Origin of the sequence: Shewanella inventionis (genome assembly GCF_014641855.1) — a bacterium.
Taxonomy (GTDB): Bacteria; Pseudomonadota; Gammaproteobacteria; order Enterobacterales; family Shewanellaceae; genus Shewanella; species Shewanella inventionis.
Map to the genome: position 1 here is coordinate 1 of NZ_BMII01000037.1, position 46,512 is coordinate 46,512.

Consider the following 46,512-nt stretch of genomic DNA (forward strand, 5'->3'; position numbering starts at 1 on the left):
TTGCCTACATTCCGAAGAACAAGAAGACAATTTCGAATAACTCAATACCTGTGAATGTCCACACAGATTTCTTGTTTAGATTGTTAAAGAGCGTTACTAATACCAAAAGAATCAATCTTTCGCTTAGCGGCCGTTGACGCCAGGTCGTTGGCTTGGGCTGCGTATTCTACGCTTTCCCATCTTCGCGTCAAGTGTTTTTTCAAACTTTCTTTTCGCTGTTGAATTTAATGTTTTGAAGCACTTGATTCAACCTAACTCGGTGATTGCTTTCGCTGTCTGCCGTGTCAGTGGATGCGCATTATAGGGAGCTAAAACTTTAGTGCAAGCGCTTTTTTAATAAAAAAGGATCGCTTGGCGATCTTTTCACCAAAAACGATCCTTTTGAGCTTTTTAAATGTTTATTTGTCGGTTTATTGAGCTTTTTTATCGTTCGTGAGGAATTGGTTCAAATAATCTATTGTATTTTCGTCATCCCAATCTACATATGAACGAACATAGGCCACCAGCTCACCTTGTTCATTTAAAATAAATGTTGCTGGTATAGTGTCTAGAGGGAATACATCACGCAATTGTTGCTTAGGATCAAAATGAGATTCAAATGCAGATAAACCGAGATCAGCCAAGAATGGATTGACGACGTTTGAGTCAGCATCTATTGAGATAGGCAGTAACACAAATTGCTCATTATTGAGTGTTTGATTTAAACGATGTAATGCTGGAAGCTCTCTTACACACGGTGGGCACCATGTCGCCCAAAGGTTTACTACTATTACCTTGCCTTTGTAATGGCCAAAGTTAACCTGTTGTCCAATTGCATTGGTAAAGTCTACAAGCGCAATGGGAAACGGTTGCGGTAGTATATTTATTCGCTCAAGAGTTGACTGGGTGGCTTGCTTACTTTGTGCTTGCATACCTGGGTACGCATTTAATGTATTTGGCAAGCTTATCATCAATAAAGTAAATAAGATTGCCGCAAGCCACTTATTCATTGTTACTCCAAATGGTTATTTACTTAGACTTGCTCTTATTGAGTAGTGCATCGAGTTCTGCCTGCTGCTCTGGTGTAAGAGACACTGTTTCTGACGGCTGTATACGTTGCCTACGGATAAAAATAAAACCAATAAGCAAACCAAATACTAGGAGACCAAACGGTCCTAACCATAAAACATAAGTTTTAGAATCAAGTTTTGGCTTATACAACACAAAATCACCATAGCGGCTGGTCATGAAGTCGATAATTTCAGGATCTGACTTACCACTGTCTACCATTTTGTATACTTCAAGACGTAAATCTTGGGCGACTGGTGAATTTGAATCGACTAGGTTTTGATTTTGACACTGTGGACAACGTAATTGATGCGCCAGTGACAATGCCCGCTGTTGATTTTCAGTTGTTTTAAATTCGTATGTATCTACTGGTGTGGCTATAACTGACGCAGCAAATAATACACTGGCTAAACAAATAAATAATTTAGTGATGATGTTCATTAAGATGCCCCATCGGCTTTCGCTTCAGTTTGGAGTTGTTGGATCATTGGGTATAGCGTTTGTGTCCACACAGTTTGATCAATGGGCCCTGCATAGCGATAACGAATAATGCCATTGTGATCGACAATAAATGTTTCTGGGGCACCATACACACCCAAATCAAGACCCAACCTGCCGTCTTTATCAAAAACATTGAGCGTGTAAGGATCACCTTCTGTTTTTAGTTCCTTGATTGCTAGTGCTCGATCGTCACGATAATTGATTCCGTAAATAGGCAACAAATTACGTTTTGATAGCATCATCAAATACGGATGCTCATACTTACACGCTGGGCACCATGTTGCCCAAAAGTTAAGCATAGTGACTTTACCAACGAGATTTTTCTCTGTGATCATTTCACTTGCGGCTTCAAGTCGTTCAAGTTGGAAAGCCGGGATAGGCTTTCCTTCTAATGCTGAATCGAGCACTTTAGGATTAAGAAATAATCCTTTGTATAAAAACACGCCCATACCTAAAAAAATGACAAGAGGTATAAACAGTACAAACTTCTTCATAGTGTCTCCGTGTGACTATGCTGTCGCTAATTTTGCTTTTGTAGCTTCTTCTTTTGCAGTCTGTTTAACACGATAACGCTTATCAGATGCTGCAAGGAAACCACCCACCATCATAAAGATTGAGCCAAACCATAACCAACGAACAAATGGCTTATAATTAAGGCGGACAGCAAATTCAGTTAAGCTTATTGGATCACCCATTGTCACATATAGATCACGGAATAAACCCCAATCAATACCGGCTTCAGTCATGTCCATGGTACGCACATTGTATTGACGGCGATCGGGCTTTAGTAATGTGATGAATTCATCATCTTTATAAATCTCAATCTGTCCTTGTTGAGCAGTATAGTTAGGACCGACTACATTTTTGGTTTCTAAATATTTAAAGGTATATCCAGCCAATTCTTGTGAAACACCGGGTCCCATACGTACACTCTTTTCAATAGAGTAATTAGACACCATGGTTGCACCCAGCACAGAAACTGCAATACCCAAATGCGCAATAATCATACCTAGCTGGCTACGGCCCATTCTGCTGAGGCTAATACCACCTTCTTTAGGACTTACTATGTTATAAGCGGCACGTAGAGTAGACAACAGGATCCAGACGGTTGCAGCTACACCACACATAACCCAAGCATTAAACTCGCCACCAACAACAAATGGAACTACCACACCAACGATTAATGAGATGATTGCTGGTAGTAAAAGTTGTCTTTTAATTTCACCCGCTTTCGATTTTTTCCAGCGAATAATTGGGCCAATCCCCATAAAACCAAACAGTACAAGCACAATAGGCACAAATACGGCGTTAAAGTATGGCGGTCCAACTGAAATTTTACCCATGCCTAACGCATCGATTAGTAGTGGATATAGTGTCCCTAGTAACACAGTGCCTGCGGCTACAGTAAGTAGCACGTTACAGATAAGCAGCATGGTTTCTTTTGATTTAAGTTCAAAACGCGCAGGGCTACTCATTTCACTAGCTCTGAATGCAAACAGCGTTAACGAACCACCAACAGCAAGGCCTAGCAATAGTAAGATAAATAAGCCACGACTTGGGTCTGCAGCAAATGAATGCACAGATGTTAGTACACCAGAACGAACAATAAAGGTACCTAACAAACTTAATGAGAATGCAAAGATAGACAGTAAAACAGTCCAGTTGCGGAATGCGCCACGCTTTTCAGTCACAATTAATGAATGAACTAAAGCGGTTCCCACCAGCCAAGGCATAAATGATGCGTTTTCTACTGGATCCCAGAACCACCAGCCTCCCCAACCTAATTCGTAGTAAGCCCACCAAGAACCTAACGAAATACCACCCGTTAAGAATATCCAAGCAGCGAGTGTCCATGGGCGACTCCAGCGTGCCCATGCAGAATCAAGTCTGCCACTCATTAACGCAGCAATTGCAAACGCAAAACATACAGAGAAGCCAACATAACCCAAATACAGCATTGGAGGATGGAAAATAAGCCCAACATCTTGCAACATTGGATTTAAGTCTCGACCCTCTAATGGAATTGGAAAAATTCGTTCAAATGGGCTAGATGTTAATATCATAAAAAGAGTAAAACCAACCACAATCATCGCCAATACCGATAATACACGGGCCGTAAATACCTCTTCTAAACCTTTGCTAAATAGAGCAACTGAAGCAGCCCAGACAGACAAGGCAAATACCCAAAACAGTAATGACCCTTCGTGTCCGCCCCACACTGCAGCAATTTTAAAGAAAATAGGCAATTGAGAATTTGAATGATGTGCAACATATGCCACCGAAAAATCATCAGTAGCAAAGCTGTAGGCTAAAGTAATAACCGAGAATGTGATAAAGAAAAACATGCCGTAAGTTAGAGGCCAAGCATAACGAACAAGATACTGATCTTTTCGAGCTGAACCATATAACGGCACGCTAGCTAACAGTAAAGCAAAAGCTAAACCGAGAATAAGCGAGAAATGTCCAAGTTCTGGAATCATGGGTATTCCTTAGTCTAAATAATTAAGTGGATCTGAACAAACCACGGCAACATCAATCAATGCGTCAAAACTAATATACGCACATTAGCTTAAACGAATTTTAAATCATTTTAGAACTTGCTATTGCATCTGTCTGCCCTTTTCGTACAAAACTGGGTCACTAGTCTCATAATGGACAATCAACTGCGTAAAATGGATAGCGTTCTGCATGTGACCTAAACATAAAATGAAAGTTTCATTGAATTTACTAAACACTTTCAATCTGTGAACCAGTACGCAACTCTCAGGATTTAGATTCATATCTCCCGTATATTACTATTCAATTAATAATCTTTACGTATAATCAACATTCCAAGCACTGCGGTAATGCCGCATTTTCAGTTAACCTAAAAGTGAATATTGACACAATGACCACATTTTGGATTTTTATTGCGCTTGTCGTACTCATCGGCCTAATCATGATTTGGGTTCCTCACTTTCGCCAACAAAAGCTTCTTCACGCCGAAGAAGCTGGCGTTCGTAGACAAACGAACCTTGAGCTTTATGGTGAACGGTTGACCATACTCGAAAAAGAGTTACAAGATGAGCTATTAGATAAAGCCGAATTTGACGCACTCAAAAAAGAACTTGAAATCAACTTACTGCAAGATATGAAACAAGAAGGCGATGACTCGCTTGATGTGGCGATTAAACCTAAAAGTGCATTATGGCCTGCATTCATGACTGTCTGTTTACTTGCTATTTCAGGTTACTTCTACCAACAACTTGGAGCTTATAACGAACTGGCAAATCCACCCCAAGCCAACAACCCACATCAAGGAATGGATCCTGCGCAGATAATGTCGCAGCGAGTACAAATGATGGAAGCTCAAGTCCAATCTGAGCCTGAAAATAGCCAAGCCTGGTTTAGTTTAGGCCATGCATATGTATCAGCCAATCAATACGATAAAGCTGTAGCAGCATTTGATAAAGTGATGGCGTTAGTTGGTACACATGCTGAATTATTGGGCCCTAAAGCCACCGCACTGTATTATAAAGCAGGCCAAAAGATCACCCCTGAGATCCAATCAATTATTGACCAGTCTTTATCTTTAGATGCACAAGATCCCTCCACACTATTATTAGTTGGTATGGATGCTTTCTTTACTGCCGAGTACACTAAGGCAATTGAAGCTTGGCAAATGATCTTAGACAGCGACCGTAACGATGTTGATCGCACCGCATTAATGAATGCGATTGAGTCGGCTAAAATGCGTATGGGTGACAGCGCTAATACAATGCCAAATGACGAAAACCATAAAGGTATGGCGGCAGCCAATGCCAACACACTTGCTATTGAAGTGTCCATTTCAAATGAACTTGCAGACAAAGTAAGCGACACAGATGTCGTATTTATCTTTGCTCGTGCAACTCAAGGTCCAAAAGTGCCATTAGCTGCAACAAAAATTAACGCTGCAAACCTACCTGCAACGATTACTCTAGATGACAGCACTTCAATGGGCGGCGATATGAAACTAAGCTCCGTAAAAGAAGTGGAAGTCATTGCGGTTTTATCTAAAAACGGCAGTGTAAAACCACAAACAGGAGATCTAAAAGGCAGTATTGACGCTATTGCGGTTGGTAGCAACGCCAAGCTAATGTTAGATACTTTAGTACAGTAAGCACTAAGCTAACATCAGAAACACACACCCATAAAAAAACCGGCTATTAAGCCGGTTTTTGGTTTAGTCGAAAATTACTTAGACATAAACTCGATAGCTTTTTTGTAATCATCGTCAGTACAATCTGTACACATACCACCTGGTGGCATTGCATTTAAACCAGATTTTACAGAACCCACTAAGGCATCTAAACCTTTAGCTAGACGTGGTTCCCAAGCAGCAGCATCATGAACCTTTGGCGCACCGGCCACACCCATGCTGTGACATACTTGACACGCTTTATTGTAAATAGCTTCACCTTCTTGAGCAAACACATTCGCAGACAAAGTTAATGCAGCTACTGCAGTCATTGCTAACAATTTTTTCATGTTCAACGTTCCTAATTGCAAATATACAAAGCTTAACGCTGCCCTTGATTTAGAAGGCAGACTCTTTTTAGCAACACTAGATTACTACAAATAGCAAAAAAACTCATCTTTTTGTGATAACAATCTCAGCTTAGTCTCTAAATCAAGACAATCTGGCTAGTTCAGGTAATATATTAGTAATTGTTGAAAAAGTTCAATTGGTATCGTTTTTTTTGGAACCATATCAAATTGCTAGCACTTAGTCTGAGACAAAGCTAAACCGATAAATACCTTTGTGTTAATATCTTTTCGAATTCATCCTCACGCGTAAACAAGAGGGATAAGTGACCAAGTCAAATCAATCAAACGCATTGTTAAGTGCCAACGAATTAACCTGTATCCGGGAAGAGCGCATACTATTTGATGGACTCAGTTTTAATATCAACGCAGGTGATATCGTTCAAATTGAAGGTCCTAATGGCGCGGGTAAAACAAGCTTATTACGTATTATTGCAGGCCTATCTCGCCCATACGCTGGAGAAGTAAAATATGCCGGTGAAGATATCACTCGTTGTCGCGATGAGTTTAATCATGATTTACTATATTTAGGCCATTTAGCGGGTGTTAAAAGTGAACTTACAGCAGAAGAAAATCTTAACTTCAATTTAAGAATCAGTGGCTATGATAACTTTGATACTACGGCTTTGCTGGCAAAAGTTAACCTCGCAGGATTTGAAGAAGCACTAGCTGGTCATTTGTCTGCGGGACAACATCGGCGAACTGCACTAGCAAGATTACAACACAGTGATTGCAAGATCTGGATTTTAGACGAACCCTTTACCGCTATTGATAAAAAAGGCGTAGAAGAGTTAGAACAGTTATTTATGCAACACGCAAAATCTGGGGGATGTGTCATTTTAACCACACATCAAGATATGAGCATCATAGGCGATGACATACTACGCAAAATCACTCTTGACTATCGCTTTGTATAAGGTATCTGAATGAAACGAGGAATAAGTTATACCACGGCATTCATGACGCTACTACAGCGTGATCTACGCATTGCCATCCGCCACCGTGGTGACATTTTTAATCCATTATTATTTTTTATATTGGTTGTGACCTTATTCCCTCTTGGGATAGGACCAGAACCACAGGTATTAACTCGCGTAGCACCAGGCATTATCTGGGTAGCGGCACTGTTAGCTTCTATGTTGTCACTTGAGCGCTTATTTAAAGCCGACTACAGTGATGGCAGTTTGGAGCAAATGCTATTAAGCCCTCAACCTTTAGTAATTCTTGTATTAGCAAAAGTGTTCGCACATTGGATTCTAACAGGTGTTCCGTTAATTTTAGTTGCACCACTATTAGCTGTGTTACTGCATTTAGACAGCAATAGCTATGTTGCGCTGATGGCCACACTCGCGCTTGGAACACCGGTATTATCTTTACTTGGTGCAATAGGCGTGGCTTTAACTGTCGGCCTAAGAAAGGGTGGCGTGCTATTAAGTTTGTTGATTTTACCTTTATACATTCCAGTGTTAATTTTTGCGACCAGCGCAATTGACTCTGCAAGTATAAATTTACCCTACACCGGCCAGCTTGCGATTATTGGCGCGATGTTAATTGGATCATTAATTATGGCGCCATTCGCTATTGGCGCATCTTTAAGAGTGAGTACAAACTAAATGTGGAAATGGCTAAACTCATACGCTGATCCTGAGCGTTCTTATAAACTTGCAGGAACCTTTTTGCCATGGTTTGTTTGTTTGGCAATTGCGTTAATAGGTGTTGGAACGACCTGGGGTCTATTGTTTGCACCCATGGATTACCAACAGGGCGATAGCTTTAGGATTATCTATATCCATGTTCCAGCAGCCTCAATGTCAATGGCTGCCTATATGGGCATGGCAACCGCATCATTCATCGGTATTGTTTGGCAAATTAAAGCTGCAGATTGGGCCGCAGCCTCTATTGCGCCTATTGGGGCTGTAATTACGTTTATTGCTCTATTTACTGGTGCTGCATGGGGAAAACCTATGTGGGGCACTTGGTGGGTTTGGGATGCACGATTAACCTCAGAGCTTGTATTGCTGTTTTTGTATCTCGGGGTCATTGCGCTTTATGCCTCATTTGAAGATAAAGTATTGGCTGCGCGTGCAGCAGGCATTTTAGCCATTGTAGGGGTTATTAATATTCCAATTATTAAATATTCTGTCGATTGGTGGAGCAGTTTACATCAACCGGCAACGATCAAGATCACTGAAAAATCGACTATGACGGGTGACATGTTATACCCGCTTCTGATCAACATAGTTGGGTTTGGTATGATGATAGGCGCAATTACACTCGTTAGATTTAGAGCGGAAGTATTAGCCCGAAATGGTATGCGCCCTTGGGTAAGAGAATTGGCAACACAAGAGGTGTCTAAATAATGCAATTTGATTCAATGAGTGACTTTTTAAACATGGGAGGTTACGCCTTCTATGTGTGGTTAGCTTATGGTGTAACCTTTAGCAGTTTAGCCATTTTAATCATCTCTAGTGCACGTAGAAAGCGTAAAGTGTTAACAGAAATTGCGAGCAAACAAGCTCGCGAAGAAAAACTGAAAGAATCAAGAGGTAAAAAACAATGAACCCAAGAAGAAAGAAACGTCTTACATTAGCCGTTGCGCTAATTGCAGGTGTTGCTGCAGTTGCGTCATTGCTCTTGTACGCATTAAATTCAAATCTGAATTTGTTTTATACACCTTATGAAATAGTTAACGGTAAAAACGATACAGGTGTCATGCCAGAAGTTGGCCAGCGCATTCGTGTCGGTGGTATGGTTACGGTTGGATCAATGAAACGAGACCCAAATAGTTTACATGTAGAATTTGCCGTTCACGATTCAGCCGGTGGCGAAATTATTGTGACTTATGATGACCTATTACCGGACCTATTCCGTGAAGGGCAAGGAATTGTTGCCCAAGGGGTTTTAGTTGAATCAGGGAAATTAGAAGCAAGTGAAGTACTTGCTAAGCATGATGAAAACTATATGCCTCCTGAGGTTGCTGAAGCTATGGGGCAAAAACACGAAAAGTTAGACTACTCAGAGCAGAAACCATCTGAAGGTTATCAATACTAATATCGCCAACATCTAAATGACCTCTAAATGCCAATCACTTGATTGGCATTTTCATATCTGCTTGTCTGCTTGTCTGCTTGTCTGCTTGTCTGCTTGTCTGCTTGTCTGCTTGTCTGCTTGTCTGCTTGTCTGCTTGTCTGCTTGTCTGCTTGTCTGCTTGTCTGCAAAACGATAATAAAGCCGCTAATAAAAAAGTGAAATAAACTATGTTGTAATTACAATAAGGATAAATAAGCGATCTGAGATTGCATGGGAAAAATCACTTAAAATAAAGCAGAACTTACAACGAGCAAGTTGTTCTTTCAAAATTGCTAACGAGTTGTAATCGGTTTTAACCAGTAAAATAATCACATTGTTGTGCTGATTGGCATAACTATAACAGTGTGTGTAGTACGTATAAGGCAGTAGCAAACACAAGGCAAACAAATTATACGGCACTAAATAAGCAACAAGGGTAGGAACGATATTTTGTGTGTATTATCAGTCTAATACTAAACAATGGATCAATGTTAGATTTCAAACTTACCATTACAAATGATGAACTCTTTACACAACTTGTCGAACTCTCACCTGTTTGCAATGACTTAGATGTAGTCATAACAGCTGTAATTAGGTTAGTTGCATGCATGAAAGGAAAAACTTAGCTAAGGCTTTCTAAATTTACAGTGATGTAGATACAACACTAAAGCGGTATAAAGCACTGTGTAATCAAATGGCGCCCACCAGATGGATTCGAATAAAAATGAATATAAAATCTAAGACTAATAAACGCCAATCATAATATTGATGATCAACAAGGCTAGAAATAAGCATAAAAAAACCGAGCCTAAGCTCGGTTTTTAATTGAGTAATTAGAAATTACTCTGCAGCTTCAACTTCTACAGCTTCAGCAGCTTCAGGGCGTCCTACTAACTCGATGTAAGCCATTGGGGCTTTATCACCGGCACGTAGACCGCACTTAAGAATACGGGTATATCCACCAGGACGTTCCTGGAAGCGTGGACCCAATTCAGTAAATAACTTACCTACAACTTCAGCGTCGCGGGTACGAGCGAAAGCTAAACGGCGATTTGCAACGCTGTCTACTTTAGCTAGTGTTATTAGAGGCTCAACAACGCGACGCAGTTCTTTCGCTTTAACAGTAGTTGTCTTGATAATCTCATGACGAACTATTGAACAAGCCATGTTACGGAACATAGCTTGACGGTGACTGCTGTTGCGGTTTAGTTGACGACCACTCTTACGATGGCGCATGACCTAATCCTTATAACCTAAATCTGTACTAACCTGAGACTTATAGGTCGTCTGCTAAACTAGCCGGTGGCCAGTTTTCTAGACGCATACCTAACGACAGTCCGCGAGATGCTAAAACGTCCTTGATTTCAGTAAGAGACTTCTTACCTAAATTAGGGGTCTTAAGTAACTCAACTTCAGTGCGTTGTACAAGATCTCCGATGTAATGAATCGCTTCGGCTTTTAAACAGTTAGCCGAACGTACAGTTAGCTCTAAATCGTCGACAGGACGCAGCAAAATCGGATCAAACTCCGGTTTCTCTTCTACAACAGCCTGCTCAGTAACATCACGAAGCTCAACAAACGCATCTAGCTGTTCAGCTAAAATTGTTGCAGAACGACGAATTGCTTCCTCAGGATCGATAGTACCATTTGTGGTCATATCAATCACAAGTTTATCTAAGTCAGTGCGCTGTTCTACACGAGCAGCTTCTACATTATATGCAATGCGAGCTACAGGCGAGAATGAAGCATCAACCAACAGGCGACCAATCGGGCGATCGTCGTCTTCAGTTTGTGCACGAGCCGAAGCTGGCACATAACCACGACCACGCTCAACGCGGATACGCATGCTGATATCATTATTACCAGTCAAGTGACAGATAACATGATCAGGATTCATAATGGTAACATCACCATCATGTGTGATATCTGCTGCTGTAACAGGGCCTGTGCCGGACTTGCTTAATGTAAGCAAAGCCTCGTCTTTACCCTCGATAGTCACTGCTAATCCCTTAAGATTAAGCAATATCTCAAGGATATCTTCTTGTACGCCTTCCTTACTGCTGTACTCATGCAGTACGCCGTCAATTTCGACTTCAGTAACTGCACAGCCAGGCATAGACGACAATAGGATGCGACGCAACGCGTTACCTAAGGTATGGCCAAAACCACGTTCGAGTGGCTCTAGTGTAACTTTGGCGCGAGTTGAATTAACCTGCTCAATATCAACGAGACGCGGTTTAAGAAATTCTGTAACAGAACCCTGCATTGTGTCCTCTCTTGTTTGTTAGCTTTACTTAGAGTAAAGCTCGACGATCAGCTGTTCGTTAATATCCGCAGACAAATCGCTACGTTCTGGAATACGCTTGAAAGCACCTTCCATTTTCGCACTGTCGACTTCTACCCATGTAGGCTTTTCGCGTTGACCAGCCACTTCTAAAGCCGCTTTAATACGAGCTTGAGTGCGTGACTTTTCACGGATGCTTACAACATCATTCGCAGACACTTTGAATGACGGAATGTTAACAACACGACCGTTAACCATAACTGATTTATGGCTTACTAGCTGACGTGATTCTGCACGTGTAGAACCGAAACCCATACGATAAACAACGTTATCTAGGCGGACTTCTAAAAGTTGTAATAGGTTTTCACCAGTATTACCTTTTAAGCGTGCTGCTTCTTTGTAGTAGTTACGGAATTGCTTTTCTAGCACACCGTAAATACGACGAACTTTTTGTTTCTCGCGTAGCTGTAAACCGTACTCTGACAAACGTGGCTTACGAGCGCCATGTTGTCCAGGTGCAGCTTCTAGCTTACACTTCGAATCGATTGCTCTCACACCGCTTTTTAGGAAAAGGTCTGTACCTTCTCTGCGGCTGAGCTTGAGCTTAGGACCCAAGTATCTTGCCATGATCTTTCTCCAACTATCCTATATACGCAGTGTTATACACGACGTTTTTTAGGTGGACGACAGCCATTATGAGGGATAGGCGTCACATCGGTAATGTTAGTAATTTTATAACCAACAGCGTTCAGCGCACGAATGGCTGATTCACGACCTGGACCTGGACCCTTCACGAAAACTTCAAGGTTTTTAACACCGTAGTCTTGAGCAGCAATACCTGCACGCTCAGCAGCAACCTGTGCAGCGAATGGTGTTGATTTACGTGAACCACGGAAACCAGAACCACCTGAGGTAGCCCATGACAACGCATTACCTTGACGATCTGTAATGGTGACAATTGTGTTGTTGAAAGACGCATGGATATGAGCCATGCCATCTGCAACCTGTTTACGTACGCGCTTACGCGGAGAACGTGACGGAACTTTAGCCATTGTGGTTTACCTTCCCGTTACTTTCTGATTGGTTTACGTGGACCTTTACGCGTGCGCGCATTGGTCTTAGTACGTTGCCCACGAAGAGGCAGGCTACGACGATGGCGGAGACCACGATAACAACCAAGGTCCATAAGACGCTTGATGTTCATTGAAATCTCACGACGCAAGTCACCTTCTACAGTGTATTTGGCGACTTCTTCGCGTAGGATATCTATTTGAGCTTCGCTCAATTCCTTGATCTTAGCGTCTTCAGCAATTGACGTAGATGCGCAGATTGCTCTAGCGCGTGTACGACCAATACCAAAGATTGCAGTCAATGCAATGACTGTGTGCTTTTGATCAGGAATGTTAATGCCAGCGATACGGGCCACTATGCACTCCTTAAAGTTAAAGGCCATCTGCGAAAAGCCCGAAAGGATACTCGACAGACGACAGATTTGCAAACAATATTTTTGGTCAGCCCATTATTGAGCTGACCAAACTTCTTTCTTAGCCTTGACGCTGTTTGTGTTTTGGTTCAACACAGATAACGCGCACAACGCCACTACGCTTGACGATCTTGCAATTACGGCAGATCTTCTTCACGGAAGCTCGAACTTTCATTTCATCACTCCGTCAAAGTAATCTTATTTACCAAAGCGATCTAAGTTTGCTTTGTTCACAAGATTAGCTTTCTTCATCACAGACTCATATTGATGAGACATCATATGGGTCTGAACCTGAGCCATGAAGTCCATGATTACGACTACAATAATTAGTAGTGAAGTACCGCCAAAATAGAACTGTACTTTCCACGCAATTAACATGAACTCCGGAATTAAGCAGATAAAGGTAATATATAACGCACCCGCTAAGGTTAAACGTGTCATTACTTTATCTATGTAACGCGAAGTCTGTTCTCCGGGACGGATCCCAGGAATGAATGCACCACTCTTTTTCAAATTATCCGCTGTTTCGCGTGGATTGAAAACCAACGCAGTATAGAAGAAACAGAAAAAGATAATTGCTGTCGCGTACAATAATGAATACAGCGGTTGTCCTGGTGACACAGCTAAAGCGAAATCGCTTAACCATGACATGGACTCATTTTGACCAAACCACTGAGCCAGTGTGCCTGGAAACAAAATAATGCTGGACGCAAAAATTGGTGGAATCACACCTGCCATGTTCACTTTTAACGGTAAGTGAGTGCTTTGCGCTGCAAAAACCTTACGGCCTTGTTGACGCTTAGCGTAGTTAACGACGATACGACGTTGACCACGTTCCACAAATACCACTAAATAAGTTACTGCAAATACGATAACCGCGAGCAACAGTAGTACCAATACATTCATGTCACCTTGACGCGCTTGCTCGGCTGTTGAGCCGATAGCCGACGGTAAACCTGCAACGATACCTGCGAAAATTAAAATCGAAATACCATTACCAATACCGCGTTCGGTAATCTGTTCGCCTAGCCACATAAGGAACATAGTTCCGGTAACCAAACTCACAACAGCAACAAAGTAAAAACCAAATCCTGGGTTGGCAACTAGGCCAGGCATAAGATTTGGTAAACCTGTTGCAATACCGACAGATTGCAATGTACCCAACACAAGTGTGCCGTATCTTGTATATTGACTTATTTTTTTACGCCCTGACTCGCCTTCTTTTTTCAATTCAGCAAGTGCAGGATGCACAACAGTCAACAACTGCATAATAATCGATGCCGAAATATACGGCATGATACCTAATGCGAAGATAGAGGCACGCTCTAAAGCACCACCCGAGAACATGTTAAACATGCCAAGGATGGTATCTTTTTGCTGAGCAAAAAGCTCTGCTAATACAGCAGCGTCAATACCAGGAATTGGCACGAACGAACCGGCTCTAAAGACGATAATCGCACCAATCACGAACAGAAGGCGAGTTTTCAATTCTGATAAACCACCTTTCGCGCTTTTTAAATCAAGTCCTGGTTTTGCCATCGACGTATTATTCCTCGATCTTGCCACCGGCAGCTTCAATAGCTGCACGAGCACCTTTGGTTACCTTCAGACCTTTTACAGTCACTGGGCGGTCAATGGTACCTGAAAGAACGATTTTCGCAAACTGGATGTTGCGAGTAATAACGTTCGCATCTTTCAGTGCATTCAAATCGACAACATCACCGTTAACTTTTGCTAGTTCGAGTAAACGAACTTCAGCTGATACCAAAGCACGACGCGAGGTAAAACCAAACTTAGGTAAACGGATCTTAAGTGGCATTTGACCACCCTCGAAGCCAGGGCGTACACCGCCACCGCTACGAGATTTCTGACCCTTGTGACCGCGACCTGCAGTCTTACCTAAACCTGAACCAATACCACGGCCTACACGCTTAGGAGCAGATTTAGAACCTGCTGCTGGAGATAGAGTATTTAGACGCATTATCTTATTCCTCCACCGAAACCATGTAGTACACCTTATTAATCATACCACGAACTGAAGGAGTATCTTCAAGCTCTACAGTGTGACCAATACGACGCAGACCTAAACCGGTTAGGGTTGCACGGTGTTTTGGTAAACGACCGATGCTGCTTTTAGTCTGTGTTACTTTTAAAGTTTTAGTAGCCATGGTGCATTACCCCCGAATTTCATCAACATTCAGGCCACGTTTTGCTGCGATTTGAGCTGGTGACTTCATGTGCACCAACGCATCGACAGTTGCGCGAACGATGTTGATCGGGTTAGTAGAACCGTATGCTTTTGACAGAACGTTATGAACGCCTGCAACTTCTAATACGGCACGCATTGCGCCACCGGCAATAATACCGGTACCCTCTGATGCTGGTTGCATATAAACTTTAGAACCAGTATGGCGACCTTTAACTGGGTGATGCAGAGTACCTGCGTTCAACTCCACGGTTACCATATTACGACGGGCTTTTTCCATTGCTTTTTGAATAGCAGCTGGAACTTCACGCGCTTTACCATAGCCATAGCCGATCTTACCGTTACCGTCACCCACTACTGTTAGTGCTGTGAAGCTAAAGATACGACCGCCCTTAACTACTTTAGAAACACGATTAACTGCAATTAATTTCTCTTGCAGATCGTCTTTTTGCTGAGCTTCTAATTTAGCCATTTATAACCCCTTAGAATTTCAGGCCAGCTTCACGAGCGGCATCTGCTAAAGCAGCTACACGACCGTGATACTTGAATCCAGAACGGTCGAACGCAACAACAGCTACGCCCTTCTCGATCGCACGCTCAGCAACAGTTTTACCCACTGCTTTAGCCGCATCTACGTTTCCGGTACTCTTTAGTTGCTCTTTAACTGTTTTTTCAACAGTCGACGCAGCAGCTAACACCTTAAATTCAGGACTGATCACCTGAGCATAGATGTGACGCGGTGTACGATGTACAACCAGACGGTTCACGCCTAGCTCTTGGATCTTCTTACGAGCACGCAAAGCGCGACGTAAGCGAGATGTTTTCTTATCCATATCGCGTTACCTACTTCTTCTTAGCCTCTTTACGGCGTACAACTTCGTCGTCATAGCGAACACCTTTGCCTTTGTATGGCTCTGGTGGACGGTAACCACGAATGTTGGCTGCTGTTTGACCTACTAACTGCTTATCAACGCCTGTTAGGACGATTTCAGTTTGGTTAGGACATTCGGCAGTAACGCCTGCGGGTAGTTTATGTACCAACGGATGTGAGAAACCTAAAGTTAAGTCTAAGTCGGTACCAACAATCTTTGCACGGTAACCAACGCCAACTAATTTTAATTTCTTCACAAAACCTTGTGATACACCAACAACCATGTTGTTTACTAGTGCACGTGCAGTACCTGCCTGTGCCCAAGCGTCAACAGCGCCTTCGACAGGTAGAAACTTAATTTGTGCATCTTCGATAACAACATTAACCGCATTGTTGATTACTCGAGTCAGACTTCCTTTACCGCCTTTGACGGTTAAAGCCTGTTCGTTTTTAGTCACCTCTACGCCAGCAGGGATAGTGACTGGTGCTTTTGCAACACGAGACATTACTAACTCCTTACGCTACGTAGCAGATAACCTCACCACCCGTGCCAACTTGGCGGGCGGCACGATCAGTCATCAAGCCTTTAGAAGTGGACACGATTGCGATACCCAGACCGCCCATCACCTTTGGTAACTCGTCTTTACCTTTGTAAATACGAAGACCAGGACGACTTACGCGCTGGATAGTCTCAACGACTGGTTTGCCTTGAAAATACTTTAATGTAATTTCTAATTCAGGCTTAGCTTCATCTGCTACGGCGTAGTCAGTAATGAAACCTTCTTCTTTAAGTAATTTCGCAATTGCTACTTTTAACTTAGCTGAAGGCATCTTTACAGATACGTGGTTAGCAGCTTGGCCGTTACGAATACGTGTTAACATATCCGCAATAGGATCTTGCATGCTCATATTAGCTTACTCCGTACAAGTGCTTACCAGCTGGCCTTACGTAGACCAGGAACTTCACCACGCATTGTCGCTTCACGTAATTTAATACGGCTTAAACCGAATTTACGTAAAACACCATGTGGGCGACCAGTTTGATTACAGCGATTGCGTTTACGCGATGCGCTTGAATCACGTGGTAGTGCTTGCAACTTAAGTACTGCATCCCAACGATCTTCATCAGAAGTGTCTGGGCTGCTGATAGTAGCTTTAAGTGCTAGACGCTTTTCAGCATACTTAGCTACGAGCTGTGCACGTTTTAATTCACGTGCTTTCATAGATGTTTTAGCCATTATGCTACCCTTATTTCTTAAATGGGAAGTTAAAAGCGGTCAACAAAGCACGACCTTCTTCGTCATTCTTCGCAGTAGTAGTGATAACAATATCCATACCACGAATCTTATCGATTTTATCGTAATCGATTTCTGGGAAGATGATCTGTTCTTTCACACCCATTGCGTAATTACCACGACCGTCAAACGCTTTTGCGCTTAGGCCACGGAAGTCACGAATACGTGGAATTGCAATGTCAACTAGACGCTCTAAGAATTCCCACATACGCTCACCGCGTAGGGTAACTTTACAGCCAATAGGGTAGCCTTCACGGATTTTAAAACCAGCAACTGATTTACGAGCAACAGTTACAACTGGCTTTTGACCAGCGATTGCAGTCATGTCACGAAGCGCATGCTCCATAACTTTCTTATCTGCAACTGCTTCGCCAACACCCATGTTTAGGGTGATTTTCTCAATCCGAGGGACTTGCATGACACTGCTATAACCGAACTTTTTAGCTAGTTCAGCGACTACAGTCTCTTGATATTTATCATGCAGTTTCGCCATCGTTTACTCCAAATTACTTAACGAGTTCGCTGTTCGACTTAAAGAAACGGACTTTTTTACCGTCTTCAAATCGGAAACCAACACGATCTGCCTTGCCTGTGGCTTGGTTAAAGATCGCAACGTTTGATGCTTGAATCGGTGCTTCTTTCTCGATAACGCCGCCAGTCACGCCCAATTGTGGGTTTGGCTTCTGGTGCTTTTTAACTAGATTGATGCCTTCAACAATTAATTTACCAGTAGGTAGAACTTGAGAAACCTTACCGCGTTTACCCTTGTCTTTACCTGCTAATATTACTACTTCGTCTTCGCGACGTATTTTAGCTGCCATTTGAAGCTCCTTACAGTACTTCTGGTGCCAGCGAGACAATTTTCATGAATTTATCATTACGCAATTCACGTGTCACTGGGCCAAAGATACGAGTACCAATCGGTGCAAGGTTTGCGTTAAGCAATACCGCTGCATTCCGATCGAAGCGAATGACAGAACCGTCTGGACGACGTACGCCTTTCTTAGTACGGACTACCACCGCGTTATATACATCACCTTTCTTCGCTTTAGCGCGAGGAATTGCTTCTTTAACAGAAACTTTGATGATGTCGCCGATACCGGCATAACGACGATGAGAGCCACCCAAGACCTTAATACACTGAACTCTGCGTGCGCCGCTGTTACATGCGACGTCTAGAGTCGATTGCATTTGGATCATTTCAAGTGCTCCGCTATCGTTACTACACAATCCCACTATGGGAGTATATTTGAACCAAATTTAAGTAATAATTTACTCAAAAATGGCGCGCAAGTATAACACCACATTTTAAGAATGCATAGCAAAAAAAACAAACGGCCCCAAATACTGGAGCCGTTTACGTTATCCTAATGAAAATTAGGCTTTTGTTACTACTTCAGCAAGTGTCCAAGACTTAGTCTTAGATAGAGGACGACATTGACTAATAGTCACGATGTCACCTTCATTACACTGATTAGTTTCGTCATGTGCATGGATCTTAGTTGTACGCTTGATGTACTTCCCATAGATTGGGTGTTTCACTTGGCGTTCAATAGCAACAGTGATAGATTTTTCCATCTTGTTACTAACAACTTTACCTTGCAAAGTACGGATTTTATCAGACATTACGCACCTGCCTTAGAAGTAATAATGGTCTTAACACGTGCAATGTTACGACGCACTAGCTTCAACTGATTCGTTTGAGTCAATTGACCAGTAGCGTGTTGCATACGCAGGTTAAACTGCTCACGCAGCAGACCAAGTAATTCAGCGTTAAGTTCTTCAACGCTCTTTTCTCTTAGTTCGCTCGCTTTCATTACATCACCGTCTTAGTTACGAAGGTAGTCTTTAAAGGAAGCTTAGCTGCTGCTAAAGCGAAGGCTTCACGAGCCAACGTTTCAGAGACACCATTCATCTCATAAAGAACCTTACCAGGTTGAATCTGACATACCCAGTATTCAACGTTACCTTTACCTTTACCCATACGCACTTCAAGAGGCTTAGAGGTAATTGGCTTGTCAGGGAAAACTCGAATCCAAATTTGTCCTTGACGTTTAACATGACGTGTCATGGCACGACGTGCAGATTCGATTTGACGTGCAGTTAAACGGCCACGGCCGACTGCTTTCAAACCGAAAGTACCAAAGCTAACTTCAGTACCGTTCGCTAGACCACGGTTGCGGCCTTTGAACATCTTGCGAAACTTCATACGTTTAGGTTGCAGCATAAAAGTTTCTCCTATTTACCACGAGGCTTACGCTTAGGTTGCTGCTTAGGCTCTTCAATTGCTGGTACTAAACCGTCTAAAACTTCACCTTTGAAGATCCAAACTTTAATACCAATCACACCATATTGAGTGTGACTTTCAGCAGTTGAGTAGTCGATATCAGCACGTAATGTATGTAAAGGTACACGACCTTCACGATACCATTCAGAACGTGCGATTTCAGCACCGCCTAAACGGCCGCTCACTTCAACTTTGATACCTTGAGCACCAATGCGCATAGCATTTTGTACCGCACGCTTCATAGCGCGACGGAACATAACACGACGCTCTAACTGCTGAGCAATAGAGTCAGCAACGAGCTTAGCGTCTAATTCAGGCTTACGGATCTCAGCGATGTTGATTTGAGCAGTAGTGCCTGTGATTTTAGACACATGTGCACGTAATACTTCAACGTCTTCACCTTTCTTACCAATCACAACACCTGGACGGGCAGTGTGAATAGTAACGCGGATGCTTTTCGCTGGGCGTTCAATAACAATCTTAGATACTGATGCGGCTTTTAACTTTTCAGTTAAATATTGACGCACTTCCCAGTCGCTGTTCAGATTTTTTGCATAATCTGACTTATCTGCGTACCAGGTAGAGATCCAAGGCTTAGTGATACCCAGACGGATACCATTAGGATGTACTTTCTGTCCCATTGCTCTCTTCTCCTAGCGATCTGATACAACCACAGTGATGTGGCTGGTACGCTTCATGATACGATCAGCGCGGCCTTTGGCACGTGGCATGATACGCTTCATTGTTGGGCCTTCATCTACGAAGACGGCTCCAACTTTTAGCTCATCAATGTCAGCGCCTTCGTTGTGTTCGGCGTTTGCGATAGCTGAGTCAAGTACTTTTTTAACTAGTACGGCGGCTTTCTTTGGGCTGAAGGTCAAAATCTCAAGCGCCTTAGAAACAGGCAACCCGCGAATTTGATCAGCAACTAGACGGGCCTTCTGCGCAGACGTACGAGCAAAACGATGTTTAGCTAAAACTTCCATCTTATTCCTCCCGTATTAGCGCTTCTTCGCTTTCTTATCTGCAGCGTGGCCGCGATAAGTGCGAGTTGGTGAAAATTCACCAAGCTTGTGACCGATCATTTCGTCAGTTACGAACACAGGAACGTGCTGACGACCATTATGGACAGCGATGGTCAACCCAATCATATTAGGGATGATCATTGAGCGGCGTGACCAAGTTTTAATTGGCTTCTTGTCACCCGCTTCCATCGCTTTCTCTACCTTCTTCAGCAAGTGCAGGTCAATGAAGGGACCTTTCTTGAGAGAACGTGGCATGGCGAATCCTCTTACTATTTATTACGACGACGTACGATGTACTTGTCAGTGCGCTTGTTGCTACGAGTTTTATAACCCTTAGTCGGCACACCCCATGGACTCACTGGATGACGTCCACCAGAAGTACGGCCTTCACCACCACCATGTGGATGGTCTACTGGGTTCATTGCAACACCACGAACTGTAGGGCGTATGCCTCTCCAGCGCTTAGCACCTGCTTTACCTAACTGGCGTAGCATATGCTCGGCATTACCAACTTCACCAAATGTCGCGCGGCAATCTACTGGAACTTTACGCATTTCGCCAGAGCGAAGACGTAGAGTTGCATAAGCACCATCACGAGCAACAACTTGTACATAAGCACCAGCTGAACGTGCGATCTGAGCGCCTTTACCAGGCTTCATCTCAACAGCGTGCACAACACTACCTACAGGAATGTTGCGTAACGGCATTGCGTTACCAGTCTTGATGTCTGCTTCCAAGCCAGATTTGATTGCATCACCAGCTTTCATGCCTTTTGCAGCAAGAATATAGCGACGCTCACCATCTGCATACAGTACTAGTGCAATGTGCGCAGTACGGTTTGGATCGTATTCAATACGTTCAACTTTTGCAGGGATACCATCTTTGTCGCGTTTGAAGTCGATTAGACGGTAATGTTGCTTATGTCCACCACCTACGTGGCGTACAGTGATACGGCCAGTATTGTTACGGCCACCACTTTTAGTTTTCTTCGCCAACAGGCCAGCAAAAGGTTTACCCTTATGCAAGTCCGTATTCACCACTTTAACTACGTGGCGACGACCTGGAGAGGTTGGCTTACACTTAATAACTGCCATGATAATTCTCCTTTGCTTACTCAGCGCCGCCGACGAAATCGATGTCAGCACCAGCAGCTAAAGTTACATAAGCTTTTTTCCAATCGCTACGACGACCAACACGGCCACCGGTACGTTTAGTTTTGCCTTTGTTAACTAAAGTGCGAACTGAATCTACTTCAACTTCAAATAGCTTCGCTACTGCAGCTTTGATCTCTGCTTTAGTCGCATCGATTGCTACGCGGAAAACTACAGTGTTGTTCTTCTCAGCAACGACAGTACTCTTTTCAGAGATGTGTGGAGCTAGAATCACTTTTAGCAAACGTTCTTCGCGGATCATGCTAGCATCTCCTCGATTTGCTTCACTGCATCAGCAGTAACAAGAACAGTGTTGAACGCAATTAGACTAACTGGGTCTAGACCCGCTACGTCACGTACGTCAACTTTGTATAAGTTGCGAGCTGCTAAGAATAAATTCTCATCAACTTCAGCAGTAACAATTAGAACGTCTTCTAGGTTCATTGCTGCTAACTTAGCTTTTAACTCTTTAGTTTTAGGAGCTTCAACGCTAAATGATTCAACAACAACTAAACGCTCTTGACGTACCAATTCAGAAAGAATGCTCTTAAGAGCACCACGGTACATCTTTTTGTTAACTTTTTGGCTGTGATCTTGAGTTTTAGCAGCGAATGTTACGCCACCGCCACGCCAGATTGGGCCTTTAACACTACCAGCACGAGCGCGGCCAGTACCTTTTTGGCGCCATGGCTTTTTGCCAGAGCCAGTTACTTCTGCACGAGTCTTTTGGCCACGAGTGCCTTGACGTGCATTTGCAGCGTACGCTACAACTACCTGATGAACCAGTGCCTCGTTAAAGTCACGGCCGAAGGTAGTTTCGGAAACTTCAAGAGCGCTTTGCGCGTCTTTCAATACCAATTCCATTACTATCTCCTCAGACCTAAGCTTTAACTGCAGGCTTAATGATCAAATCACCATTGGTAGCGCCTGGAACTGCGCCGCGTACTAATAACAAGTTACGTTCAGCATCTACACGTACAACGTGTAAATTTTGAGTAGTTACTTGCTCAGCACCCATATGACCTGACATTTTTTTGCCTTTGAATACACGACCAGGCGTTTGGTTCTGACCGATAGAACCGTTCGCGCGGTGCGCCAATGAGTTACCGTGAGTCATATCTTGAGTACGGAAATTCCAACGCTTAACGCCGCCTTGGAAACCTTTACCTTTTGATTGACCAGTAACATCTACTTTCACTACTTCAGCGAAAATATCAACATTAAGCTCAGCACCAACTTCAATGCCTTCGCCTTCACCATCTGCAAGACGCATTTCCCATAAACCACGACCAGCTTCTACGCCGCCCTTGGCAAAATGACCTGCTTCTGCTTTAGTGATGCGATTGGCTTTTTTGGTACCAGTAGTAACTTGAAGTGCGCGGTAGCCGTCAGTTTCTAAAGTTTTAACTTGAGTAACTCGGTTGCCAGCAATTTCAATTACTGTTACAGGGATTGACGCACCATCTTCAGTGAAGATGCGAGTCATACCCACTTTACGACCAATAAGACCGATAGCCATCTCTCAAACCTCTTCTAAGGATCTCAATTAACCTAAGCTAATCTGAACGTCGACACCAGCCGCAAGATCTAAACGCATTAACGCGTCTACAGTCTTTTCTGTTGGCTCTACGATGTCAACTAAGCGCTTGTGGGTACGAAGTTCGTACTGATCACGTGCATCTTTATTAACGTGCGGAGAGATCAAAACGGTATAACGCTCTTTGCGTGTTGGTAGTGGAATAGGACCACGTACCTGCGCGCCTGTACGCTTAGCAGTTTCAACGATTTCCGCTGTAGACTGATCAATCAAACGATGATCAAAGCCTTTCAAGCGGATACGGATTCTTTGGTTCTGCATTGACCAGAGCTCCTAAAATGGACACATAAAAAATCACCCTCTAGCTTTTTCCTTTCTGGAAAAGCAGAGCGAGATGATTTAACCGTTCGACTCCCAATCGGAGTCGCTATGAAAATGAATAACCTAATTGGTTAAACATATATTTCGCTGCACATGTCAGCGAGTGGGCAATTATACAGATCTTAAAACGGAGATCAAGCCCATTGTGTAAATAGTCTTCAAAAAGAGTTTCTACAAACAATAGCGGCGCATTTTACACACTTTACTAACGATTGCCACTAGATTGTGTAATTATTTTGAAAAACAAAAAAGGAAGCCGAAGCTTCCTTTTTTAGTGTCAACTAAAGTCGCTATTACGCGATGATTTTAGCTACAACACCAGCACCAACTGTACGGCCACCTTCACGGATAGCGAAACGTAAACCGTCGTCCATCGCGATTGGGTAAATCAAAGTAACAACCATCTTAACGTTGTCACCAGGCATAACCATTTCTACGCCTTCTGGTAATTCGATAGTACCAGTCACGTCAGTTGTACGGAAGTAGAACTGTGGACGGTAACCTTTGAAGAATGGAGTGTGACGTCCGCCTTCTTCTTTTGATAACACGTACACTTCTGATTCGAATGTAGTGTGTGGCGTGATTGAACCAGGCTTAGCTAGTACTTGACCACGTTCTACGTCATCACGCTTAGTACCACGTAATAACACACCACAGTTCTCACCTGCACGACCTTCGTCAAGCAGTTTACGGAACATTTCTACACCAGTACAGGTTGTCTTAGTAGTCGCGTGAACACCAACGATTTCTACTTCGTCTGATACACGTACAATACCACGCTCAACACGACCAGTTACCACTGTTCCACGACCTGAAATCGAGAATACGTCTTCGATTGGTAGTAGGAATGGCTTATCGATGTCACGCTCTGGCTCTGGAATGTAAGAGTCTAGTGCTTCTGCAAGCTCAAGAATTTTGCCTTCCCATGCTGCATCGCCTTCTAACGCTTTTAATGCAGAACCTTGAATAACTGGTAAGTCATCACCTGGGAAGTCGTATTCTGATAGAAGTTCACGAACTTCCATTTCTACTAATTCTAGTAATTCTTCGTCATCTACCATGTCACATTTGTTCATGAATACGATGATGAAAGGTACACCTACCTGACGTGAAAGTAGGATGTGCTCACGAGTCTGTGGCATTGGGCCGTCAGTCGCTGCTACTACTAGGATTGCGCCGTCCATCTGTGCAGCACCAGTGATCATGTTTTTAACATAATCCGCGTGACCTGGACAGTCTACGTGAGCGTAGTGACGTGATGGAGTGTCATATTCGATGTGAGAAGTATTAATTGTAATACCGCGCTCACGCTCTTCTGGAGCGTTATCGATTTGAGCGAAGTTTTTAACTTCACCACCATAAGTCTTAGACAATACAGCAGAGATAGCTGCAGTTAAAGTTGTTTTACCATGGTCAACGTGACCAATGGTGCCTACGTTTACGTGAGGCTTACTACGTTCAAATTTAGCTTTTGCCACGATAAATTCCTTTCTTTTCAGAAGTGCTCGATTAATTCGAGCAATATAACATTAATGCCGTAACCAATATTAGTTACGAGATTCTATAATCGCTTTTGCAATGTTTTGCGGTGCATCTGCGTACTTATAAAACTCCATAGAGTAAGAAGCACGGCCCTGAGATGCAGAGCGCAAATCAGTTGCATAACCAAACATTTCAGATAGAGGCACTACTGCATGAACAAGTTTAACACCTGCGATGCCATCGTCCATACCTTCAATTATGCCACGACGTCGGTTTAAATCACCAACTACATCGCCCATATAATCTTCAGGTGTAGTTACTTCTACTTTCATACAAGGTTCGAGCAACGCCGGGTTTGCATCTAGCGCACCCTGTTTGAAGCCCATAGAACCTGCAATTTTGAACGCCATTTCATTCGAGTCCACATCATGATATGAACCATCGAACAATGTGACTTTCACATCCAGAACAGGATAACCAGCTAATACGCCGTTTTTCATCTGTTCCTGAATACCTTTGTCAACCGCAGGAATGTATTCACGCGGAATAACACCACCAACGACTTCATTGACAAATTCGTAGCCTGCACCCTCTTCGAGTGGTTCTAATCTGAGCCATACATGGCCAAATTGGCCACGACCACCAGATTGGCGTACAAATTTGCCTTCCACTTCCACTTTTGAACGAATGGTTTCACGATAAGCAACCTGAGGTTTACCTACGTTACATTCTACACTGAACTCGCGACGCATACGGTCAACGATAATGTCTAAGTGTAGCTCACCCATTCCAGATATTAGTGTTTGAGCTGATTCTTCGTTAGTTTCAACACGGAATGAAGGGTCTTCTGCTGCTAATTTTTGCAGCGCAATACCCATTTTATCCTGATCGGCTTTCGAACGAGGCTCAACGGCAATGGTAATTACGGGTTCAGGGAACTCCATGCGTTCAAGAATCACTTTGTGATCTGTATCGCAAAGAGTATCACCAGTTGTTACATCTTTTAGACCTATAGCCGCGGCGATATCACCAGCACGTACTTCTTTTAGCTCAGTACGATCGTTTGCGTGCATTTGCACCATACGACCAATACGTTCACGCTTCTGTTTAACAGAATTGTAAACCCCTGCGCCTGTCTCAAGTACGCCGGAATATACCCGGATAAAGGTAAGTGTTCCAACAAATGGATCAGTCGCAATTTTAAATGCCAATGCAGCAAAAGGCGCATTGTCATCTGATTTACGTTCAACTTCTTTTTCATCATCATCGATACCCTTGATTGCAGGTACATCGATAGGTGATGGTAAAAAGTCAACAACAGCATCAAGAACCGCTTGCACACCTTTGTTCTTAAATGCAGAACCACAGGTAGCGAGGACGATCTCGTTGTTAATTGTGCGCTGACGCAGAGCTGCTTTAATCTCGGCTTCTGATAGCTCACCTTCTTCAAGGTATTTGTCCATCAGTTCATCTGAGGCTTCAGCTGCTGCTTCCACAAGATACTCATGCATTTCTGCAGCTTTTGCTGCGAGATCTGCAGGAATGTCTTCATATGTGAATGTCATACCCTGATCTGTTTCAGACCAGTTAATGGCTTTCATCTTTATTAAATCAATAACGCCTTTGAAGTTTTCTTCAGAACCAATGTTTAATTGGATTGGCACACAAGTCGCACCAAGACGATTACGAATTTGTTTAATCACTCGGTCAAAATCTGCACCTGCACGGTCCATTTTGTTAACAAATACCATACGCGGAACGTGGTACTTGTCAGCTTGGCGCCATACGGTTTCAGATTGCGGTTCTACGCCTGATGAGCCACAGAATACAACTACGGCCCCATCAAGTACGCGCAATGAACGCTCAACTTCAATCGTGAAGTCTACGTGACCTGGGGTATCGATGATATTAATACGGTGTTCAGCGAACTGAGCTTCCATACCGCGCCAAAAAGTGGTTACAGCAGCTGAAGTGATAGTAATACCACGTTCTTGCTCTTGTACCATCCAGTCGGTCGTGGCGGCGCCGTCGTGCACCTCACCGATTTTATGAGACATACCGGTATAGAACAGAACACGTTCTGTTGTGGTAGTTTTACCTGCATCCACATGAGCAACGATACCGATATTACGATAAAGCTCAATTGGGGTTGTACGAGCCACTATTTATACCCTCTCAACTAAAACTTTTGGTTTTAGCAATATCAACAATATGGAGCGGGCAAAAGCCCGCTCCATTATATTACCAACGGTAATGAGCAAAGGCTTTGTTAGCTTCAGCCATGCGATGCACGTCTTCACGCTTCTTAACAGCAGTACCTTTGTTTTCAGACGCATCTAGCATTTCACCTGCTAGACGTAAAGCCATAGATTTTTCACCACGTTTGCGAGCAGCTTCAACTAACCAGCGCATCGCTAGTGCGTTACGACGCACTGGACGAACTTCACATGGTACTTGATAAGTTGAACCACCAACACGACGAGATTTAACCTCGACTGAAGGGCGAACGTTATCAAGGGCTGCTTCAAGGATAGTTAAATGATTTTCGCTTTTCTTTTCAGCGACAACATCTAATGCCTTGTAGATAATTTTTTCTGCAGTAGACTTTTTGCCGTCCTGCATAATGACGTTGATGAACTTAGCCAACAACTCACTGTGAAACTTTGGATCTGGTAGGATTTTACGTTGTCCTACAACGCGACGTCTTGGCATATCAATTCTCCGTATGCTTCAGGTATTTCCAAAACTGGAATGTCAAATAAATACTAGCTTGGCCTTACTTAAACGGGATACGTTAAGACTTAGGACGCTTAGCACCGTACTTAGAACGGCCTTGGCGACGTGTAGTCACGCCAGCACAGTCTAATGCGCCACGAACAGTGTGGTAACGCACACCTGGTAAGTCTTTAACACGACCACCACGGATGAGGATTACACTGTTCAACGCAGGCACATTAGTCTTTTCGACTTTTGGCGCGCGTGGCTTACGTACCAACTGGTTTACAGTTGCCATGTATAGCTCCGACAGTTGATTTAAACTCAACAATTAGGTGTGAAAAATCTATATCCCACAATGGTGGGACGCGGAATTTTAGAAAGGTAATGGCTGCCTGTCAAGAAATAGCCAACTTTTCGTGCAAATTCCAATAAAAAAGGCGCCATTGGCGCCTTTTTTTAACATAACGCTAACTTAATCTTGGCTACCAGCCAAATTTAGTAGATCCGCTAGGTTTTGTTCAGCTTCACTTGCTGTGACGGTTGCCACTTCAACGTTGCCTTTAGAGTTTGCAGATTTTGCACGCTCTTCATTACGCGTTTTATGGTAAGCATAACCAGTACCAGCAGGGATCAAACGACCTACGATTACGTTTTCTTTCAGACCACGTAATGGATCGCTCTTACCACCAACGGCTGCTTCAGTTAACACACGTGTGGTTTCCTGGAACGATGCAGCTGAAATGAATGATTCAGTAGCCAAAGATGCTTTGGTAATACCCAATAGTTCACGTTCATACGTAGCTGGCGCTTTACCTTGAGCAATTAACTCACGGTTAGCGATTTTCACGCGTGAAACTTCAACTTGCTCGCCTTCTAAGAACTCACTGTCACCTGCAGATGTGATTAAACACTTACGCAGCATTTGACGAATGATAACTTCGATGTGCTTGTCGTTGATCTTTACACCCTGTAAGCGGTAAACATCCTGTACTTCGTTCACAATGTAGTTTGCTACGTTGTGGATACCACGAAGACGTAAAATGTCATGTGCAGCTTCTGGGCCGTCAGCAATAACTTCACCACGTTCGACTTTTTCACCTTCGAACACGTTTAAGTTACGCCATTTAGGGATCATCTCTTCATAGTGTTCACCACCATCAGCTGGTGTAATCACTAGACGACGCTTACCTTTTGTCTCTTTACCGAACGAGATAGTACCTGAGATTTCTGCAAGAATTGCAGGCTCTTTTGGCTTACGCGCTTCGAATAAGTCAGCAACACGTGGTAGACCACCGGTGATGTCGCGTGTTTTAGACGATTCTTGTGGAATACGTGCTAATGCGTCACCAACGTTGATTTTCGCGTTATCGTCTTTCGACACAATCGCGTTACCAGGTAAGAAGTATTGAGCTGGTACTTCAGTACCAGGGATCATTAGGTCGTTACCGTCAGCATCAACTAGACGAATGGCTGGACGTAATTCTTTACCTGCAGAAGTACGCGCACCAATTTCTAGTACAACAACTGAAGACAAACCAGTTAACTCGTCAGTTTGACGTGTCATGGTTACGCCGTCGATCATGTCAACAAACTTAACACTACCGGCTACTTCAGAGATAATTGGGTGAGTATGTGGATCCCAGTTTGCGATAATTTCGCCTGCTGCCACTTCACTGTCTTCTAACTTCTCTAATACGGTACCGTAAGGCACTTTATAACGCTCTTTCTCACGACCTAGCTCATCGATGATGGCTAACTCAGAAGAACGAGACACGATAACGAGTTTACCGTCGATGTTAGAAACATGCTTAGCATTGTGTAGCTTCAGAGAACCCGCGTTCTTAACTTGAACGTTGTTTTCTGCAGAAGCTCTCGATGCCGCACCACCAATGTGGAACGTACGCATGGTTAACTGTGTACCTGGTTCACCAATTGACTGTGCTGCCACAACACCAATCGCTTCACCGTGGTTAATAATATGACCACGAGCCAAGTCACGGCCGTAACATGCTGCACACACACCGAAGTCTGTTTCACAGGTAATTACAGAACGTACAATCACTTCATCGATGCTGTGCTCTTCTAGCGTATTACACCATGCTTCATCAAGAAGTGTGTTGCGTGGTGCAAGTACTTCTTCTGTGCCTGGTTTCAATACGTCTACGGCAACAACTCGACCTAGAACGCGTTCACGTAACGGCTCAACAACATCACCACCTTCAATCAGCGGTTTCATTGTTAGACCATGCTCAACACCACAGTCGTCTTCAATAACAACTAAGTCTTGTGCAACGTCTACTAGACGACGTGTTAGGTAACCCGAGTTTGCTGTCTTCAATGCGGTATCGGCAAGACCTTTACGCGCACCGTGAGTAGAAATAAAGTACTGGAGTACGTTTAGGCCTTCACGGAAGTTAGCCACAATTGGGGTTTCGATGATTGAGCCGTCAGGCTTAGCCATCAGACCACGCATACCCGCAAGCTGACGGATCTGTGCAGCACTACCACGAGCGCCCGAGTCAGCCATCATATAGATGCTGTTAAACGATGCTTGTTTCTCTTCAACGCCGTCACGGTTAATCACTGTCTCAGATGACAGGTTTTCCATCATTGCTTTAGAAACTTTTTCGTTAGCAGATGCCCAGATATCGATAACTTTGTTGTAACGCTCACCAGCGGTAACAAGACCTGACTGGAACTGCTCTTGAATTTCAAGTACTTCAGCTTCTGCGTCGGCAACTAAGGTGTATTTCTCAGCTGGGATAACCATATCGTCAATACCAACAGAGGCACCTGAGATGGTCGCAAAACGGAAACCGGTATACATCAATTGGTCAGCAAAGATAACGGTATCTTTAAGACCTAGTTGACGATAACAGGTGTTCAATAGCTTAGAGATCTGCTTCTTACCCATGTTTTGGTTAACCAAATCATATGATAAGCCTTCTGGCAGAATTAACGATAAAAGCGCACGACCAACAGTCGTATCTACGATACGTGTGGCTTTAGTTCTTTCACCGTCATCAGCAATTGTGGTCTCAGTAATACGTACTTTAACGCGAGCATGTAGCTCAGCTGCACCAGTAGCATATGCTTTTTCTACTTCAGCAACTGAAGAGAAAGCCATACCTTCACCACGGCCATTAATACGCTCACGGCTGGTGTAGTATAAACCTAATACAACGTCTTGAGACGGTGTAATTACAGGCTCACCGTTAGCTGGTGACAGAATGTTGTTGGTTGACATCATCAACGCACGAGCTTCTAACTGAGCTTCAAGCGTTAATGGTACGTGAACCGCCATTTGGTCACCGTCGAAGTCGGCGTTATATGCCGCACAAACTAACGGATGCAATTGAATTGCTTTACCTTCAATCAGAACAGGTTCAAATGCTTGAATACCTAGTCTGTGAAGTGTTGGTGCACGGTTAAGCATCACAGGATGTTCACGAATCACTTCGTCTAATACATCCCATACTTCAGCCTGTTCGCGTTCAACCATCTTTTTAGCAGCTTTAATAGTTGTAGCTAAGCCACGACCTTCTAACTTGCCATAGATGAATGGTTTGAATAGCTCAAGTGCCATCTTCTTAGGAAGACCACACTGATGCAGACGTAAAGTAGGACCTACGGTAATTACCGAACGACCTGAATAGTCAACACGCTTACCTAGTAAGTTCTGACGGAAACGACCTTGCTTACCCTTGATCATATCAGCAAGAGATTTAAGCGGACGCTTGTTAGAACCGGTAATAGCACGACCGCGGCGACCGTTATCTAATAGCGCATCAACTGACTCTTGTAACATACGCTTTTCGTTACGTACGATAATGTCAGGCGCAGCTAGATCTAACAGACGCTTCAAACGGTTGTTACGGTTAATTACGCGGCGGTATAGATCGTTAAGATCTGACGTCGCGAAACGACCACCATCTAACGGCACTAATGGACGTAGATCAGGTGGTAGAACCGGTAATACTTTTAAGATCATCCACTCTGGTTTGTTACCAGATGTGAAGAATGCTTCCATCAGCTTAAGGCGTTTTGTCACCTTTTTACGACGGGTTTCTGAGTTGATTGATGGCAACTCTTCGCGCATTTGTTCGATCTGTTCTTCTAAGTTGATAGCACGTAGCAATTCTAAAACTGCTTCTGCACCCATCTTAGCTTCAAACTCGTCACCGTATTCTTCTAACGCATCAAGATACGTTTCTTCGGTAAGCATTTGGCCGCGCTCAAGCGTGGTCATGCCAGGCTCAATAACAACAAATGATTCGAAATACAGTACGCGTTCAATATCACGCAACGTCATATCAAGCATTAAGCCGATACGTGACGGAAGTGATTTTAAGAACCAAATGTGGGCAACTGGGCTAGCCAATTCAATGTGACCCATGCGCTCACGACGCACTTTAGTCTGGGTAACTTCTACGCCACACTTTTCACAAATCACACCACGGTGCTTAAGACGTTTGTATTTACCACACAAACATTCGTAATCTTTAACCGGACCAAAGATACGCGCACAGAACAAACCTTCACGCTCAGGCTTGAATGTACGGTAGTTAATGGTTTCTGGCTTCTTTACTTCACCAAAAGACCAAGAACGGATGAGATCTGGCGAAGCCAAACCAATTTTAATTCCGTTAAATTCTTCAGTCTTACTTTGCTGTTTAAGAAACTTTAATAAGTCTTTCACGTTTCTCTCCTGAAGGAGTTAAACCAGGTGCTTTGCTGATGCAAAGCACCCTTGGTTACCAAACATTGCTTAAGTGCGATGCTTACTCTTGGTCCAACTCGATATTAATACCAAGTGAACGGATTTCCTTCAACAACACGTTGAAAGACTCAGGCATGCCTGGTTGCATCTGATGGTTACCGTCGACGATGTTTTTATACATCTGAGTACGACCGTTAACGTCATCTGACTTAACTGTTAGCATTTCTTGTAGAGTATAAGCTGCACCGTATGCTTCAAGTGCCCACACTTCCATCTCACCGAAACGCTGACCACCGAATTGAGCTTTACCGCCCAATGGTTGTTGTGTTACTAAGCTGTACGAACCGGTTGAACGGGCGTGCATCTTGTCATCAACTAAGTGGTTCAGTTTGAGCATGTACATGTAACCTACAGTTACTTTACGCTCAAATTCGTTACCGGTACGGCCGTCACATAATGTTAACTGGCCTGACTCAGGTAAGCCTGCAAGAGCAAGCATTTGCTTGATCTCTTTCTCTTTAGCACCGTCGAATGCTGGTGTAGCAATCGGCACACCACCTTTAAGGTGAGTCGCTAAGCGCACAACTTCATCATCGCTGAACGAATTGATGTCAACACGCTGAAGCACGTCATCACCTAAATCGTATACTTGCTTGATGTAGTCGCGAAGTTCGGCAATTTCACGCTGCTCTTCAAGCATAGCAGTGATCTTGTTACCAATACCTTTCGCTGCAGCACCCATGTGAACTTCAAGTACCTGACCGATGTTCATACGCGATGGTACGCCCAATGGGTTAAGTACGATGTCTACAGGATTACCTTCTTCATCGTATGGCATGTCTTCGATTGGACAAATCTTCGAGATAACACCTTTGTTACCATGACGACCCGCCATCTTGTCACCTGGTTGAATAGTACGTTTAACGGCTAAGTAAACCTTAACGATTTTCAGTACACCTGGTGCCAAGTCATCACCTTGAGTGATCTTGCGACGCTTAATTTCAAACTTCTTGTCAAAGTCAGCTTTTAGCTCTTCGTGCTGTTCAGCTAACTGCTCTAGTTCAGTTTGTTTTGCTTCGTCGTCGATAACTTGAATTAACACGTCTTTACGTGGGATTTCAGCTAATTTAGCTTCAGAATAACCCACAGACAGTAACAAGTTACGTGCACGGCTCAATACACCTTCTTCAAGGATCTTGAACTCTTCACCTAAGTCTTTACGAGCTTGGCGTACGTGCATTTCTTCGATTTCAAGCGCGCGCTTGTCTTTTTCAACGCCGTCACGGGTAAATACCTGAACGTCGATGATGGTACCTTTTACTGAGTTAGGCACACGTAATGAGCTGTCCTTAACGTCAGAGGCTTTTTCACCAAAAATAGCACGGAGTAGCTTCTCTTCTGGGGTTAATTGTGTTTCACCTTTAGGTGTCACTTTACCCACTAGAATGTCGCCACCTTTCACTTCAGCACCAATGTAAACGATACCTGATTCATCTAATTTAGATAAAGCAGACTCACCTACGTTTGGAATGTCAGCAGTGATTTCTTCGCTACCCAATTTAGTATCACGAGCAATACAAGAAAGCTCTTGGATATGGATAGTTGTGAAACGATCTTCTTGCGCAACGCGCTCAGAAATTAAGATCGAGTCTTCGAAGTTATAACCGTTCCAAGGCATGAACGCGATACGCATGTTTTGACCAAGAGCCAAATCACCTAAGTCGGTTGATGGACCATCGGCTAATACGTCACCACGAACCACTGGCTCGCCAACGAAACAACAAGGACGTTGGTTAATACAGGTGTTTTGGTTTGAACGGGTATATTTAGTTAAGTTATAAATGTCGATACCGGCTTCGCCAGGGCGTAGCTCATCTTCATTTACTTTAACAACGATACGGCTTGCATCAACGTAGTCAACAACACCACCACGTTTAGCAGCAACAACCACACCTGAGTCAACAGCAAGTGTACGCTCAATACCAGTACCTACTAGCGGCTTATCAGCACGTAATGTAGGAACGGCTTGACGTTGCATGTTAGCACCCATCAATGCACGGTTAGCGTCATCGTGTTCTAAGAATGGAATAAGTGACGCTGCAACAGAAATAATCTGTTGTGGCGAAACGTCCATATATTGAACGTCAGCTGCACGCATAAAGGTTGATTCACCTTTATGACGACACGCAATTTGCTCTTCAACCATACGGCCAGTAGAGTCAACTTCAATGTTTGCCTGTGCAATAACATAACGACCTTCTTCGATTGCTGATAAGTATTCCACTTCATCAGTAATCACACCATCAACCACTTTGCGGTAAGGCGTTTCTAAGAAACCGTAAGAGTTAGTGCGTGCAAAACTTGCTAGCGAGTTGATTAGACCAATGTTTGGACCTTCAGGGGTCTCAATTGGACATAAACGACCGTAGTGAGTTGGATGTACGTCACGTACTTCGAAGCCGGCACGTTCACGAGTTAAACCACCAGGGCCAAGTGCAGAAATACGACGCTTATGCGTTACTTCTGATAGCGGGTTGTTTTGATCCATGAACTGAGACAACTGTGAAGAACCGAAGAATTCTTTCACTGCTGCAGAAATTGGCTTCGCATTAATTAAGTCTTGTGGCATAAGCTCGTTTAGATCGCCTAAAGATAGACGTTCACGAACAGCACGCTCAACACGAACTAAACCAACACGGAATTGGTTTTCTGCCATCTCACCTACGCTACGAATACGACGGTTACCTAAGTGGTCAATATCGTCGACTTCATCATAGCCGTTGCGGATTTCGATGATTTTCTTCATTACAGCAACGATGTCTTCTTTAGACAACACGCCATTACCTTCGTCTTCATCAATTTCAAGACGACGGTTGAACTTCATACGACCTACTTTCGATAAGTCATAACGTTCTTCACTGAAGAATAAGTTTTGGAATAAACTTTCTGCTGCATCTTTGGTTGGTGGCTCGCCAGGACGCATCATACGATAAATCTCAACTAACGCTTCTAAGCGGTTAGTTGTAGAGTCAATGCGTAATGTGTCAGCAATATAAGCACCGTGGTCAAGATCATTAATAAACAATGTATCAATGTTCTTGATGCCAGCTAAAGATAACTTAGCTAAATCTTCTAAAGAGATCTCGCTGTTAGCAGTAACTAATACTTCACCTGTATCTTCGTCGATATAGTCTTGTGCAGCATACTTACCAACAATGTAATCTACTGGCACTTCAAGCTCAGTGGTGTTGGTTTTCTCAAGTTGCTTAATATGACGCGCAGTAATACGACGGCCAGCTTCAACCAATAAAGAGCCTTCTGCATCTTTAATGTCATAGCTTGCAGTTTCGCCGCGTAAACGGTCTGGCACAAGTGCCATAACAAGTGAGTCTTTTTTGATCTTAAACTCAATACGCTCAAAGAATAAATCTAAGATGTCCTGAGTAGAGTATTCAAGTGCACGTAAAATAATCGTTGCCGGTAATTTACGACGACGGTCAATACGAACAAATAAAGCATCTTTAGGGTCAAATTCAAAGTCAAGCCATGAACCACGGTAAGGAATAATACGTGCGTTATACAGCACCTTACCTGAAGAGTGGGTTTTACCACGGTCATGATCAAAGAACACGCCTGGAGAACGGTGTAACTGAGACACAATAACACGCTCAGTACCGTTAATAACGAAAGTACCGTTATCAGTCATCAATGGGATATCACCCATGTAGACTTCTTGCTCTTTAATGTCTTTAACAGTACCGGCTGCAGCTTCACGGTCAAACAACACCATGCGTAATTTAACGCGAAGTGGTGCTGAATAAGTAACACCGCGGATCTGACATTCTTTCACATCAAAAACTGGCTCACCTAGCTTGTAGCTGACATATTGCAGCTCACTATAGCCAGAAAAGCTCTTGATAGGAAAAACGCTACGGAATGCAGCTTCTAAGCCGCGCTCACCCGTAGGGTCTTGATCGGTGAACTTCTTAAAAGAGTCTAACTGGATAGACAATAAATAAGGGATATCCAAAACTTTTGGACGCTTACCAAAGTCTTTGCGAATACGCTTCTTTTCAGAATAGGAGTAAACCATGGGTTTCCTCTGCTTACGAGATGTGACCAAGACTGAAATAATATAATTAAATCAGCACGTTTGCCCATCACCGTTGATGGCAAGAACCTAACCAGTAATCTCTGCTAGGGACTGCTAAAACTGGCGACAAACGGTGAATAAAAATCGCCTGCGCATAAAGCGCAAAAAAGGCCGACGGTTAAAAAACCGCCAGCCTTCACCCAATTGCTTGGGTGAGCAAGTAAGCTATAGCTTACTTGATTTCAACAGAAGCACCAGCTTCTTCTAATTCTTTCTTAAGCGCTTCAGCTTCTTCTTTGCTTACCGCTTCTTTAACAGCGATTGGCGAAGATTCAGCCATAGTCTTAGCTTCTTTTAGGCCTAAACCTGTAGCGCCACGTAGAGCTTTAATAACTGCTACTTTGTTGTCGCCGTGTGAAGTAAGAATTACGTCGAATTCTGTTTGCTCTTCAGCAGCTGCAGCAGCATCGCCACCGCCAGAAACTACTGCAGCAGCAGCAGAAACGCCGAACTTCTCTTCCATTGCTTCGATTAGTTCAACAACTTCCATTACAGACATTGCTGCAAAAGCTTCTAAAATTTGGTCTTTAGTGATAGACATTAGAAATATTTCCTATTGTTCTGAATTCAATTTGATTAAGCGGCCAACTTAAAATTAAGCGGCGTCTTGTTTTTGATCGCGAAGGGCGGCCAATGTACGAACGAACTTGCCAGCAGATGCTTCTTTCATAGTCATCATCAACTGAGCTAGTGCTTCTTCGTATGTTGGTAGTTTCGCTAAACGATCAATATCAGCTGCAGGGATAAATTCCCCTTCGAAAGCTGCACCTTTAACTTCAAACTTAGCATTTGTTTTAGCGAAATCTTTTAGAAGACGCGCTGCAGCACCTGGGTGCTCAGTAGAAAATGCTAGTAAAGTTGGGCCAGTGAAAGTTTCGGCTAGGCACTCAAAAGCAGTACCTTGAACAGCGCGACGAGCTAGAGTGTTACGTACTACACGTACATAAACACCGTTAGCGCGAGCTGTTTTACGCAAAACAGTCATAGCACCTACAGTTACGCCACGTGAATCAGCGGCAACTGCAGAAAGTGCACCTTTGGCAGCTTCGTTGACTTCAGCAACAATTGCCTTTTTGTCTTCGAGTCTTAATGCCATTGGCTTTACTCCTGGATTCTACCTAGGGATATCCCTAGAATTTACCAAACTAAGCACAACATGTACTTAGTTACTTACGGTGCAGATATTCCAGTAAAAAATTTTAGCTGGGGCCTGACACCGTCTACGCAGGAAATTAAGTTAACCTTACGATTGACACCTGCGGTCTTGGACGGAAGCTCATCTATTAACCAACAAACCTAAATAATTAGGCAAAAGTTAGGTAAAAGGAGCTTCAACCCACAAAGTGCGCGCATTATAGACTAATCCGCGCATTTTGTAAAATTACTTAGCGTCTTCCAAGCTAGCTTGGTCAACCGAAACACCTGCACCCATAGTGGTAGAGATGCTTACTTTTTTCACGTAAACGCCTTTTGCAACTGCAGGCTTAGCCTTTTTCAGTGCAGACACTAACGCTTCTAAGTTGTCTTTTAACTGTTCAGCAGTGAAATCCACTTTACCAATAGTAGTGTGGATAATACCGTTTTTGTCGTTGCGGTAACGAACTTGACCAGCTTTAGCATTTTTAACTGCATCAGCAACGTTTGGCGTTACTGTACCAGTTTTAGGGTTAGGCATTAGACCACGTGGGCCTAAGATTTGACCTAACATACCAACAACGCGCATTGCGTCTGGTGATGCGATAACAACGTCAAAGTTCATTTCGCCAGCTTTAACTTGTTCAGCTAAATCTTCCATACCTACAAGTTCAGCGCCTGCAGCTTTAGCAGCTTCAGCGTTTGCACCTTGAGTAAATACAGCAACACGAACGTCACGACCAGTACCGTGTGGTAGTACAGTAGCACCACGCACGTTTTGGTCTGATTTACGAGGATCGATACCAAGGTTAACAGCTACGTCAACACTTTCTACGAATTTAGCAGTTGCCAATTCTTTTAAAAGTGCTACTGCTTCATTGATGTCATACTGTTTAGTTGCATCAACTTTTTCGCGGATTACGCGAGCGCGCTTAGTTAGCTTTGCCATTATATTAGTCCTCTACTACCAAACCCATTGAACGTGCAGTACCTTCAATTGAGCGAGTCATCGCTTCAATATCAGCACCAGTCATATCAGCGGCTTTAGTTTCAGCAATTTCCTGAACTGCGCTACGCTTGATAGTTCCTACTTTTTGAGTGTTAGGACGGCCAGAACCTGATTTCAAACCAGCTGCTTTAAGCAGTAGGAAAGACGCAGGTGGAGTCTTAGTTTCAAAAGTGAAAGAACGGTCGTTATATACAGTGATAACAACAGGAATTGGCATGCCTTTCTCGAACTTTTCAGTACGAGCGTTGAATGCTTTACAGAATTCCATGATGTTCACACCTTTTTGACCTAAAGCAGGACCAACTGGTGGAGACGGGTTTGCAGCACCGGCTGCTACTTGTAGCTTAATATAAGCTTCAATTTTCTTTGCCATGTCGACATTTCCTCTATTTGGGTTCAAACGCATTTCGGCGACATGCCAATTTGCTCCCCTGAAAACAACGGGTGCGAATTATAATAAAATACGCACCCGCAAACAATATTTATTTTGTAGTTATTTTAATCAGCTTTTTTCAACCTGATTAAAGTCTAACTCTACTGGTGTTGAACGACCGAAGATCATCACAGAAACCTTAACGCGGTTCTTATCATAATCCACTTCTTCAATCGTGCCATTAAAGTCCGCAAATGGACCATCACACACACGAACAACTTCACCAGGCTCAAACATAACACGATGAGTCGGTGACTCGATGGTGTCTTGTAAACGCTGAAGAATAGCATTGGCTTCTTTATCAGAAATCGGCGCTGGACGATCTGAGGTTCCACCAATAAAACCCATAACACGTGGAATACTCTTCACTAAATGCCAGCTATCATCGTTCATTTCCATTTGGACTAATACATAGCCTGGAAAAAACTTACGCTCGCTTTTACGACGCTGACCCGCACGCATTTCAACTACTTCTTCCGTTGGGACCAAGATCTCACCGAAGTAGTGTTCCATGTTATGCATTTTGATATGTTCTAATAGTGTTTTTAGTACACGACCTTCATAACCTGAAAAGGCTTGAATTACATACCATCTTTTTTTCGCTTCTGTAGCTTCAGTCATTTTTAGATGCCTATACGCCAGTAATTAAATTGACTACTCGTAACAATACTGCATCTAATCCCCAAAGGACTAATGCAACCACACCTGTTGCGGCAAGTACGATAAAGGTAGTATTTAGGGCCTCTTGGCGAGTTGGCCACACCACTTTACGCACTTCAATGTGTGCTTCGCGGGCAAATGATAACGCTTGCTTACCCTTGATAGTTTGCAATGCAATAACACCTGCAATAGCAAAGGCAATAATTACCCCAGCAACACGAGCTACAACATTTGCATCTGCGTAAAATTGATTGCCTATAACAGCAGCAGCAATGAGCAATGCTGCCACGCCCCACTTAACGATATCCAAAGAATTACTCTGGTTTTCAGTATTTGTTGTCATCGGTTAATTCCGTTACTCACTACGACCTGAGCTTAACTTGGTAAAAACATATTTACCAAATCTGCATTTCCCGAGCTTTCCCAGAAAATGCATAAGCACAGGGTCAAAAATCGGCCATAGATTGTATTCTTATTCAGCTTTGTTCGCAACAATACAGGTAAAGTTAGCGTAACAATTTAACCAAAAAAAACAATTAATCTGTGATTTTTGCCAAAAACAAAAAAAGGAAGCCGAAGCTTCCTTTTTTAGTGTCAACTAAAGTCGCTATTACGCGATGATTTTAGCTACAACACCAGCACCAACTGTACGGCCACCTTCACGGATAGCGAAACGTAAACCGTCGTCCATCGCGATTGGGTAAATCAAAGTAACAACCATCTTAACGTTGTCACCAGGCATAACCATTTCTACGCCTTCTGGTAATTCGATAGTACCAGTCACGTCAGTTGTACGGAAGTAGAACTGTGGACGGTAGCCTTTGAAGAATGGAGTGTGACGTCCGCCTTCTTCTTTTGATAACACGTATACTTCTGATTCGAATGTAGTGTGTGGCGTGATTGAACCAGGCTTAGCTAGTACTTGACCACGTTCTACGTCATCACGCTTAGTACCACGTAATAACACACCACAGTTCTCGCCTGCACGACCTTCGTCAAGCAGTTTACGGAACATTTCTACACCAGTACAGGTTGTCTTAGTAGTCGCGTGAACACCAACGATTTCTACTTCGTCTGATACACGTACAATACCACGCTCAACACGACCAGTTACCACTGTACCACGACCTGAAATCGAGAATACGTCTTCGATTGGTAGTAGGAATGGCTTATCGATGTCACGCTCTGGCTCTGGAATGTAAGAGTCTAGTGCTTCTGCAAGCTCAAGAATTTTGCCTTCCCATGCTGCATCGCCTTCTAACGCTTTTAATGCAGAACCTTGAATAACTGGTAAGTCATCACCTGGGAAGTCGTATTCTGATAGAAGTTCACGAACTTCCATTTCTACTAATTCTAGTAATTCTTCGTCATCTACCATGTCACATTTGTTCATGAATACGATGATGAAAGGTACACCTACCTGACGTGAAAGTAGGATGTGCTCACGAGTCTGTGGCATTGGGCCGTCAGTCGCTGCTACTACTAGGATTGCGCCGTCCATCTGTGCAGCACCAGTGATCATGTTTTTAACATAATCCGCGTGACCTGGACAGTCTACGTGAGCGTAGTGACGTGATGGAGTGTCATATTCGATGTGAGAAGTATTAATTGTAATACCGCGCTCACGCTCTTCTGGAGCGTTATCGATTTGAGCGAAGTTCTTAACTTCACCACCATAAGTCTTAGACAATACAGCAGAGATAGCTGCTGTTAAAGTTGTTTTACCATGGTCAACGTGACCGATGGTGCCTACGTTTACGTGTGGCTTAGAACGTTCAAATTTAGCTTTTGCCATGGTATTGCCTCAATCCAATAGTTTGGTGATGAAAACACACATATAGTAAAAAATCCGATGCATAATATGTCATCGAATTAGGTTTATTTAGGAGTTAGTGTGACAGGCTGGTGCTGATAGGCAGATTCGAACTGCCGACCTCACCCTTACCAAGGGTGCGCTCTACCAACTGAGCCATATCAGCAATCAAATTTTGGAGCGGATGGCGGGAATCGAACCCGCGTTATCAGCTTGGAAGGCTGGAGTAATACCATTATACGACATCCGCGCAACCTAACATAGGCTACCTAACTACCTAGAAAAATGGTGGAGGGAGAAGGATTCGAACCTTCGAAGGCTGAGCCGTCAGATTTACAGTCTGATCCCTTTGGCCACTCGGGAACCCCTCCAGTAAAATGGTGCCGGCACCAAGAGTCGAACTCGGGACCTACTGATTACAAGTCAGTTGCTCTACCAACTGAGCTATGCCGGCATGTCATTTCGGGTTCGGATATTAGGTAAATGTGCTCAGGAGTGCAATAGATAAATGCGAAAAAACCTAAAAAAAGTTTCAAATGACGTTTTTTTAGTCGTGTTTTTTCAAAAAAGCACAATTTCTAGGCGAATCTATTCATCATAATGACAAATCAATAGCAAAGTATTGTCGCCTATTATTCGATAGTGTAATGTGCCTGACCAACCTAGAGGAATGGTTATGACTTCAATAAACTCAATACAAGACGCACTTTACTTTGCTTTTCAGCGTGAGCATTGGGCTGAATTACGTAAATCAGTGCCACTCACATTGAGCGAAGCAGAACTAGAAAATCTTCGAGGAATGAATGAAAAACTTTCTTTAGACGAAGTGACTGATATCTATTTACCTCTGAGTCGTTTATTGAACCTTTTTGTTGACTCAAAACAACAGCGCGGTCTTGTTTTGGGTAAGTTTCTTGAGCAAAAAAATTCCCCAAGCCCTTACATTATTAGTATCGCCGGCAGTGTCGCTGTAGGTAAAAGCACTACAGCACGTATCTTGCAAACACTTTTACAGCGTTGGCCAGAACATCCAAAGGTCGATCTGGTTACTACTGATGGCTTTTTATACCCGCTAGCAGACTTAAAGCGTAAAGGCTTGTTACAACGTAAAGGATTTCCTGAAAGTTACGACATGAAAATGCTAGTCGAATTTATTTCATCTGTGAAAGCGGGTGATAAAGAGGTGCTAGCGCCACTGTATTCTCATGTGACGTATGATAGATGCCACGATCAACACCAGGCTATTAGACAACCTGACATCTTGATTCTTGAAGGCCTTAATGTTCTGCAAACTGGCCTTGATACACCAATAGATACAAGACGCCCATTTGTGTCTGATTTTGTGGACTTTTCTATTTATGTCGATGCAGAAGAGTCACTGCTAAAACAGTGGTACAAACAGCGATTTTTACAATTCAGAAAAGGCGCATTTAGCGATCCAGAATCTTTTTTCCATCATTACTCAACACTCAGTGACGATGAAGCTAACGTAATTGCAGCAAATATTTGGGATACGATTAACGGGCCTAATTTACAACTTAATATTCAACCAACACGGGAAAGAGCGCATCTCATTTTACAAAAAGGCCCCAACCACTTAATGAATAAAGTGTTACTTCGAAAGTGAAGATAATGAAAGCCTAAAAGCTAGGCTTTCACAATGTAGCTTAACTTGCTCTTACGCTAATCTCACCACCCACATAAGCAGATATGCCTTGTTCGTTCTCAATCAAAATCGCACCTTGCTTATCTATACCGCGGCAAATTCCAGAGATTGAATTTGGCGACATCAGTAGAGTTATTTCACGGTTAATAAATAAATCGTTCTCATTCCATCGCGCTAAAAATGCGGATAAACCTTGTTGTTCAAATAACGCTAAATCATGCTTAAGTTGTTGATGTAAGTTAACTAAAAGCTGGGTTTTATCTGGCATGGTTGTCATTGAAGACAAATCATTCCAGGGTTGATCAATAAGCTCGCCCTGTTGTGCAGACATGCTCATATTAATCCCAAAACCAATAACCAACTCAACTTGCTCAACGCTGTGATGGTTAAGCTCTATAAGAATGCCAGCTAGCTTTTTATGGTCTAAATAAATGTCATTTGGCCATTTTAAACCTAAGCCTTCCACACCTAAATTCTGCAACGTTTTTACAATAGAACATCCAACAACCAAACTTAAACCACTTGCATATGACAAGTCATGATTAAGCCGCCAAAACAAAGATGCATAGATGTGATGACCATATGGCGATAACCATTGACGCCCACGCCGACCTCGACCAGCAGATTGATACTCGGCTATACAGATATCACCCGATGCAAGCTCTGCAGCATGCCCTAACATGAATTCATTTGTGCTTGTTATTTCATCAAAATAAAAGCAACGATCATCGATCGTGTTTACCAACGAATTTTCGTTAATCAACGAAATTGGGGTGGCTAGCTTATAACCTTTACCCTTAACGCTATAAATCTCAACACCGTAGTCTTTCAAGGCATCGATGTGCTGATTTATGGCAGCGCGAGTTATCGATAATTGTTGAGCTATAGCTTCGCCAGAAACAAAAGCAACATGACTGAGTAAAGCTAAAATTTGCCTTTTCCGTAACCAATGATCATTCATTAGATTTCAATCTCCCCGACCGCACCAATTATTCTTGGTTCAACTTGCAACGTGACAGAAAATTTTTCATTCACAACGCTAATAATGTGGCGCGCTAATTGGCACACTTGTTCGCCAGTCGCATTTTTCAAATTAACTAATACTAAAGCTTGGTCTTGATGGACAGCAGCGTCACCGACCCTAAAACCTTTAAGGCCAGATTGTTCAATTAACCAGCCAGCTGCTAACTTGTACTGACCATCATCTTGTTGATAAGCAACTAAATTGGGGTAATGATTTAATAGTTCTGAGTAGACAGTTGAATGTACAACTGGATTTTTAAAAAAGCTGCCCACGTTACCTAACACTTTGGGATCTGGCAACTTAGAACGACGAACATTGCATACACAGTCAAATATTTGCTTCGCTGTCACAGTAGATGGATCCAGCGATTGCAATGGACCATAGCTCAGTACTGGCTGCCAATTCTTTGGTATTTTTAGTGTCACTTGTGTTATAACGGCCAGATTTTTTAGCTCTTGCTTGAAAATTGAATCTCGATAACCAAATTGACATTGATCATTACTGAAAGTTAACAGCTGTTTTGTATCAAGGCGTAAAAACTCAACCTCATGACAATATCGATTAAACTCAACACCATATGCGCCAATGTTTTGTATTGGAGCCGCACCAACACTGCCGGGAATAAGCGCCATGTTTTCAAGACCGTAAATCTTATTGTTTAAACAAAACTCAACAAGATCATGCCAGCCTTCACCTGCTTGTACACATAAGTAATAAAACTTGTCATCATCAGTGACCTTAATGCCTTTTGTTGCAATATTAACAACAGCACCCAAGTAATTTGCAGTAAAAACTAAATTACTGCCACCACCTAAAATCAACAGAGGCTGTTTTGCATATAAACTATTACAGGTTTCAATTAGATCAACCTTTGACGTCACACTAATGAGTGAAGAGCAATGCTGCTGAAGACCAAATGTATTCAGTTCTGTTAGTGAAATCGGCATATGATGGTTTCATCTGTAAATAATAGGGCTATTGTACATGAAGTTAACCTGTGTACCCATCCCGAAAATTTAACAGACTAATAAACCAAATGTTTTGCGTTAATTATTTCACTCATTTGCCATGAGACTAGTCTGCTAGCGCAATAACCCTCCGTCCAACTTATAGAAAATTGAGGGTAAAGAGCTGCACGGTCCTCATGACCTTTCTCAAAATTTCACAAAAAATGATATTAAACATTTCATAATGATTTATGAAACATCATTGGCCTGTGTTTGAAGACATTTAGGTTCTAGCCTGCAGCAATGACGCAGACTCTGGTTAAACAACGCTTATTAACGATCTGTCATCATTACATTTGTGATACAAATCAAGATAAATATGTATTCAGAGATTGCATAGCAAAGATCGCATAGAATCAGACAAAAATCGCAACTAGCTCGTTGTTCAACCTTCAACATTTTTAACGACGTTATAAGCGGTGTTAACCAGTAAGAATGATCACTTTCTTGTGTTGATTGCCATAAATCCCATTGAGTAGGTTCATTAACGACTACGCCAGCATTGTCTCGCTAATCGTAGTTTTAAAGATTTTAATGATATTGTTGAGGAATGCTGTCGTGCATGGAATACATTCATTGAGTGCAAGGACAGGGTAAAAAGATTGTGTCACAGAGATTGGGCTAAACTGGGAAGTCTTTAATCGTAATTGGTATAAACCCCAGCTTATGCAATAACCAATAAATATGTGAATGGCTATACGAGACATCGTATTTTGAGGTGATAAATTCCTGAATATCCCGTGCGGTTAAGCGGCCACCTTTGGTGGAATGTGCCGCATCCTTAACAAACAGGTACACTTGCTCTTTCTGCTTAGTGGTCAATCGACTCTTTTTACCTATGCGAGGCTTGTCATCTAGACCAGCTAAACCTTGGTTCAAGAAGCTTGATACCCAATCATTCACACTTCGACGGCTGACATTTAAGCGCCTGGCGACTTCTGAGCGGTTATTAATTTGCATAAACATCGCAACGGCTAATAAGCGGATCCT

General features: G+C 43.1%; 56 protein-coding genes, 4 tRNA genes and 1 pseudogene. 8 read left to right on the forward strand and 53 right to left on the reverse strand.

Annotated elements, in window-relative coordinates:
• Nucleotides 1-410 precede the first annotated feature (410 nt).
• The 4 genes from IEW93_RS18200 to IEW93_RS18215 are packed head-to-tail and all read right to left on the reverse strand — an operon-like array spanning nucleotide 411 to nucleotide 4,028.
• Nucleotides 411-989, reverse strand: coding sequence for a TlpA family protein disulfide reductase (locus IEW93_RS18200; RefSeq protein WP_188740682.1), 579 nt, complete (start codon nucleotides 987-989; stop codon nucleotides 411-413).
• 19 nt (nucleotides 990-1,008) lie between these two features.
• Complete coding sequence (nrfF, locus tag IEW93_RS18205; protein ID WP_188740683.1) at nucleotides 1,009-1,488, reverse strand: heme lyase NrfEFG subunit NrfF; 480 nt, start codon at nucleotides 1,486-1,488, stop codon at nucleotides 1,009-1,011.
• A complete protein-coding gene (locus IEW93_RS18210; RefSeq protein WP_188740684.1) occupies nucleotides 1,488-2,042 on the reverse strand; it encodes a DsbE family thiol:disulfide interchange protein in 555 nt (184 codons plus the stop codon). The genes nrfF and IEW93_RS18210 overlap by 1 nt, the downstream gene beginning before the upstream one ends.
• Before the next feature lie 15 nt (nucleotides 2,043-2,057).
• Complete coding sequence (locus IEW93_RS18215; protein WP_188740685.1) at nucleotides 2,058-4,028, reverse strand: heme lyase CcmF/NrfE family subunit; 1,971 nt, start codon at nucleotides 4,026-4,028, stop codon at nucleotides 2,058-2,060.
• 407 nt (nucleotides 4,029-4,435) lie between these two features.
• Here IEW93_RS18215 and ccmI point away from each other — a divergent pair, with 407 nt between their 5' ends.
• Complete coding sequence (gene ccmI / locus IEW93_RS18220) at nucleotides 4,436-5,689, forward strand: c-type cytochrome biogenesis protein CcmI (protein ID WP_188740686.1); 1,254 nt, start codon at nucleotides 4,436-4,438, stop codon at nucleotides 5,687-5,689.
• 74 nt (nucleotides 5,690-5,763) lie between these two features.
• Here the strand turns inward: ccmI and IEW93_RS18225 are convergent, their stop codons facing one another.
• Complete coding sequence (locus IEW93_RS18225) at nucleotides 5,764-6,057, reverse strand: c-type cytochrome (protein WP_188740687.1); 294 nt, start codon at nucleotides 6,055-6,057, stop codon at nucleotides 5,764-5,766.
• A gap of 323 nt (nucleotides 6,058-6,380) precedes the next feature.
• Between IEW93_RS18225 and ccmA the strand changes: the two genes are divergently transcribed.
• From ccmA to ccmE, 5 genes are read left to right on the forward strand one after another with little or no spacing between them, the layout of a single operon-like run.
• Complete coding sequence (gene ccmA, locus IEW93_RS18230; RefSeq protein ID WP_188740688.1) at nucleotides 6,381-7,031, forward strand: cytochrome c biogenesis heme-transporting ATPase CcmA; 651 nt, start codon at nucleotides 6,381-6,383, stop codon at nucleotides 7,029-7,031.
• 9 nt (nucleotides 7,032-7,040) lie between these two features.
• Entirely contained in the window at nucleotides 7,041-7,727 is a 687-nt protein-coding gene (ccmB, locus tag IEW93_RS18235; protein WP_188740689.1) for a heme exporter protein CcmB, read from the forward strand.
• On the forward strand, nucleotides 7,728-8,474 hold the full coding sequence (locus tag IEW93_RS18240; protein ID WP_188740690.1) for a heme ABC transporter permease: 747 nt from the start codon (nucleotides 7,728-7,730) through the stop codon (nucleotides 8,472-8,474). It begins immediately after the preceding gene.
• On the forward strand, nucleotides 8,474-8,674 hold the full coding sequence (gene ccmD / locus IEW93_RS18245) for a heme exporter protein CcmD (RefSeq protein ID WP_188740691.1): 201 nt from the start codon (nucleotides 8,474-8,476) through the stop codon (nucleotides 8,672-8,674). Before IEW93_RS18240 ends, ccmD begins: the two co-directional genes overlap by 1 nt.
• Nucleotides 8,671-9,165 carry a cytochrome c maturation protein CcmE gene (gene ccmE, locus IEW93_RS18250; RefSeq protein ID WP_188740692.1) on the forward strand — a complete coding sequence of 165 codons (495 nt, stop codon included), beginning with the start codon at nucleotides 8,671-8,673 and terminating at the stop codon, nucleotides 9,163-9,165. Before ccmD ends, ccmE begins: the two co-directional genes overlap by 4 nt.
• A gap of 858 nt (nucleotides 9,166-10,023) precedes the next feature.
• Here the strand turns inward: ccmE and rplQ are convergent.
• The 45 genes from rplQ to IEW93_RS18475 all read right to left on the reverse strand — a co-directional run bounded on the left by rplQ (nucleotide 10,024) and on the right by IEW93_RS18475 (nucleotide 42,279).
• On the reverse strand, nucleotides 10,024-10,419 hold the full coding sequence (gene rplQ, locus IEW93_RS18255) for a 50S ribosomal protein L17 (RefSeq protein WP_160056416.1): 396 nt from the start codon (nucleotides 10,417-10,419) through the stop codon (nucleotides 10,024-10,026).
• Between the two features lie 40 nt (nucleotides 10,420-10,459).
• Nucleotides 10,460-11,449, reverse strand: a complete 990-nt coding sequence (locus tag IEW93_RS18260; RefSeq protein WP_160056417.1) for a DNA-directed RNA polymerase subunit alpha — start codon at nucleotides 11,447-11,449, stop codon at nucleotides 10,460-10,462.
• Between the two features lie 24 nt (nucleotides 11,450-11,473).
• Complete coding sequence (rpsD, locus tag IEW93_RS18265; RefSeq protein WP_160056419.1) at nucleotides 11,474-12,094, reverse strand: 30S ribosomal protein S4; 621 nt, start codon at nucleotides 12,092-12,094, stop codon at nucleotides 11,474-11,476.
• A 32-nt stretch (nucleotides 12,095-12,126) separates the two neighbouring features.
• Nucleotides 12,127-12,519 (reverse strand): 30S ribosomal protein S11, encoded by a 393-nt coding sequence (gene rpsK, locus IEW93_RS18270; protein ID WP_011635661.1) that lies wholly within the window; start codon nucleotides 12,517-12,519, stop codon nucleotides 12,127-12,129.
• A gap of 17 nt (nucleotides 12,520-12,536) precedes the next feature.
• Nucleotides 12,537-12,893, reverse strand: coding sequence for a 30S ribosomal protein S13 (rpsM, locus tag IEW93_RS18275; RefSeq protein WP_011635660.1), 357 nt, complete (start codon nucleotides 12,891-12,893; stop codon nucleotides 12,537-12,539).
• 118 nt (nucleotides 12,894-13,011) lie between these two features.
• Nucleotides 13,012-13,125, reverse strand: coding sequence for a 50S ribosomal protein L36 (rpmJ, locus tag IEW93_RS18280; protein WP_006083579.1), 114 nt, complete (start codon nucleotides 13,123-13,125; stop codon nucleotides 13,012-13,014).
• A gap of 23 nt (nucleotides 13,126-13,148) precedes the next feature.
• Entirely contained in the window at nucleotides 13,149-14,489 is a 1,341-nt protein-coding gene (secY, locus tag IEW93_RS18285) for a preprotein translocase subunit SecY (RefSeq protein WP_188740693.1), read from the reverse strand.
• 7 nt (nucleotides 14,490-14,496) lie between these two features.
• Nucleotides 14,497-14,931 (reverse strand): 50S ribosomal protein L15, encoded by a 435-nt coding sequence (gene rplO / locus IEW93_RS18290; RefSeq protein WP_188740694.1) that lies wholly within the window; start codon nucleotides 14,929-14,931, stop codon nucleotides 14,497-14,499.
• 4 nt (nucleotides 14,932-14,935) lie between these two features.
• The gene (gene rpmD, locus IEW93_RS18295; protein ID WP_188740695.1) at nucleotides 14,936-15,118 is read right to left on the reverse strand and encodes a 50S ribosomal protein L30; all 183 of its coding nucleotides are present in this window, start codon (nucleotides 15,116-15,118) and stop codon (nucleotides 14,936-14,938) included.
• Between the two features lie 6 nt (nucleotides 15,119-15,124).
• The gene (gene rpsE, locus IEW93_RS18300; protein WP_137224583.1) at nucleotides 15,125-15,628 is read right to left on the reverse strand and encodes a 30S ribosomal protein S5; all 504 of its coding nucleotides are present in this window, start codon (nucleotides 15,626-15,628) and stop codon (nucleotides 15,125-15,127) included.
• A gap of 10 nt (nucleotides 15,629-15,638) precedes the next feature.
• Nucleotides 15,639-15,989: a 50S ribosomal protein L18 gene (rplR, locus tag IEW93_RS18305; RefSeq protein ID WP_188740696.1), complete on the reverse strand. Its 351-nt coding sequence runs from the start codon at nucleotides 15,987-15,989 to the stop codon at nucleotides 15,639-15,641.
• A 10-nt stretch (nucleotides 15,990-15,999) separates the two neighbouring features.
• Nucleotides 16,000-16,533 carry a 50S ribosomal protein L6 gene (gene rplF / locus IEW93_RS18310; protein ID WP_188740697.1) on the reverse strand — a complete coding sequence of 178 codons (534 nt, stop codon included), beginning with the start codon at nucleotides 16,531-16,533 and terminating at the stop codon, nucleotides 16,000-16,002.
• Between the two features lie 10 nt (nucleotides 16,534-16,543).
• Nucleotides 16,544-16,936, reverse strand: a complete 393-nt coding sequence (rpsH, locus tag IEW93_RS18315; RefSeq protein ID WP_188740698.1) for a 30S ribosomal protein S8 — start codon at nucleotides 16,934-16,936, stop codon at nucleotides 16,544-16,546.
• 23 nt (nucleotides 16,937-16,959) lie between these two features.
• Complete coding sequence (rpsN, locus tag IEW93_RS18320; RefSeq protein WP_188740699.1) at nucleotides 16,960-17,265, reverse strand: 30S ribosomal protein S14; 306 nt, start codon at nucleotides 17,263-17,265, stop codon at nucleotides 16,960-16,962.
• Between the two features lie 10 nt (nucleotides 17,266-17,275).
• Nucleotides 17,276-17,815: a 50S ribosomal protein L5 gene (rplE, locus tag IEW93_RS18325; RefSeq protein ID WP_160056431.1), complete on the reverse strand. Its 540-nt coding sequence runs from the start codon at nucleotides 17,813-17,815 to the stop codon at nucleotides 17,276-17,278.
• A gap of 13 nt (nucleotides 17,816-17,828) precedes the next feature.
• The gene (gene rplX / locus IEW93_RS18330) at nucleotides 17,829-18,143 is read right to left on the reverse strand and encodes a 50S ribosomal protein L24 (protein ID WP_188740700.1); all 315 of its coding nucleotides are present in this window, start codon (nucleotides 18,141-18,143) and stop codon (nucleotides 17,829-17,831) included.
• 10 nt (nucleotides 18,144-18,153) lie between these two features.
• Nucleotides 18,154-18,522 (reverse strand): 50S ribosomal protein L14, encoded by a 369-nt coding sequence (rplN, locus tag IEW93_RS18335; protein WP_011635649.1) that lies wholly within the window; start codon nucleotides 18,520-18,522, stop codon nucleotides 18,154-18,156.
• A gap of 177 nt (nucleotides 18,523-18,699) precedes the next feature.
• On the reverse strand, nucleotides 18,700-18,948 hold the full coding sequence (gene rpsQ / locus IEW93_RS18340) for a 30S ribosomal protein S17 (protein WP_160056435.1): 249 nt from the start codon (nucleotides 18,946-18,948) through the stop codon (nucleotides 18,700-18,702).
• Nucleotides 18,948-19,139, reverse strand: a complete 192-nt coding sequence (gene rpmC, locus IEW93_RS18345) for a 50S ribosomal protein L29 (protein ID WP_006083592.1) — start codon at nucleotides 19,137-19,139, stop codon at nucleotides 18,948-18,950. Before rpmC ends, rpsQ begins: the two co-directional genes overlap by 1 nt.
• The gene (gene rplP, locus IEW93_RS18350; protein ID WP_160056437.1) at nucleotides 19,139-19,549 is read right to left on the reverse strand and encodes a 50S ribosomal protein L16; all 411 of its coding nucleotides are present in this window, start codon (nucleotides 19,547-19,549) and stop codon (nucleotides 19,139-19,141) included. Before rplP ends, rpmC begins: the two co-directional genes overlap by 1 nt.
• Nucleotides 19,550-19,560: 11 nt before the next feature.
• Complete coding sequence (gene rpsC, locus IEW93_RS18355; protein ID WP_188740701.1) at nucleotides 19,561-20,250, reverse strand: 30S ribosomal protein S3; 690 nt, start codon at nucleotides 20,248-20,250, stop codon at nucleotides 19,561-19,563.
• A 12-nt stretch (nucleotides 20,251-20,262) separates the two neighbouring features.
• On the reverse strand, nucleotides 20,263-20,595 hold the full coding sequence (rplV, locus tag IEW93_RS18360) for a 50S ribosomal protein L22 (RefSeq protein ID WP_160056441.1): 333 nt from the start codon (nucleotides 20,593-20,595) through the stop codon (nucleotides 20,263-20,265).
• A 15-nt stretch (nucleotides 20,596-20,610) separates the two neighbouring features.
• Nucleotides 20,611-20,889, reverse strand: a complete 279-nt coding sequence (gene rpsS, locus IEW93_RS18365) for a 30S ribosomal protein S19 (RefSeq protein ID WP_006083596.1) — start codon at nucleotides 20,887-20,889, stop codon at nucleotides 20,611-20,613.
• 14 nt (nucleotides 20,890-20,903) lie between these two features.
• The gene (gene rplB, locus IEW93_RS18370) at nucleotides 20,904-21,728 is read right to left on the reverse strand and encodes a 50S ribosomal protein L2 (protein ID WP_188740702.1); all 825 of its coding nucleotides are present in this window, start codon (nucleotides 21,726-21,728) and stop codon (nucleotides 20,904-20,906) included.
• Between the two features lie 16 nt (nucleotides 21,729-21,744).
• Nucleotides 21,745-22,047, reverse strand: a complete 303-nt coding sequence (gene rplW, locus IEW93_RS18375) for a 50S ribosomal protein L23 (RefSeq protein ID WP_124729276.1) — start codon at nucleotides 22,045-22,047, stop codon at nucleotides 21,745-21,747.
• Nucleotides 22,044-22,649, reverse strand: a complete 606-nt coding sequence (gene rplD, locus IEW93_RS18380) for a 50S ribosomal protein L4 (RefSeq protein WP_188740703.1) — start codon at nucleotides 22,647-22,649, stop codon at nucleotides 22,044-22,046. Before rplD ends, rplW begins: the two co-directional genes overlap by 4 nt.
• A gap of 16 nt (nucleotides 22,650-22,665) precedes the next feature.
• On the reverse strand, nucleotides 22,666-23,304 hold the full coding sequence (rplC, locus tag IEW93_RS18385; RefSeq protein ID WP_188740704.1) for a 50S ribosomal protein L3: 639 nt from the start codon (nucleotides 23,302-23,304) through the stop codon (nucleotides 22,666-22,668).
• 27 nt (nucleotides 23,305-23,331) lie between these two features.
• Nucleotides 23,332-23,643 carry a 30S ribosomal protein S10 gene (gene rpsJ, locus IEW93_RS18390; protein WP_011070616.1) on the reverse strand — a complete coding sequence of 104 codons (312 nt, stop codon included), beginning with the start codon at nucleotides 23,641-23,643 and terminating at the stop codon, nucleotides 23,332-23,334.
• A 353-nt stretch (nucleotides 23,644-23,996) separates the two neighbouring features.
• Nucleotides 23,997-25,181, reverse strand: coding sequence for an elongation factor Tu (tuf, locus tag IEW93_RS18395; RefSeq protein WP_188740705.1), 1,185 nt, complete (start codon nucleotides 25,179-25,181; stop codon nucleotides 23,997-23,999).
• 69 nt (nucleotides 25,182-25,250) lie between these two features.
• Nucleotides 25,251-27,347: an elongation factor G gene (fusA, locus tag IEW93_RS18400; protein ID WP_188740706.1), complete on the reverse strand. Its 2,097-nt coding sequence runs from the start codon at nucleotides 27,345-27,347 to the stop codon at nucleotides 25,251-25,253.
• A gap of 79 nt (nucleotides 27,348-27,426) precedes the next feature.
• Nucleotides 27,427-27,897 (reverse strand): 30S ribosomal protein S7, encoded by a 471-nt coding sequence (rpsG, locus tag IEW93_RS18405; protein WP_160056453.1) that lies wholly within the window; start codon nucleotides 27,895-27,897, stop codon nucleotides 27,427-27,429.
• Nucleotides 27,898-27,979: 82 nt separating this feature from the next.
• Nucleotides 27,980-28,198 carry an uS12 family ribosomal protein gene (locus tag IEW93_RS18410; protein WP_188740707.1) on the reverse strand — a complete coding sequence of 73 codons (219 nt, stop codon included), beginning with the start codon at nucleotides 28,196-28,198 and terminating at the stop codon, nucleotides 27,980-27,982.
• A gap of 177 nt (nucleotides 28,199-28,375) precedes the next feature.
• Entirely contained in the window at nucleotides 28,376-32,602 is a 4,227-nt protein-coding gene (gene rpoC / locus IEW93_RS18415; RefSeq protein WP_188740708.1) for a DNA-directed RNA polymerase subunit beta', read from the reverse strand.
• Nucleotides 32,603-32,684: 82 nt separating this feature from the next.
• Nucleotides 32,685-36,716, reverse strand: coding sequence for a DNA-directed RNA polymerase subunit beta (gene rpoB, locus IEW93_RS18420; RefSeq protein ID WP_188740709.1), 4,032 nt, complete (start codon nucleotides 36,714-36,716; stop codon nucleotides 32,685-32,687).
• A 232-nt stretch (nucleotides 36,717-36,948) separates the two neighbouring features.
• Complete coding sequence (gene rplL / locus IEW93_RS18425; RefSeq protein WP_188740710.1) at nucleotides 36,949-37,317, reverse strand: 50S ribosomal protein L7/L12; 369 nt, start codon at nucleotides 37,315-37,317, stop codon at nucleotides 36,949-36,951.
• A 54-nt stretch (nucleotides 37,318-37,371) separates the two neighbouring features.
• Nucleotides 37,372-37,872 carry a 50S ribosomal protein L10 gene (gene rplJ / locus IEW93_RS18430; RefSeq protein WP_188740711.1) on the reverse strand — a complete coding sequence of 167 codons (501 nt, stop codon included), beginning with the start codon at nucleotides 37,870-37,872 and terminating at the stop codon, nucleotides 37,372-37,374.
• 285 nt (nucleotides 37,873-38,157) lie between these two features.
• Nucleotides 38,158-38,859, reverse strand: coding sequence for a 50S ribosomal protein L1 (gene rplA, locus IEW93_RS18435; RefSeq protein WP_188740712.1), 702 nt, complete (start codon nucleotides 38,857-38,859; stop codon nucleotides 38,158-38,160).
• A 4-nt stretch (nucleotides 38,860-38,863) separates the two neighbouring features.
• On the reverse strand, nucleotides 38,864-39,292 hold the full coding sequence (gene rplK / locus IEW93_RS18440) for a 50S ribosomal protein L11 (protein ID WP_160056465.1): 429 nt from the start codon (nucleotides 39,290-39,292) through the stop codon (nucleotides 38,864-38,866).
• A 129-nt stretch (nucleotides 39,293-39,421) separates the two neighbouring features.
• Nucleotides 39,422-39,973, reverse strand: coding sequence for a transcription termination/antitermination protein NusG (nusG, locus tag IEW93_RS18445; RefSeq protein WP_188740713.1), 552 nt, complete (start codon nucleotides 39,971-39,973; stop codon nucleotides 39,422-39,424).
• Nucleotides 39,974-39,983: 10 nt separating this feature from the next.
• On the reverse strand, nucleotides 39,984-40,355 hold the full coding sequence (secE, locus tag IEW93_RS18450) for a preprotein translocase subunit SecE (RefSeq protein ID WP_188740714.1): 372 nt from the start codon (nucleotides 40,353-40,355) through the stop codon (nucleotides 39,984-39,986).
• Between the two features lie 267 nt (nucleotides 40,356-40,622).
• Complete coding sequence (tuf, locus tag IEW93_RS18455) at nucleotides 40,623-41,807, reverse strand: elongation factor Tu (RefSeq protein WP_188740705.1); 1,185 nt, start codon at nucleotides 41,805-41,807, stop codon at nucleotides 40,623-40,625.
• Nucleotides 41,808-41,915: 108 nt separating this feature from the next.
• A tRNA-Thr gene (locus IEW93_RS18460) sits at nucleotides 41,916-41,991 on the reverse strand.
• 10 nt (nucleotides 41,992-42,001) lie between these two features.
• Nucleotides 42,002-42,075, reverse strand: a tRNA-Gly gene (locus tag IEW93_RS18465).
• A 36-nt stretch (nucleotides 42,076-42,111) separates the two neighbouring features.
• Nucleotides 42,112-42,196 (reverse strand) — tRNA-Tyr (locus tag IEW93_RS18470).
• Nucleotides 42,197-42,203: 7 nt separating this feature from the next.
• A tRNA-Thr gene (locus tag IEW93_RS18475) sits at nucleotides 42,204-42,279 on the reverse strand.
• Between the two features lie 222 nt (nucleotides 42,280-42,501).
• Between IEW93_RS18475 and coaA the strand changes: the two genes are divergently transcribed.
• A complete protein-coding gene (gene coaA, locus IEW93_RS18480; RefSeq protein WP_188740715.1) occupies nucleotides 42,502-43,452 on the forward strand; it encodes a type I pantothenate kinase in 951 nt (316 codons plus the stop codon).
• A gap of 40 nt (nucleotides 43,453-43,492) precedes the next feature.
• Here the strand turns inward: coaA and birA are convergent, their stop codons facing one another.
• A complete protein-coding gene (birA, locus tag IEW93_RS18485; RefSeq protein ID WP_188740716.1) occupies nucleotides 43,493-44,452 on the reverse strand; it encodes a bifunctional biotin--[acetyl-CoA-carboxylase] ligase/biotin operon repressor BirA in 960 nt (319 codons plus the stop codon).
• Nucleotides 44,452-45,462 carry a UDP-N-acetylmuramate dehydrogenase gene (murB, locus tag IEW93_RS18490; RefSeq protein WP_188740717.1) on the reverse strand — a complete coding sequence of 337 codons (1,011 nt, stop codon included), beginning with the start codon at nucleotides 45,460-45,462 and terminating at the stop codon, nucleotides 44,452-44,454. Before murB ends, birA begins: the two co-directional genes overlap by 1 nt.
• Before the next feature lie 551 nt (nucleotides 45,463-46,013).
• Here murB and IEW93_RS22075 point away from each other — a divergent pair.
• A pseudogene (locus IEW93_RS22075) lies at nucleotides 46,014-46,163 on the forward strand (IS630 family transposase); the annotation flags it as partial.
• Here IEW93_RS22075 and IEW93_RS18495 read toward each other — a convergent pair.
• A partial coding sequence (locus IEW93_RS18495; RefSeq protein ID WP_188740718.1) for a helix-turn-helix domain-containing protein occupies nucleotides 46,144-46,512 on the reverse strand: 369 nt, incomplete at its 5' end. The pseudogene IEW93_RS22075 and the gene IEW93_RS18495 overlap by 20 nt on opposite strands.

Bases quoted from the DNA above. Each gene is read 5' to 3' on its own strand.
- IEW93_RS18200 (WP_188740682.1), bottom strand. From the start codon at position 989: ATGAATAAGTGGCTTGCGGCAATCTTATTTACTTTATTGATGATAAGC.
- nrfF (WP_188740683.1), bottom strand. From the start codon at position 1,488: ATGAACATCATCACTAAATTATTTATTTGTTTAGCCAGTGTATTATTT.
- IEW93_RS18210 (WP_188740684.1), bottom strand. From the start codon at position 2,042: ATGAAGAAGTTTGTACTGTTTATACCTCTTGTCATTTTTTTAGGTATG.
- IEW93_RS18215 (WP_188740685.1), bottom strand. From the start codon at position 4,028: ATGATTCCAGAACTTGGACATTTCTCGCTTATTCTCGGTTTAGCTTTT.
- ccmI (WP_188740686.1), top strand. From the start codon at position 4,436: ATGACCACATTTTGGATTTTTATTGCGCTTGTCGTACTCATCGGCCTA.
- IEW93_RS18225 (WP_188740687.1), bottom strand. From the start codon at position 6,057: ATGAAAAAATTGTTAGCAATGACTGCAGTAGCTGCATTAACTTTGTCT.
- ccmB (WP_188740689.1), top strand. From the start codon at position 7,041: ATGAAACGAGGAATAAGTTATACCACGGCATTCATGACGCTACTACAG.
- IEW93_RS18240 (WP_188740690.1), top strand. From the start codon at position 7,728: ATGTGGAAATGGCTAAACTCATACGCTGATCCTGAGCGTTCTTATAAA.
- ccmD (WP_188740691.1), top strand. From the start codon at position 8,474: ATGCAATTTGATTCAATGAGTGACTTTTTAAACATGGGAGGTTACGCC.
- ccmE (WP_188740692.1), top strand. From the start codon at position 8,671: ATGAACCCAAGAAGAAAGAAACGTCTTACATTAGCCGTTGCGCTAATT.
- rplQ (WP_160056416.1), bottom strand. From the start codon at position 10,419: ATGCGCCATCGTAAGAGTGGTCGTCAACTAAACCGCAACAGCAGTCAC.
- IEW93_RS18260 (WP_160056417.1), bottom strand. From the start codon at position 11,449: ATGCAGGGTTCTGTTACAGAATTTCTTAAACCGCGTCTCGTTGATATT.
- rpsD (WP_160056419.1), bottom strand. From the start codon at position 12,094: ATGGCAAGATACTTGGGTCCTAAGCTCAAGCTCAGCCGCAGAGAAGGT.
- rpsK (WP_011635661.1), bottom strand. From the start codon at position 12,519: ATGGCTAAAGTTCCGTCACGTTCTCCGCGTAAGCGCGTACGTAAACAG.
- rpmJ (WP_006083579.1), bottom strand. From the start codon at position 13,125: ATGAAAGTTCGAGCTTCCGTGAAGAAGATCTGCCGTAATTGCAAGATC.
- secY (WP_188740693.1), bottom strand. From the start codon at position 14,489: ATGGCAAAACCAGGACTTGATTTAAAAAGCGCGAAAGGTGGTTTATCA.
- rplO (WP_188740694.1), bottom strand. From the start codon at position 14,931: ATGCGTCTAAATACTCTATCTCCAGCAGCAGGTTCTAAATCTGCTCCT.
- rpmD (WP_188740695.1), bottom strand. From the start codon at position 15,118: ATGGCTACTAAAACTTTAAAAGTAACACAGACTAAAAGCAGCATCGGT.
- rpsE (WP_137224583.1), bottom strand. From the start codon at position 15,628: ATGGCTAAATTAGAAGCTCAGCAAAAAGACGATCTGCAAGAGAAATTA.
- rplR (WP_188740696.1), bottom strand. From the start codon at position 15,989: ATGGATAAGAAAACATCTCGCTTACGTCGCGCTTTGCGTGCTCGTAAG.
- rplF (WP_188740697.1), bottom strand. From the start codon at position 16,533: ATGTCTCGTGTTGCAAAAGCACCAGTCACTATCCCTGCTGGCGTAGAG.
- rpsH (WP_188740698.1), bottom strand. From the start codon at position 16,936: ATGAGCATGCAAGATCCTATTGCGGATATGTTAACACGTATTCGTAAC.
- rpsN (WP_188740699.1), bottom strand. From the start codon at position 17,265: ATGGCTAAAACATCTATGAAAGCACGTGAATTAAAACGTGCACAGCTC.
- rplE (WP_160056431.1), bottom strand. From the start codon at position 17,815: ATGGCGAAACTGCATGATAAATATCAAGAGACTGTAGTCGCTGAACTA.
- rplX (WP_188740700.1), bottom strand. From the start codon at position 18,143: ATGGCAGCTAAAATACGTCGCGAAGACGAAGTAGTAATATTAGCAGGT.
- rplN (WP_011635649.1), bottom strand. From the start codon at position 18,522: ATGATCCAAATGCAATCGACTCTAGACGTCGCATGTAACAGCGGCGCA.
- rpsQ (WP_160056435.1), bottom strand. From the start codon at position 18,948: ATGTCTGATAAAATCCGTACTTTGCAAGGTAAAGTTGTTAGTAACAAG.
- rpmC (WP_006083592.1), bottom strand. From the start codon at position 19,139: ATGAAAGCGAGCGAACTAAGAGAAAAGAGCGTTGAAGAACTTAACGCT.
- rplP (WP_160056437.1), bottom strand. From the start codon at position 19,549: ATGCTGCAACCTAAACGTATGAAGTTTCGCAAGATGTTCAAAGGCCGC.
- rpsC (WP_188740701.1), bottom strand. From the start codon at position 20,250: ATGGGACAGAAAGTACATCCTAATGGTATCCGTCTGGGTATCACTAAG.
- rplV (WP_160056441.1), bottom strand. From the start codon at position 20,595: ATGGAAGTTTTAGCTAAACATCGTTTTGCTCGTACGTCTGCGCAGAAG.
- rpsS (WP_006083596.1), bottom strand. From the start codon at position 20,889: ATGCCACGTTCTCTCAAGAAAGGTCCCTTCATTGACCTGCACTTGCTG.
- rplB (WP_188740702.1), bottom strand. From the start codon at position 21,728: ATGGCAGTTATTAAGTGTAAGCCAACCTCTCCAGGTCGTCGCCACGTA.
- rplW (WP_124729276.1), bottom strand. From the start codon at position 22,047: ATGATCCGCGAAGAACGTTTGCTAAAAGTGATTCTAGCTCCACACATC.
- rplD (WP_188740703.1), bottom strand. From the start codon at position 22,649: ATGGAATTGGTATTGAAAGACGCGCAAAGCGCTCTTGAAGTTTCCGAA.
- rplC (WP_188740704.1), bottom strand. From the start codon at position 23,304: ATGGCTATCGGTCTTATTGGTCGTAAAGTGGGTATGACTCGCATCTTC.
- rpsJ (WP_011070616.1), bottom strand. From the start codon at position 23,643: ATGCAGAACCAAAGAATCCGTATCCGCTTGAAAGGCTTTGATCATCGT.
- rpsG (WP_160056453.1), bottom strand. From the start codon at position 27,897: ATGCCAAGACGTCGCGTTGTAGGACAACGTAAAATCCTACCAGATCCA.
- IEW93_RS18410 (WP_188740707.1), bottom strand. From the start codon at position 28,198: ATGGCAACTGTAAACCAGTTGGTACGTAAGCCACGCGCGCCAAAAGTC.
- rpoB (WP_188740709.1), bottom strand. From the start codon at position 36,716: ATGGTTTACTCCTATTCTGAAAAGAAGCGTATTCGCAAAGACTTTGGT.
- rplL (WP_188740710.1), bottom strand. From the start codon at position 37,317: ATGTCTATCACTAAAGACCAAATTTTAGAAGCTTTTGCAGCAATGTCT.
- rplJ (WP_188740711.1), bottom strand. From the start codon at position 37,872: ATGGCATTAAGACTCGAAGACAAAAAGGCAATTGTTGCTGAAGTCAAC.
- rplA (WP_188740712.1), bottom strand. From the start codon at position 38,859: ATGGCAAAGCTAACTAAGCGCGCTCGCGTAATCCGCGAAAAAGTTGAT.
- rplK (WP_160056465.1), bottom strand. From the start codon at position 39,292: ATGGCAAAGAAAATTGAAGCTTATATTAAGCTACAAGTAGCAGCCGGT.
- nusG (WP_188740713.1), bottom strand. From the start codon at position 39,973: ATGACTGAAGCTACAGAAGCGAAAAAAAGATGGTATGTAATTCAAGCC.
- secE (WP_188740714.1), bottom strand. From the start codon at position 40,355: ATGACAACAAATACTGAAAACCAGAGTAATTCTTTGGATATCGTTAAG.
- tuf (WP_188740705.1), bottom strand. From the start codon at position 41,807: ATGGCAAAAGCTAAATTTGAACGTTCTAAGCCACACGTAAACGTAGGC.
- coaA (WP_188740715.1), top strand. From the start codon at position 42,502: ATGACTTCAATAAACTCAATACAAGACGCACTTTACTTTGCTTTTCAG.
- birA (WP_188740716.1), bottom strand. From the start codon at position 44,452: ATGAATGATCATTGGTTACGGAAAAGGCAAATTTTAGCTTTACTCAGT.
- murB (WP_188740717.1), bottom strand. From the start codon at position 45,462: ATGCCGATTTCACTAACAGAACTGAATACATTTGGTCTTCAGCAGCAT.